The 57,671-nt window shown below is 66.4% G+C and carries 45 protein-coding genes (2 of these 45 cut by a window edge); 25 read left to right on the forward strand and 20 right to left on the reverse strand.

Going from position 1 to position 57,671, the window contains the following annotated elements; genetic code table 11:
• Together ASD94_RS05845 and ASD94_RS05850 are read right to left on the reverse strand one after the other, a co-directional pair.
• Window positions 1-671: the 5' portion of a CaiB/BaiF CoA-transferase family protein gene (locus ASD94_RS05845; RefSeq protein ID WP_056640106.1), read on the reverse strand. It extends 544 nt beyond the left edge of the window; only the first 671 of its 1,215 coding nucleotides appear in the window; it begins with the start codon at window positions 669-671; its stop codon lies off the left edge, out of view.
• A 25-nt stretch (window positions 672-696) separates the two neighbouring features.
• Complete coding sequence (locus tag ASD94_RS05850) at window positions 697-1,635, reverse strand: hydroxymethylglutaryl-CoA lyase (RefSeq protein ID WP_056639851.1); 939 nt, start codon at window positions 1,633-1,635, stop codon at window positions 697-699.
• 150 nt (window positions 1,636-1,785) lie between these two features.
• Here ASD94_RS05850 and ASD94_RS05855 point away from each other — a divergent pair, with 150 nt between their 5' ends.
• The 3 genes from ASD94_RS05855 to ASD94_RS05865 all read left to right on the forward strand — a co-directional run bounded on the left by ASD94_RS05855 (window position 1,786) and on the right by ASD94_RS05865 (window position 3,713).
• Window positions 1,786-2,688 carry a LysR family transcriptional regulator gene (locus ASD94_RS05855; RefSeq protein WP_056639853.1) on the forward strand — a complete coding sequence of 301 codons (903 nt, stop codon included), beginning with the start codon at window positions 1,786-1,788 and terminating at the stop codon, window positions 2,686-2,688.
• 205 nt (window positions 2,689-2,893) lie between these two features.
• Window positions 2,894-3,202 (forward strand): helix-turn-helix domain-containing protein, encoded by a 309-nt coding sequence (locus ASD94_RS05860; RefSeq protein ID WP_056639856.1) that lies wholly within the window; start codon window positions 2,894-2,896, stop codon window positions 3,200-3,202.
• Window positions 3,203-3,353: 151 nt separating this feature from the next.
• On the forward strand, window positions 3,354-3,713 hold the full coding sequence (locus ASD94_RS05865; RefSeq protein ID WP_056061897.1) for an FKBP-type peptidyl-prolyl cis-trans isomerase: 360 nt from the start codon (window positions 3,354-3,356) through the stop codon (window positions 3,711-3,713).
• A gap of 155 nt (window positions 3,714-3,868) precedes the next feature.
• On the opposite strand, the gene ASD94_RS05870 is transcribed toward ASD94_RS05865, so the two are convergent.
• The 4 genes from ASD94_RS05870 to ppsA all read right to left on the reverse strand — a co-directional run bounded on the left by ASD94_RS05870 (window position 3,869) and on the right by ppsA (window position 9,414).
• Window positions 3,869-4,393: a hypothetical protein gene (locus ASD94_RS05870; protein ID WP_082576776.1), complete on the reverse strand. Its 525-nt coding sequence runs from the start codon at window positions 4,391-4,393 to the stop codon at window positions 3,869-3,871.
• Between the two features lie 120 nt (window positions 4,394-4,513).
• Entirely contained in the window at window positions 4,514-6,610 is a 2,097-nt protein-coding gene (locus ASD94_RS05875; protein ID WP_056639862.1) for a VC_2705 family sodium/solute symporter, read from the reverse strand.
• Window positions 6,603-6,947, reverse strand: coding sequence for a DUF4212 domain-containing protein (locus tag ASD94_RS05880; protein ID WP_056639865.1), 345 nt, complete (start codon window positions 6,945-6,947; stop codon window positions 6,603-6,605). Before ASD94_RS05880 ends, ASD94_RS05875 begins: the two co-directional genes overlap by 8 nt.
• A 76-nt stretch (window positions 6,948-7,023) precedes the next feature.
• The gene (gene ppsA, locus ASD94_RS05885) at window positions 7,024-9,414 is read right to left on the reverse strand and encodes a phosphoenolpyruvate synthase (protein ID WP_056639867.1); all 2,391 of its coding nucleotides are present in this window, start codon (window positions 9,412-9,414) and stop codon (window positions 7,024-7,026) included.
• Window positions 9,415-9,677: 263 nt separating this feature from the next.
• Between ppsA and ASD94_RS05890 the strand changes: the two genes are divergently transcribed.
• Complete coding sequence (locus ASD94_RS05890; RefSeq protein ID WP_056639870.1) at window positions 9,678-10,499, forward strand: pyruvate, water dikinase regulatory protein; 822 nt, start codon at window positions 9,678-9,680, stop codon at window positions 10,497-10,499.
• A 41-nt stretch (window positions 10,500-10,540) separates the two neighbouring features.
• Here ASD94_RS05890 and ASD94_RS05895 read toward each other — a convergent pair whose 3' ends face one another.
• The gene (locus tag ASD94_RS05895) at window positions 10,541-11,440 is read right to left on the reverse strand and encodes a LysR family transcriptional regulator (protein WP_056639873.1); all 900 of its coding nucleotides are present in this window, start codon (window positions 11,438-11,440) and stop codon (window positions 10,541-10,543) included.
• Between the two features lie 104 nt (window positions 11,441-11,544).
• Between ASD94_RS05895 and ASD94_RS05900 the strand changes: the two genes are divergently transcribed.
• The 3 genes from ASD94_RS05900 (at window position 11,545) to ASD94_RS05910 (ending at window position 14,615) form a co-directional block, all read left to right on the forward strand.
• The gene (locus ASD94_RS05900) at window positions 11,545-12,519 is read left to right on the forward strand and encodes a tripartite tricarboxylate transporter substrate binding protein (protein ID WP_056639876.1); all 975 of its coding nucleotides are present in this window, start codon (window positions 11,545-11,547) and stop codon (window positions 12,517-12,519) included.
• Window positions 12,520-12,563: 44 nt separating this feature from the next.
• Window positions 12,564-13,403, forward strand: coding sequence for a substrate-binding domain-containing protein (locus tag ASD94_RS05905; RefSeq protein ID WP_056639879.1), 840 nt, complete (start codon window positions 12,564-12,566; stop codon window positions 13,401-13,403).
• Between the two features lie 150 nt (window positions 13,404-13,553).
• On the forward strand, window positions 13,554-14,615 hold the full coding sequence (locus ASD94_RS05910) for a porin (protein WP_056639882.1): 1,062 nt from the start codon (window positions 13,554-13,556) through the stop codon (window positions 14,613-14,615).
• Between the two features lie 134 nt (window positions 14,616-14,749).
• Here ASD94_RS05910 and ahpF read toward each other — a convergent pair whose 3' ends face one another.
• Together ahpF and ahpC are read right to left on the reverse strand one after the other, a co-directional pair.
• On the reverse strand, window positions 14,750-16,318 hold the full coding sequence (gene ahpF, locus ASD94_RS05915; RefSeq protein ID WP_056639885.1) for an alkyl hydroperoxide reductase subunit F: 1,569 nt from the start codon (window positions 16,316-16,318) through the stop codon (window positions 14,750-14,752).
• Window positions 16,319-16,477: 159 nt separating this feature from the next.
• Entirely contained in the window at window positions 16,478-17,053 is a 576-nt protein-coding gene (gene ahpC, locus ASD94_RS05920) for an alkyl hydroperoxide reductase subunit C (protein ID WP_056639888.1), read from the reverse strand.
• Between the two features lie 286 nt (window positions 17,054-17,339).
• On the opposite strand from ahpC, the gene bfr reads away from it, so the two are divergent.
• The 5 genes from bfr to ASD94_RS05945 all read left to right on the forward strand — a co-directional run bounded on the left by bfr (window position 17,340) and on the right by ASD94_RS05945 (window position 23,031).
• Window positions 17,340-17,816 carry a bacterioferritin gene (gene bfr, locus ASD94_RS05925; RefSeq protein ID WP_056639890.1) on the forward strand — a complete coding sequence of 159 codons (477 nt, stop codon included), beginning with the start codon at window positions 17,340-17,342 and terminating at the stop codon, window positions 17,814-17,816.
• A gap of 416 nt (window positions 17,817-18,232) precedes the next feature.
• Entirely contained in the window at window positions 18,233-18,550 is a 318-nt protein-coding gene (locus ASD94_RS05930; RefSeq protein ID WP_056639894.1) for a hypothetical protein, read from the forward strand.
• Window positions 18,547-20,331, forward strand: a complete 1,785-nt coding sequence (locus ASD94_RS05935; RefSeq protein WP_082576783.1) for a PepSY domain-containing protein — start codon at window positions 18,547-18,549, stop codon at window positions 20,329-20,331. The genes ASD94_RS05930 and ASD94_RS05935 overlap by 4 nt, the downstream gene beginning before the upstream one ends.
• A 5-nt stretch (window positions 20,332-20,336) precedes the next feature.
• Window positions 20,337-20,669, forward strand: coding sequence for a DUF3325 domain-containing protein (locus ASD94_RS05940; protein WP_056639897.1), 333 nt, complete (start codon window positions 20,337-20,339; stop codon window positions 20,667-20,669).
• A 193-nt stretch (window positions 20,670-20,862) separates the two neighbouring features.
• Window positions 20,863-23,031: a TonB-dependent siderophore receptor gene (locus ASD94_RS05945; RefSeq protein ID WP_156391359.1), complete on the forward strand. Its 2,169-nt coding sequence runs from the start codon at window positions 20,863-20,865 to the stop codon at window positions 23,029-23,031.
• 222 nt (window positions 23,032-23,253) lie between these two features.
• Here ASD94_RS05945 and ASD94_RS05950 read toward each other — a convergent pair whose 3' ends face one another.
• Window positions 23,254-23,850 carry a hypothetical protein gene (locus ASD94_RS05950; protein WP_056639900.1) on the reverse strand — a complete coding sequence of 199 codons (597 nt, stop codon included), beginning with the start codon at window positions 23,848-23,850 and terminating at the stop codon, window positions 23,254-23,256.
• A 91-nt stretch (window positions 23,851-23,941) separates the two neighbouring features.
• Window positions 23,942-25,573 (reverse strand): methyl-accepting chemotaxis protein, encoded by a 1,632-nt coding sequence (locus ASD94_RS24210; RefSeq protein ID WP_056639903.1) that lies wholly within the window; start codon window positions 25,571-25,573, stop codon window positions 23,942-23,944.
• 374 nt (window positions 25,574-25,947) lie between these two features.
• Here ASD94_RS24210 and ASD94_RS05960 point away from each other — a divergent pair, with 374 nt between their 5' ends.
• The 8 genes from ASD94_RS05960 (at window position 25,948) to ASD94_RS05995 (ending at window position 37,963) form a co-directional block, all read left to right on the forward strand.
• A complete protein-coding gene (locus ASD94_RS05960) occupies window positions 25,948-27,174 on the forward strand; it encodes a PepSY domain-containing protein (protein WP_056639905.1) in 1,227 nt (408 codons plus the stop codon).
• Window positions 27,171-27,449, forward strand: a complete 279-nt coding sequence (locus tag ASD94_RS05965; RefSeq protein ID WP_056639909.1) for a hypothetical protein — start codon at window positions 27,171-27,173, stop codon at window positions 27,447-27,449. The genes ASD94_RS05960 and ASD94_RS05965 overlap by 4 nt, the downstream gene beginning before the upstream one ends.
• Window positions 27,450-27,476: 27 nt before the next feature.
• Window positions 27,477-29,705 carry a TonB-dependent siderophore receptor gene (locus ASD94_RS05970; protein WP_056639912.1) on the forward strand — a complete coding sequence of 743 codons (2,229 nt, stop codon included), beginning with the start codon at window positions 27,477-27,479 and terminating at the stop codon, window positions 29,703-29,705.
• Between the two features lie 349 nt (window positions 29,706-30,054).
• Window positions 30,055-30,795 carry a hypothetical protein gene (locus tag ASD94_RS05975; RefSeq protein ID WP_056639915.1) on the forward strand — a complete coding sequence of 247 codons (741 nt, stop codon included), beginning with the start codon at window positions 30,055-30,057 and terminating at the stop codon, window positions 30,793-30,795.
• 309 nt (window positions 30,796-31,104) lie between these two features.
• On the forward strand, window positions 31,105-33,234 hold the full coding sequence (locus tag ASD94_RS05980; protein WP_056639918.1) for a TonB-dependent siderophore receptor: 2,130 nt from the start codon (window positions 31,105-31,107) through the stop codon (window positions 33,232-33,234).
• A 103-nt stretch (window positions 33,235-33,337) separates the two neighbouring features.
• Window positions 33,338-35,539, forward strand: a complete 2,202-nt coding sequence (locus ASD94_RS05985) for a TonB-dependent siderophore receptor (RefSeq protein WP_056639921.1) — start codon at window positions 33,338-33,340, stop codon at window positions 35,537-35,539.
• Between the two features lie 437 nt (window positions 35,540-35,976).
• A complete protein-coding gene (locus ASD94_RS05990) occupies window positions 35,977-36,945 on the forward strand; it encodes a porin (RefSeq protein WP_056639924.1) in 969 nt (322 codons plus the stop codon).
• 295 nt (window positions 36,946-37,240) lie between these two features.
• Window positions 37,241-37,963, forward strand: coding sequence for an SUMF1/EgtB/PvdO family nonheme iron enzyme (locus ASD94_RS05995; protein ID WP_056639926.1), 723 nt, complete (start codon window positions 37,241-37,243; stop codon window positions 37,961-37,963).
• A gap of 25 nt (window positions 37,964-37,988) precedes the next feature.
• On the opposite strand, the gene ASD94_RS06000 is transcribed toward ASD94_RS05995, so the two are convergent.
• Window positions 37,989-38,762 (reverse strand): hypothetical protein, encoded by a 774-nt coding sequence (locus ASD94_RS06000; RefSeq protein ID WP_056639928.1) that lies wholly within the window; start codon window positions 38,760-38,762, stop codon window positions 37,989-37,991.
• Window positions 38,763-38,952: 190 nt separating this feature from the next.
• Complete coding sequence (locus ASD94_RS06005; protein WP_056639931.1) at window positions 38,953-40,389, reverse strand: NAD-dependent succinate-semialdehyde dehydrogenase; 1,437 nt, start codon at window positions 40,387-40,389, stop codon at window positions 38,953-38,955.
• Window positions 40,390-40,477: 88 nt separating this feature from the next.
• Between ASD94_RS06005 and ASD94_RS06010 the strand changes: the two genes are divergently transcribed.
• Window positions 40,478-41,650: a pyridoxal phosphate-dependent aminotransferase gene (locus tag ASD94_RS06010; RefSeq protein ID WP_056639935.1), complete on the forward strand. Its 1,173-nt coding sequence runs from the start codon at window positions 40,478-40,480 to the stop codon at window positions 41,648-41,650.
• A gap of 1,040 nt (window positions 41,651-42,690) precedes the next feature.
• Here the strand turns inward: ASD94_RS06010 and ASD94_RS06015 are convergent.
• The 4 genes from ASD94_RS06015 to ASD94_RS06030 form a co-directional block, all read right to left on the reverse strand.
• Window positions 42,691-44,187, reverse strand: a complete 1,497-nt coding sequence (locus ASD94_RS06015) for an efflux transporter outer membrane subunit (RefSeq protein WP_056639938.1) — start codon at window positions 44,185-44,187, stop codon at window positions 42,691-42,693.
• Between the two features lie 100 nt (window positions 44,188-44,287).
• Window positions 44,288-47,521 carry an efflux RND transporter permease subunit gene (locus ASD94_RS06020; RefSeq protein ID WP_056639941.1) on the reverse strand — a complete coding sequence of 1,078 codons (3,234 nt, stop codon included), beginning with the start codon at window positions 47,519-47,521 and terminating at the stop codon, window positions 44,288-44,290.
• Between the two features lie 28 nt (window positions 47,522-47,549).
• A complete protein-coding gene (locus ASD94_RS06025; protein ID WP_056639944.1) occupies window positions 47,550-48,812 on the reverse strand; it encodes an efflux RND transporter periplasmic adaptor subunit in 1,263 nt (420 codons plus the stop codon).
• 468 nt (window positions 48,813-49,280) lie between these two features.
• Window positions 49,281-50,162: an alpha/beta hydrolase gene (locus ASD94_RS06030; protein ID WP_056639947.1), complete on the reverse strand. Its 882-nt coding sequence runs from the start codon at window positions 50,160-50,162 to the stop codon at window positions 49,281-49,283.
• A gap of 192 nt (window positions 50,163-50,354) precedes the next feature.
• Here ASD94_RS06030 and ASD94_RS06035 point away from each other — a divergent pair, with 192 nt between their 5' ends.
• The 3 genes from ASD94_RS06035 to ASD94_RS06045 all read left to right on the forward strand — a co-directional run bounded on the left by ASD94_RS06035 (window position 50,355) and on the right by ASD94_RS06045 (window position 52,211).
• Complete coding sequence (locus ASD94_RS06035) at window positions 50,355-51,272, forward strand: LysR family transcriptional regulator (RefSeq protein ID WP_056639950.1); 918 nt, start codon at window positions 50,355-50,357, stop codon at window positions 51,270-51,272.
• A 159-nt stretch (window positions 51,273-51,431) separates the two neighbouring features.
• A complete protein-coding gene (locus ASD94_RS06040) occupies window positions 51,432-51,713 on the forward strand; it encodes a VF530 family DNA-binding protein (RefSeq protein WP_056640113.1) in 282 nt (93 codons plus the stop codon).
• A 6-nt stretch (window positions 51,714-51,719) separates the two neighbouring features.
• Window positions 51,720-52,211 (forward strand): hypothetical protein, encoded by a 492-nt coding sequence (locus ASD94_RS06045; RefSeq protein ID WP_056639952.1) that lies wholly within the window; start codon window positions 51,720-51,722, stop codon window positions 52,209-52,211.
• Here ASD94_RS06045 and ASD94_RS06050 read toward each other — a convergent pair.
• The 3 genes from ASD94_RS06050 to ASD94_RS06060 form a co-directional block, all read right to left on the reverse strand.
• Window positions 52,177-53,136 carry an alpha-E domain-containing protein gene (locus ASD94_RS06050; RefSeq protein ID WP_056639955.1) on the reverse strand — a complete coding sequence of 320 codons (960 nt, stop codon included), beginning with the start codon at window positions 53,134-53,136 and terminating at the stop codon, window positions 52,177-52,179. The genes ASD94_RS06045 and ASD94_RS06050 overlap by 35 nt on opposite strands.
• A gap of 2 nt (window positions 53,137-53,138) precedes the next feature.
• The gene (locus ASD94_RS06055; RefSeq protein ID WP_056639959.1) at window positions 53,139-54,662 is read right to left on the reverse strand and encodes a circularly permuted type 2 ATP-grasp protein; all 1,524 of its coding nucleotides are present in this window, start codon (window positions 54,660-54,662) and stop codon (window positions 53,139-53,141) included.
• Window positions 54,663-54,747: 85 nt separating this feature from the next.
• Window positions 54,748-57,315, reverse strand: a complete 2,568-nt coding sequence (locus ASD94_RS06060) for a DNA internalization-related competence protein ComEC/Rec2 (RefSeq protein WP_082576778.1) — start codon at window positions 57,313-57,315, stop codon at window positions 54,748-54,750.
• A gap of 136 nt (window positions 57,316-57,451) precedes the next feature.
• Between ASD94_RS06060 and ASD94_RS06065 the strand changes: the two genes are divergently transcribed.
• A protein-coding gene (locus ASD94_RS06065) for a RidA family protein (RefSeq protein ID WP_056639961.1) crosses the window boundary here: on the forward strand, window positions 57,452-57,671 show its start. The gene runs 239 nt beyond the window's last position; the window shows 220 of its 459 coding nt (coding positions 1-220); the start codon lies at window positions 57,452-57,454; the stop codon falls past the right edge of the window.

Here is a 57,671-nt window from a genome sequence, read left to right on the forward strand (position 1 = left end):
GGCTGGCCAGTGACGGCGTACTGCATCATGTGCTGCCCGACCAGGAAGACGTTGTTCTCGAACAGGGCCGAGTCCACCTCTTGCCCGCGCCCGGTGATGCCGCGCTGCATCAGCGCGGCCATGGCGCCAATCGCGCCAAACATGCCGCCCATGATGTCGTTCACGCTGCTGCCCGCGCGCAGCGGGTCGCCGGGGCGGCCGGTCATGTAGGCCAGGCCGCCCATCATCTGCACCACCTCGTCGAGCGCTGTGCGGTGCTCGTAAGGGCCGGGCAGAAAGCCGGTGTGGTTGACGTAGATGAGGCGCGGGTTGACCTGGCTCAGCGCGGCGTAGTCCAGGCCGTATTTCGTCATCACGCCGGGTTTGAAGTTCTGCGCCACCACGTCGGCCGATGCCGCCAGCTTGCGCGCCGCCTCCAGCCCCTCGGGGCTGCGCAGGTCGAGCGCAATGCTCTTCTTGTTGCGGTTGAACATGGGGAAGAAACCGGCGCCTGCGCCCAGCAGGTGGCGCGTGCGGTCGCCGTCCACGGGCTCGACCTTGATGACCTCGGCGCCCAGGTCGGCCAGCACCATGCCGCAGGTGGGGCCCATGACCATGTGGGTGAACTCCACCACGCGCAGGCCTTCGAGCGGCAGGCGGGGGGACGGAGGGGTGGCGAGTGTGTCGTGCATGTTCAGAGCGTTCAGAAAAAAGGGTTCAGGCCGTTGCGGCTTCGCGCAGCACCGCAGGTGCGGCATTCTGCGGCAGCCCCGCTTGCCACAGCGTGCCGTGCAGGGTCTCGCCCGTCAGCCAGCCTGCCACGCGCTGGCGCAGCGCGAGCAGCGCGGTCACGTCGATGCCGGTGGCAACGCCCATGCGCTCCAGCATGAACACGAGATCTTCGGTGGTGACGTTGCCGCTGGCGCCCGGCGCGTGCGGGCAGCCGCCAATGCCGGCCAGGCAGGCATCAAAGCGGGGGATGCCGGTCTGCCAGGCAGCGTACACATTGGCCAGGCCCATGCCGCGCGTGTCATGGAAATGCGCGCAGGCCAGGCGGTCGCCCACCAACGCACGCGCCTTGCCGAACAGACGGGCCACCGAGGCGGGGTCGGCATAGCCCACGGTGTCGGCCAGGCTCACGCGGTCGGCGCCCGCATCCAGCAGCGCTTGCATCAGGCGCAGCACTTCGGTTTCTGCCACCTCCCCTTGCAGGGTGCAGCCAAAGGCCGTGCCGACTCCGCCTTCAATCAGGGTGCGGCTGCCGCTGGCGTCGCGCAGCGCGCGGATGCGCGCCACCTCGGCCACCACCTCGTCGGGCGTCTTGCGCAGGTTGGCCAGGCTGTGGGCGTGGCTGGCAGACAGGGGCACGATCATCAGGTCGGCGCCCTGCTCCAGCGCGCGCTCGGCACCTTTGTAGTTGGGCACCAGCACCGAGGCGACGAGGCCGGGCAGGGTCTTGGCATGGGCCAGCACCTCGGCCGTGTCGGCCAGCTGGGGCAGCAGGCGGGCGGGCACGAAGGAGCCCACCTCGATTTCGCGCTGGCCGGCGGCGTAGGCAGCGTTGATCCATTCGATCTTGTGCGCGGTGGACACCACGGTGGCAATGCTCTGCAGGCCGTCGCGCAGGCCCACTTCGCGGACGATGGCGCGTGGCATCTCGGAGGGGGTGTTCGCTGGGCTCACGGTGGTCTCTTTGTGGTGCGGTGAATAAGCGTATTCTAGAAATTCCCTACGGAATCAGAAAATACATCTCGGAACCCGTAAGATTCCCAAAAGGAACATCACAACCCACCTGAGAGACCACGAATGCGCGATCTGGATCTACAGACCCTGCGGCTGTTCGCCGCCGTGTGCGAGCAACGCAGCATCGCGCGCGTCGCGGAGCAGGAGTCCATCGTGGGCTCGGCCATCAGCAAGCGGCTGGCGCAGCTGGAAGACACCGTGGGCACGCCGCTGCTGCTGCGCAAGCGCCGGGGCGTGGTGCCCACCCCGGCGGGCGAGACGCTGCTGGAGCACGCCCGCACCATGCTGGCCAACGTGGGGCAGATCGAGCGCGACATGGCGGCCTATGCCACCGGCACCCGGGGCCATGTGCGCATGCTGGTCACGGCCTCGGTCATGGCCGAGTCGCTGGCCGACGACGTAGCGGCCTTTCTGCAAGACCCGGCGTACCGCAACATCCAGATCAGCCTGGAAGAACGGGTGAGCCCGGATGTGGTGCAGGGCGTGCGCGACGGCAGCGCGTCCATCGGCATCTGCTGGGACGCAGCTGACCTGTCGGGCCTGGAAACCAGCGCCTACCGCAGCGACCACCTGGCCGTGGTGGCGCACGAGTCGCACCCCGTGGCCCAGCTGCAAAGCGTGCGCTTTGCCGACGTGCTGGAGCATGAATTCGTCAGCATGCCCGCGCTGAGCGCGGTGCAGGTGCTGCTGGCGCGCGCCGCTGCAGTGGAAGGGAAAATGCTGGCCCACCGGGTGCTGGTGTCCAACTTTGACGCCGCCCTGCGGGTGGTGCGCGCCAACCTGGCCATCAGCGTGGTGCCGCGCGAGGTGGCCCAACCGTTTGCCCAATTGGCGCCGGTGCGCATCGTCCCGCTGAGCGACCCCTGGGCCCAGAGGCGCTTTGCCATCTGCTACCGCAGTGCGCAGTGGCTGCCCCCCGCGGCCCAGTTGCTGGTGGGGCATCTGGCGGGGCTGGGGCGCGCCTGACCGGGGCCCAAAACCGTGGCCCTGTCGCAACAGTTTGATACGTAACATGGTATTTTTCGCCACTAGCGCATGTGTGCTGTGCGTTCTGAGCTACTAAACTTGTAGCAAAATGGGTTCCGCGCTATAGTCTCAGCGCATCAGCGGGCCCGGTTGACGGCCACCCGCACTGAATCCAGATCCAATATTTGCGCGAGGAGAAGCGTCCATGAGCTCCAAAGAAAATGCTTCCATCAATCAGCTCTTCGAGAGACTTGAATGCCGCTATGCGCTGCGCGTGCTGTGGGCCCTGAAGGACGGCCACCCACAGACGTTCCGCCTGCTGCAGGACAGCGTGGGTGGCATTACCCCCAACACGCTCAACACCCGCATCAAAGAGCTGCGCGAAGCCGGTTTTGTGGACCACGGCAGCGACGGCTACACCGTTACCCCCTCGGGCGCCGACCTGCTCAAGCGCCTGTCGGACGTGCAGGCCTTTGCCACCCGCTGGGTCGCAGGCCGCGCCAAGAAGGCCTGACGCGCCACTCCCGCCCCGCCCTGTGCACGCAGGGAAAAGCCCCGCCGGGCCTCCGCGCGGGGCTTTCGTTAAAATAGGGGTCAAAATAGCTTCAAGCGCAATCAACACATGCGCCTGAAGCTATATTTTTAATAGCAACCAAGGAACTCCCATGGCACTGACCACCACCGCATCCGGCCTGCAATACGAAGACACCACCGTGGGCGAAGGCGCCGAAGCCACCAAGGGCCAGAACGTGTCGGTGCACTACACCGGCTGGCTGTACAACAACGGCGAACAAGGTGCCAAGTTCGACTCCAGCCGCGACCGCAACGACCCCTTTGAATTTGCACTGGGCGCCGGCATGGTCATCAAGGGCTGGGACGAAGGCGTGCAGGGCATGAAGATCGGCGGCCAGCGCACGCTGATCATCCCCGCCGCCCTGGGTTACGGTGCACGTGGCGCGGGCGGCGTGATCCCCCCGAACGCCACGCTCAAGTTCGACGTGGAACTGCTGAAGGTGGGCCGCTGATCTCAGCGTCTGTCCTGCTTTCCTGCCTGCATCGGCAAAAACAAAAGCGGCCTTCGGGCCGCTTTTTTCATGCTCGCGCATCTTGCGAACGGTCTGTGGAACTGGCGCCCCACCCAAGCTTCTGTCCAGCAAGACCGCGCCGGAACCTCGGGGCCTCAATCAAACAGCGCTTTGTCCAGCCGCGCAAATTTGACATCGCCCACAGCCTCGCGGATCTTGGGGGCCAGGGCGGCCAGGTCTTCAAAACTGCCAGCCCCCTCCACCGCCAGATTCAGCCGAAACCCGCGCAAGCCCAGCGCTGCCGTCAGCTCGGTGGCAATGGGGTACGCCGCCTGGTAGCGCTCCATGGGCGAACGCCCGGAGCCCTCCACGGGCGACGCCACCGTGCCCAGATCGGTGGCGGGAGCTTCTGCCAAGGCGGCGGGTGCTGGCGCTTCACTGGTGGCAACAGGGCTCGCGGCAGCAGCAGACGCCTGCCCCCCCACCGGCGCCAGCAGCCCCTGGGCGATCATGGCCTGCACATCATCCTGCGTGATGCCCATGGCTGCTGTGGCCGCCAAAATCTCCCCCGTTGTGCGCTTGCCGTCAAAGAGAATGAAGGCCGAACGCTGGCGCGAGCTCAGGCTGCCGTGACGGTCCTTGAGTGCTTCCTGGCCTGCGGGGGTTTTGACGAGAACCATGAGTCTCCTAGTAGTGGGCAATGCAGGGGACGGCTGCGAGGCCGTCACCCGCAAACCAGAATCCCATGTTTTGGCACCTCTGCAAATCGGGGTTTACACATAACCCCCATGACGTGGGCGCTACATCTCGGAACGGATGCGGGGCAGCGGCGGCGGGGGCCGGGTGATCCAGCTGACCACCAGGGTAACGAGCAGGCCACACGGCACACCAAACACACCCGCCGAGATGGGCTGGATGCCAAACCACAACCCATCGGCCAGCAGCCAGCGCGGCAGCACCTGCATGGCCGGCACATGCGACAGCATGTAGTACACCGTGATGGCCAGCCCGCCCAGCATGCCGGCCACCGCACCTTGCCGCGTGGTGCCCCGCCAGAAGATGCCCAGCACCATCACTGGCACAAACGCTGATGCCGCCAGCGAGAACGAGGCCGACACCATGGGCAAAATTTCAGACGGCTTGAGCGCTGCCACAAACGCAGCCGACAGAGCCACGGCCAGCAGCGTGAACTTGGTCAGGATCACCCGCTGCTCGGGAGACGCCTGTCGGCGTGTGTCCTGAAAATACAGGTCGCGCACCAGCGCGTTGCTGATGGTCAGCAGCAAGCCATCGGCCGTGGACAGCGCCGCCGCAAGCCCCCCCGCCGCCACCAGGCCCGACACCACATAGGGCAGCCCGCCCAGCTCGGGCGTGGCCAGCATGATGAGGTCAGCCCCCAGCCGGATCTCGCCAAACTGGATCAGGCCATCGCCGTTCACGTCTTCCACCGACAGCAGCGAGCTGTCCACCCGCGCCCACTGCGCCATCCAGGTGGGCAGGGCCTCAAAACTGCTGCCCACCAGGTTCTGCATGACCTCGAACTTCACCAGCACGGCCAGCGCAGGCGCGCTGAGGTACAGCAGCGCAATGAAAAACAGCGACCAGCCCACCGACGCGCGCGCCGCTGACACTGTGGGCGAGGTGTAGTAACGGGTCAGCAGGTGGGGCAGCCCGGCGGTGCCGACCATCAGGCAGAACATCAGCGCGAGGAAGTTGCGACGCGTGAGCTCGTAGTCACGTTGCTCCTCAGGCGTGCCGTGGGGGTCACCCGCATAGGCCTGGCTGTGGGGGGGCAACCCACCCAAGGGGCGCGCGCGTTCGTAGTTCTCGCGCATTTCGCGGGTCCAGCGTTCGCGGGCCGAAGCCGCATCGCGCGGCAGCCCCGCGAGCTCGCGGCTGGCGGAGACGATGAGGCCCACATCGGCGTTCTGGGCACGCAGGGCACGGATGCGCTCCCGCCCTTTCTCACGCTCCCGCTCCAGGGCCGCCTCCACATCCTGCAGACGCGCCTCGAAGTCCTTGGCGCGCTGCAGGTAGGCCTGCACCACCTGGTGCTCGGCCGGAGAGTCGAGCAGCTGCGCCTCCAGGTCGGCAATCTTGCTGATCTGCGCGCCATACACCAGCGGCGCCAGCGGGCTGCCGAGCTGCTTGTACGCCAGCCACGACACCGGGATCATGAACGCCAGCAGCAGCACCACGTACTGCGCCACCTGCGTCCAGGTGATGGCCCGCATCCCGCCCAGGAACGAGCACAGCAGCACCCCGCCCAGGCCCAGCATGATGCCGATCTCGAACTGCACACCCGTGAGGCGCGACGCAATCAGCCCCACACCGTAGATCTGCGCCACCACATAGGTGAACGAGCACAACACGGCCGCCAATGCGGCAATGACACGCGGCCAGCGCCCGCCAAAACGCACGTGAAAAAAGTCAGGCACGGTGTACAGGCCCATGGCGCGCAGGTGCGGCGCGATGAGCATGGCCACCAGGCAAAAGCCACCCGTCCATCCCAGCAGGTAGGCCAGGCCACCGGCCTGTCCTGGCGTGCCCGAAAAGCCCTGCAGGTACAGCGCACCCGACAGGCTGATGAACGAGGCCGCACTCATCCAGTCAGCCGCCGTGGCCATGCCGTTGTACATGGGCGGAATGCGCCGCCCCGCCACGTAATAGTCCTCTGGGTCCGTCGTGCGGCCATACACGCCGATACCGGCATACACCATCACGGTGAGGAACAAAAAGATGGGGCCGATCCAGTGGCGCGACAGGCCCTGGTGCTCAGCCCAGGTCATCAGCGCCAGAAAACCCAGCACCCCGGCCACATACAGAGCCAGGATGCGGTGCAGCCGCCACAAATAGGCGCGGTCCGCCTCGGCGCTGCCCGGCTTGCGCTCAGCCATGGGAGATATCTTCAGCGGGAGGAGCGGAAAGCGCCAACGCCTCACGGCGCTCCTGGTCTTGCCGCTCGAAGTGGTTCATGGCCCAGCCGTAGGCGACCACGATGGCGATGAACACCAGCACGGCGCCCTGGGCGGCAATCCAGTAACCCAGGGGCCAACTCCCAAACACCAAGACCTGCAGGTCGCGGGCGAAGTAGGTGGCGCCAAATGACACCAGGGCCCACAGCAGAAGCAATCCTGCCTTGAGCCACAGGTGGCGCACGTCGTGCAAGTCGGGAGGGAACGGCCCCGCCATCTCGGCATCGGCGGGGCGGTTGGCGGGCTGCTGCAACGGCATCACTGGCGCGGCATCACGGACGCGATGGCGGGTGGTGCAGTTGGCTCATGGGGCACATGGCAGCCCGGTCGGTGCGTCAGCCTGCCAGTTGCTGCCAGGTGGCAATCACGCTGTCGGGGTTGAGCGAAATCGACGAGATGCCTTCCTTGGCCAGCCACTGCGCAAAGTCGGGGTGGTCGCTGGGGCCTTGGCCGCAGATGCCGATGTACTTGCCCTGGGCCAGACAGGCCTTGATGGCCTGGTGGATCAGTGCCTCCACAGCGGGATCGCGCTCGTCAAAGTCCTGCGCCAGCAGCTCCAGGCCCGAGTCGCGGTCCAGGCCCAGCGTGAGCTGGGTCAGGTCGTTGGAGCCGATGGAGAAGCCGTCGAAGAATTCCAGGAAGCGCTCGGCGAGGATGGCGTTGCTGGGCACCTCGCACATCATGATGACCTTGAGCTCGTCCTTGCCGCGCTGCAGCCCATGTGCAGCCAGCAGCTTGGTCACGCGCTCGGCCTGGCCCAGCGTGCGCACAAAGGGCACCATCACCTGCACGTTGGTCAGGCCCATGTCGTTGCGCACGCGCTTGAGCGCTTCGCACTCCATCGCAAAGGCTTCGCCGAAGTCCTCGCTGATGTAGCGCGCCGCGCCGCGGAAGCCCAGCATCGGGTTCTCTTCCTCGGGCTCGTAGCGGCTGCCGCCGATCAGCTTGCGGTATTCATTGGACTTGAAGTCCGACAGGCGCACGATGACGGGCTTGGGCCAGAAGGCGGCGGCAATGGTGGCCACGCCCTCGGCGACCTTGTCCACGTAGAACGCGCGGGGCGATGCATGGCCACGGGCCACCGATTCGACCGCCTTCTTCAGGTCGGCATCGATCTGGGGGTAGTCCAGGATGGCCTTGGGGTGCACACCAATGTTGTTGTTGATGATGAACTCCAGCCGCGCCAGACCCACGCCCTCATTGGGCAACTGGGCAAAGTCAAACGCCAGCTGGGGGTTGCCCACGTTCATCATGATCTTGGTCTTGATGGGGGGCATCGCGCCACGCTGCACTTCGGTGACTTCGGTCTCGAGCAGGCCGTCATAGATCTTGCCCGTGTCGCCCTCAGAGCAGCTCACCGTGACCAGCGTGCCGTCCTTCAGCCGCTCGGTCGCGTCGCCGCAGCCCACCACGGCCGGAATGCCCAGTTCACGCGCAATGATGGCGGCGTGGCAGGTGCGGCCGCCACGGTTGGTAACGATGGCGCTGGCGCGCTTCATCACGGGCTCCCAGTTGGGGTCGGTCATGTCGGTCACGAGCACATCGCCGGGCTGGACCTTGTCCATTTCGGAAATGTTGTGCACCAAGCGCACGGGGCCGGTGCCGATCTTCTGGCCAATCGCGCGGCCCTCGGCCAGCACGGTGCCGTGGCCCTTGAGCTTGTAGCGCAGCTCGGCCTGGCCCTTGGCCTGGCTCTTCACCGTCTCTGGGCGGGCTTGCAGGATGTAGAGCTGGCCGTCGGTGCCGTCCTTGCCCCACTCGATGTCCATGGGACGGCCGTAGTGCTGCTCGATCACCAGCGCGTAGCGGGCGAGTTGCTCCACATCGGCGTCGGTCAGCGAGTAGCGGTTGCGCTGCTCGGTAGGCACATCAATGGTCTTGACCAGCTTGCCGCTGGCGGCCTTTTCCTCAGGCGTGGAGAACACCATCTGGATCAGCTTGCTGCCCAGGTTGCGGCGGATCAGCGCCTTCTTGCCCGCCTGGAGCATGGGCTTGTGCACGTAGAACTCGTCGGGGTTCACGGCGCCCTGCACCACCGTCTCGCCCAGGCCGTAGCTGCTGGTGATGAACACCACGTCCTCAAAGCCGGATTCGGTGTCGATGGTGAACATCACACCCGCAGCGCCGAGGTCGGAGCGCACCATGCGCTGCACGCCAGCGGACAGAGCGACCACGTCGTGCTCGAAACCCTTGTGCACGCGGTAGGAGATGGCGCGGTCGTTGTACAGCGACGCGAACACTTCCTTCATCTTGTGCATGACTTCGTCGATGCCCACCACGTTCAGGAAGGTTTCCTGCTGGCCGGCAAAGGAGGCGTCGGGCAAGTCTTCGGCCGTGGCGGACGAGCGCACGGCAAACGAGGCAGCGGGGTTGCCAGCGCTCAGCTTGGCAAATTCGTCGGCAATGGCCTTTTGCAGATCCGTCGGGAAGGGCTGGGCCTCGACCATGGCGCGGATTTCCGCGCCGACCTGCGCGAGGGCACGCACGTCTTCGGTGTCCAGGCTCTTGAGCTTGGCGCTGATGCGGTCGGCCAGGCCGTCGTAGGCCAGAAATTCACGGAACGCGTGGGCGGTGGTGGCGAACCCGGTGGGCACGCGCACGCCTTGCGGCAGCTGGGAGATCATCTCGCCGAGGCTGGCGTTTTTACCGCCAACGGCCTCGACATCGGTCATTCTCAGGTTTTCAAACGGTACGACCAGGGCGGTCGGGCTGAAAAGTGCAGACATGGGAAAGCTCCAGAAGTTGAAACTGGGTCTGCGTGCCTGGCCCCGGCGGGCATCAGGCAGGCGGCCATGCACAGGCTGTAGCTTTGTCGTTGTGGTTGTAGGCCGACGCGGTGCATGGTGAGAATTGGATAATTGTGACAATTGTAGGCCCGCGCATCTGGCAACGGGCTGACGCTTTCACGCGACTGACGCAAAACGGGGAATCTCCACTTCTTTGTGGTGTCCACCCCGCTGGCGCAAGCCGTATCAAAAAAAGGGGCTACATGCACTCGCGCACTGTATTTTTTGTCTCCGACGGCACCGGCATCACCGCCGAAACCTTCGGCAATGCCATCCTGGCCCAGTTTGAGATGAAGCCGCGTCATGTGCGCCTGCCCTTCATCGACACGGTGGACAAGGCGCACCAGGCGGTGCGGCAGATCAACCACACCGGTGAGGTCGAGGGCAAAAAACCCATCGTCTTCACCACCCTGGTCAACATGGAGGTGCTCAAAGTGATCCAGGACGGCTGCAAGGGCATGCTGCTGGACATGTTCGGCACCTTTGTGCACCCCCTGGAGCAGGAGCTGGGCATCAAGTCCAACCACCGCATCGGCCGCTTCAGCGACGTGAGCCGCAGCAAGGAGTACACGGACCGCATCGAGGCCATCAATTTCAGCCTGGCGCACGACGACGGCCAGAGCAACCGCGACCTGGCCGGTGCCGATGTGATCCTGGTGGGCGTGAGCCGCAGCGGCAAGACCCCTACCAGCCTGTACCTGGCCATGCAGTGCGGCCTGAAAGCGGCCAATTACCCGCTGATCCCCGAAGACTTCGAGCGCCGCCAGCTCCCCCCCGCACTGGTGCCGTTTCGCAGCAAGATCTTCGGCCTGACCATCAGTCCCGACCGCCTGGCGGAGATCCGCGCCGAGCGCCGCCCCAACTCCAAATACGCCAGCATCGAAAACTGCCGGGCCGAGGTGGCCGAGGCCGAGGCCATGATGCGCCGCGCAGGCATTCGGTGGCTGTCCACCACCACCAAGTCCATCGAAGAGATTGCCACCACCATCCTGCAAGAGGTGCAGCCAGACCGGCTGGTGTATTGAGGTGATGCGGCCGCGCGCGGGCACTCCACCTTCGCGCCCCCTCACACCCCCACACGCAACTGCATCAGGCGCTGGCGCAAGGCCTCTGCGGCGGGACCTAGCACACGTTCGCGCCGCTGCAGCAACCCCAAGGTGCGCCAGAGGTCGGGCTCTATCAGCGGCACGCCGCAAACCTCGGGGTGCTCAGCCGGCAGGGCCAGTTGCGGCAGCACGGCCAGGCCCAGCCCGGCCTCCACCAGGGCCAGCGCACCGGCAACATGGTTGCACTCGTACCACGCCACGGGCTGCTCGGGCAGATCGGCCGTGGCCTGGTCCAGAAGCAGCCGATTGCTGCTGTCGCGCGAGACGGACACCAGGCGCTGCCCCGCCAGCTCCGCCCACGCCACCTCCTTGCGCCCGGCCCAGCGGTGCCCTCGCTGCATGGCCAGGACGTAGCGCTCGCGCATCAATGCCTCGAACCGCAGTGCCGACTCCTGGCTACCAGTAAAGCTCAGGCCGAAATCAGCGTCCCCCCGCAGCACCGCATCAAGCACCTGGCTGGCGCTTTCGTCGATGACGTGCACCTGCACCTCCGGCTGCGCCACCGCGAAGGCCCGCAGAACCCGGGGCAGCAGATGGCTCGCCACCGACGGAATGCAGGCAATGGCCACCCGTCCGCGGCGGAGATGGACCTGATCATTCACGCGCTGCACCGCCTCGTCCAGGCCCACCAGGGCCGCGCGCGCCTCATGCAAAAACTCCTGCCCCACGGCGGTCAGTTCCACGCTGCGGGTCGTGCGCTCCAGCAACCGCACCCCCAAAGCCGCCTCCAACCGCTCGACCCTGCGGCTGAGGGCCGGCGGCGACAGGCACAGGGCTTCGGCCGCCAGGCGAAAGCTCGCCTTCTCTGCAGTGACCACGAATGCCTGCAGTTCACCCAGATCGAATTTGATGCGCAGCATGCAATAGTCCTGTCATAAATTGCAATTCACAGATTATTGCGCGCTACCTAGACTGGCTTCCTTTCGCAAGGCCGACCGTGCATCGGCCACTTCTGGAACCCACCATGCAACGACGCTCCCTGATCGCGGCCGCCGCCCTGGCGACAAGCCTCCCCCTGATCCACACAGCCGCCCAGGCCCAGGACTTTCCTCCAAAGAAGCCCGTGACCCTGGTGGTCGGCTTTGCTGCGGGCGGTTCAGCAGACATCGCGGCGCGGTTGATCGCCAAGAAGCTGGGCGAGAACATCGGCCAGAGCGTGGTGGTGGACAACAAGCCCGGCGCGGGAGGCAACCTGGCCCACACCCAGGTCGCCACGGGCCCGTCGGACGGCTCGGTGCTGCTGTTCGGCTCCATTGGCCCGCTCAGCATCGCTCCCCATTTCATGAGCGTCCGCTACGACCCGCTGAAAGACCTGGCGCCCATCACCATGGGTGTGAGCTTCCCCAACGTGCTGGTGGTGCCCGCCAGCACCGGCATCAAGACCCTGGGTGAATTCGTGGCCAAGGCAAAGCGCGAGCCTGGCAAGTTCGACTTTGCGTCCACCGGCCCCGGTTCGGCAGCGCACCTGGCGGGTGAACTGCTCAACGACGTCGCCAAGATCGATACCGTGCACGTGCCCTACAAGGGCGGCGCCCCTGCGCTGCAGGATGTACTGGGAGGTCGTGTGACCGCGTTCTACGCAGCGCCCCCCACCGCCCTGCCCCACATCGAGTCGGGCAAGCTCATTCCATTGGCCACCACCGGACTGACGCGTCCCGCCTACCTGCCCAACGTACCCACGGTGGCAGAGACCTTCCCTGGATTCAACGCCACGAACTGGTACGCCTTTGTGGCGTCGGCCAAAACGCCCAAACCCTTGCTGGACCGCTGGAATGCCGAACTGGTGAAGGTGCTCAACACTCCCGAAGTGCGCGAAAGCCTGCTCAAGCATGGCCAGACCGCATCGCCCAGCACCCGCGACGAGTTGGGCAAATTCATTGCCTCCGAATACAGCAAGTGGGGCCGCATCATCCACGAGCGCAAGATCACCGCCGACTGACAAAGCAGCCCGCGACCCCAACTACAACAACCAGGAGACATGACATGCAACCCTTCAAGCCAGCCACTGTAAGCCCCCTCGGAATGCCCCGCCGCCGGGCGCTGAGCGCCCTGCTCGGCGCTGCGTTGAGCCTGGGCCTGGCACTGGGCGCGGCAGCGCCCTCCGCCGCGCAGGCGGCAGAAATCCGCGTCGTCACCTCGGGCGGTTTCTCCGCCGCCTACGACCAGCTGATTCCCCTGTACGAACAGGCCACCGGCCACAAGGTAGTCACCGCGCGGGGCGCGTCGATGGGCAAGGCACCCGACTCCATCCCCAGCCGCTTCGCCCGCGGCGAGCAGTTCGACATCGTCATCCTGGCCGATTCGGGGCTGGAGGCTTTGGTGGCGCAGGGCAAGGTGCAGCCAGGCAGCCGCGTGGACCTGGCCCGCTCCATGATCGGCATGAGCGTGCGCAAGGGCACGCCCAAGCCCGACATCAGCACGGTGGAGGCACTCAAACAGACCTTGCTGAATGCCAGATCGATCGCCTATTCCGCCAGCGCCAGCGGAACCTACCTCTCGGACGAACTGTTCCCGCGCCTGGGCGTGGCCGAGCAGATCAAGGGCAAGGCCACCAAGATTTTCAGCGAGCGCGTGGGCGCGGTGGTGTTGCGTGGCGACGCCGAGATCGGTTTCCAGCAGGTCAGCGAGCTGCTGCCTTTCAAGGAGCTGGAGTTCGTCGGACCGCTGCCGGATGAAGTCCAGCAGCGCGTTTTCTTCTCGGCTGGCGTGGCCGCAGGGGCAGAGAACCCCGACGCGGCGCGGCATCTGATCCGCTTCCTGGCGGCACCGGCGGCAGCACCCATCGTGCGCAGCACCGGAATGGAGCCTGCGGCCGCCCGCTGACGCTCAGCCGATAGATAGCGCGGCAGCCATCCTGGCGCCGCGCCAGGCGTCCGCTGCGGCGCCACCTTCCAAAAAGCAACCCACCCCACCGCACGCGGGCACTCCGTGCGGCGCACCGCTGTGCGCGCCACAACAACGACAAGGAGACCTATGAAACCCCAACATCTGGCATGGCTGGCCGCACTGGCCACGCCCGCACTGACCCTGGCGCAGGGCAGCACCACCCTGTATGGCATCGCCGATGCCGGCGTGCGCCACACCGCCGGCATGACCGCCGCCAACGCGCCCAGCGCCGCCTCTGCGACCAGCCTGGCCAGCGGCGTCAACAGCACCAGCCGCTTCGGCTTGCGGGGCCGGGAGGAACTGGGGGACGGCCTCTACGCGCTCTTCAACTTCGAAACCGGCCTGAACATCGACAGCGGCAGTACCGCCAACACCAAGTTTTTTGACCGCGCCGCCATCGTCGGCCTGGGCAGCGCCTGGGGCCAGGTGACGGCGGGCCGGCAGACCAATTTGCTGGCCGACGCCGTGAGCCCCGTTGACGCAGCGGGCATGCGCTTCGCGTCGTTCAACCCCAACATCGCCACGGCGGCCTTGAGCAGCCATGGCCTGGGCATTGAATATGGCACGGCAGGCTCGTCCAGCGGCTCTTACCGGCTGGACAACGCCCTCAAATACACGGGCCGGTTCGGTCCGGTCACCGCGCGCGCCATGTACAGCTTCGGAGAAAACGCCGGGAGCACCTCGGCCCAGTCCTCGGCAGGTGCGGGCTTGGCCTATGCCACAGGGGCCTGGGCCGCTTCGGGCGCCGTCCAGCGTTTCAAAACGGCAGACAACCTGTCACTGCAGGCCTTCACACTGGGCGCCGCCTACCAGCTGGGCAGCGTGCGCCTGGCCGCCAACACCGCGCGCAGCGAAGCCGACACATCCACCACGGCGCGCACGGAGCAGCGGGTGCAGTCAGGGGGTGTGACGTGGTCTGCCACGGGCCTGCTGGACATCACCGTCGCCGTGTACCGCCTGGACCGCCGGCGAACTGGCAAGCAGGAAGACGGCTACACCCGGGCCCTTCTGTTTGCCGAGTACAAGCTTTCACGCCGCACCAAACTGTATGCAGAGCTGGACCGCACCCAGTGGCGCGACGGCTTCCAGGGCACCGCCAACAAGGACCGCGCCACCGGTATCACCACCGGCGTGCTGCACACCTTCTGACCGGGCTCCAGACCCGGGCATTCAGAGCAAAAAAAGGAAAAACGGCAGGGCTGCTCTTCACAGCTCCGCCGCTTCTAATTTGATAGCTTGATAGGCTTATTGGATAAGCACTACCAGCCCATTTTCTCTAAAAATCACGCTGGCACACTGGTGCGTATCAGGTGATCGAACGCGCTCAGCGCGGCCGTGGAGCCCGCGCCTGCAGCAATCACGATCTGCTTGTAGGGCACCGTGGTGCAGTCGCCCGCGGCAAACACACCGGGTACGTTGGTGTGCCCCTTGGCATCGATCTCGATCTCGCCAAACTTGCTCAAGGCCACCGTGCCCTTGAGCCAGTCGGTGTTGGGCACCAGGCCGATCTGCACAAACACACCTTCCAGCGGCACCAGCTGCTCTTCGCCGGTCGCGCGGTCCTTGAATTTGAGGCCATTGACCTTGCCATCGGCGCCCGTGATCTCGGTGGTCTGCGCGTTGGTGTGGATGGTCACGTTGGGCAGGCTTTGGAGCTTTCTGACCAGCACGGCGTCAGCCTTGAGCTGGTCGGCAAATTCCACCAACGTGACGTGCGCCACGATACCTGCCAGGTCGATGGCGGCCTCGACACCCGAGTTGCCGCCGCCAATCACCGCCGTGCGCTTGCCCTTGAACAGCGGGCCGTCACAGTGCGGGCAGTAGGCCACGCCCTTGTTCTTGTACTCGGCTTCGCCGGGCACGTTGACGTTGCGCCAGCGCGCGCCGGTAGAAAGGATCACCGTCTTGGCCTTGAGCGTACCGCCATTGGCCAGCTGCACCTCGATCAGCCCGCCCGGCTGTGCGGCCGGAATCAGCTTGTCGGCGCGCTGCAGGTTCATGATGTCCACGTCGTAGGCACGTGTGTGGGCCTCCAGCGCGGCGGCAAACTTGGGGCCGTCGGTCTCGATCACCGAGATGTAGTTCTCGATGCCCAGCGTGTCATTGACCTGGCCGCCAAAGCGCTCGGCGGCCACGCCGGTGCGGATGCCCTTGCGGGCCGCATACACGGCGGCGGCGGCGCCTGCAGGGCCGCCACCGACGATGAGCACGTCGTACGGTGCCTTGGCACTGAGCTTGGCAGCTTCACGGGCGGCGGAGCCGGTGTCGAGCTTGGCCACGATCTCTTCAATCGTCATGCGGCCCGAGCCAAACACCTGCCCGTTCAGGAACACCATGGGTACGGCCATGATTTCACGGTCGGTCACTTCCTGCTGGAAGGCGCCGCCCTCGATCACGGTGGTCTTGATCTGGGGGTTGACGATGGCCATGAGCGACAGCGCCTGCACTACGTCGGGGCAGTTGTGGCAGGTCAGGCTCATGTAGACCTCGAAGTTGAAGTCACCTTCCAGCGCCTTGATCGAGTCGATCACGTCCTGCTCCACCTTGGGTGGGTGGCCGCCCGTCCACAGCAGGGCCAGCACCAGCGACGTGAACTCGTGGCCCAGGGGCAGGCCGGCAAAGCGCAGGCTGTTGGTGGCGCCTACGCGCTGCAGGCTGAAGGACGGCTTGCGCGCATCGTTGCCATCGGTGCGCAGGGTGATCTTGTCGCTGCGCAGCGCCTGGATGGTTGTCAGCAGTTCGCGCATGTCGCGTGCCGTCTCGCTGTCGTCCAGGGAGGCCACCAGCTCAAACGGCTGCTGTACGCGCTCGAGGTAAGCGGAAAGCTGGGTTTTGAGTTGTTCGTCGAGCATGGCGGTGTCCTTTGAATTTTGAGTGGTGTAGCGGGAAGGGTGACGGCAAGCAGCTGGTAGGTCCAGCCTGCAAGTCAACTTCCGGGCGTAAAAAAGCCGGACGGCATGGCGCACAGGCGCCACGACGCTGTCCGGCTTGGGAGGGCCGAATACGGAGGCTTAGATCTTGCCGACCAGGTCCAGCGAAGGCGTCAGGGTCTTGGCGCCTTCCTTCCACTTGGCGGGGCAGACCTGGCCAGGGTTGGCGGCGGTGAACTGGGCAGCCTTGAGCTTGCGCAGGGTTTCCGACACGTCACGGGCGATTTCGTTGGAGTGGATTTCCATCGTCTTGATCACGCCATCGGGGTTGATCACGAACGTGCCGCGCAGTGCCAGGCCTTCTTCAGGGATGTGCACGCCAAAAGCGTTCGTCAACTGGTGCGTTGGGTCGCCCACCAGAGGGAATTTGGCCTTGCCGACGGCGTCGGAGGTTTCGTGCCACACCTTGTGCGAGAAGTGGGTGTCGGTCGTCACGATGTAGACCTCGGCACCGGCCTTCTGGAATTCAGCGTAGTTGTCGGCAGCGTCTTCGATTTCGGTGGGGCAGTTGAAGGTGAAGGCTGCAGGCATGAAGATCAGCACGGACCACTTGCCCTTGAGGGACTGCTCGGTCACTTCGATGAATTCACCCTTGCCGTCACGATTGACGAAAGCGGTGGTCTTGAAGGGCTGAACTTGCGTATTGATCAGGGACATTGCTGTTTCCTTGGTGGTTGGTTAACTGAACAGGACTGAAGTTTAGGCATTTCTCACCCATCAATCCAATTAATTGATTGAATTTAATCAATTGTTTATTACTATACAACGACAATATCCACGGCCACGTCCAGCCGCCCCATGCAGAAGAGGGAACCCATGCGCGTGAACACGAATGCCTCTCAGCATCACACGCACCCCGCACGCGGTGACAGGGGCTTGCCTTGCGCGGCTTGATGTGGCTCACGACAATCAACGCCGAATCCACACACTACAAGGAGTCCCCATGAAAGGTGACGCACAGGTCATTGGCCATCTGCAGGCCCAGCTCAAGAACGAACTCACGGCCATCAACCAGTACTTTCTGCACTACCGCATGCTCAAGCACTGGGGCTTCGACAAGCTGGCCAAGAAGGAATATTCGGAGTCCATCGGCGAGATGAAGCATGCCGACTGGCTCATGGACCGCATCTTCACGCTCGACGGCCTGCCCAACCTGCAGGACCTGGCCAAGATCCAGGTGGGCGAAGACGTGCCGGAGATCCTGGCCTGCGACCTGCGCGCCGAACAAGGCGCCCAGGCCACCATCAAGGACGGCATTGCCCACTGCGAAAGCGTGCGGGACTATGTGTCGCGTGACCTGCTGCAAAAGATCCTGGACGACACCGAGGAGCACATCGACTTCCTCGAAACCCAGATCGACCTGATCGGCAAGGTGGGCCTGCCCAACTACCTGCAGTCCCAGATGGGCGACATCGAATAAACGGCTGCGGACCTCCCAACGGGCTTCGGCCCGTTTTTTTTTCGCCCCGCATCGGCAGGCCCGATCACACTCTGTTGCAACTGCACATCAACCTTCGCAATTTTTTCATTCTTTAATGCGAATGATTTGCAACCACATTAAAATACCGACCCATCATCTCCCGCCGCCTCGCGCGCACTGACATTTGTCTGTGCACGCAACAAGGGCAGGCGCTCAGCCCACCCCCACAGGGGGATGACTTCACCTGGAAGCCAGCCAGCCGGTGACCCATGTCACCTGCAACAGCCAGCGTTTGGTTTGTTTACCCATCCAACGACTGGAGCCCTGTCCATGCTGCGCCGCCCTGCCTGCCCCCGCCCTTTGGGAGTGCTGCCACACCCTGATTGCCAACGCGCTGCACCGACGGCGCTGCGGCCATGAAAACGGCACGCGTAGATGTGCGCTACCGCCTGGCCATTGCGTCGCGCGCCGTTGCGGCGGCGGCAGGTGGCTACGCGCTGGCAGCCAGCCTGGCTGGGGCACTGAGCCTCGCACTGGTGCCCGGCCTGCCACGGGTGGAGGCGGTGCTCACTGCCACCATGCTCGCATGGCTGGCCTATGCAGGGGCCGTGGCCTGGGCGTTTTATGCGCGCACCGCCTGGGGGGCCTGGGGCGGCACCGTATTGCCCGCGCTGGCACTGGGCGCTTATGCGACTGCGCCACAGTGGCTGGCATCGATGGGGAGCGCAGCATGACGACGCGCGCCCCCCGCACCTCGCACAGCGTTGAAAGCGCGGCATCCCCCCAGGCCTGCGCCGCTTCCAAGGACCGCGAAGGCTTTCGCCAGGCGATGGCCTGGGTGCACACCTGGGCCGGTCTGGTGCTGGGCTGGCTGCTGTTTGCCATCTTCCTCACCGGCACGCTGTCGTTCTTCAAAAGCGAGTTCACGCGCTGGATGCACCCCGAGTGGCATGGCCTGCAGAGCGCCGACCCGTTGGCGACCGACCACCAGGCGGCCGACAAGGCGCTGGCCGCCTTGCAACGCCAGGCCCCGAGCGTGACGCAATGGATCCTGCGCCTGCCCGATGCACGCGACCCCACCGTCACCGTACTCTGGCGCGACAAAGCCAACGGCCGCTTTGAGACCTTGCACATGAACCCGCAGACGGGCGAGGCCATCCCCGCTCGGGAGACCATGGGTGGCGACTTCTTCTACCGCTTTCACTTTGAACTGCGCACCGCCGCCAAAGGCCGCTGGGCGCTGGAGGGCCGCTGGGTGGTGGGCGCCGCCACGTTCATGATGTTGGTGGCGCTGCTCAGTGGCATCGTCACGCACCGGCGCTTCTTCAAGGACTTCTTCACCTTCCGCCCCGGCAAGGGCGGGCAGCGCGCCTGGCTGGATGCGCACAACGTCAGTGGCGTGCTGGTGTTGCCGTTCTATTTGATGATCACCTTCAGCGGGCTGATGATCTTTCACACGCTGTACCTGCCCTCGGGCATCGCCACCGCTTACCGGGGCGACAAGGGTGTGGATGCCAACGCCTACTTTGCCGACTTGCAGGGCGAAAAACCCGAACGCCGCGTGCGGCGCGGACCCAGCGAGCAGATAGACCCGCTTCCACCCATCGCGCTCCAGCCCATTCTGCAAGCCGCCACCACCCGATGGGAAGGCGGCCGCATTGGCGGCGTGCAGGCGCGGCGCGATGCCCAGGGTCGGGTGGTGGTCGAAGTGTCACGGCATGCCGGCGACCGTCTTCAGTACCGACCGCCCCGGTTGCTGTTTGATGGCACCACCGGCCAGTGGCTGGAGCAGGCCGACCCGGCCAGCCCCGCCGTCACCACCTATGGCGTGCTGTACGGCTTGCACATGGCGCGGTTTGCCGACATCGGCCTGCGCTGGGCGCTGTTCGCCTTTGGCCTGCTGGGCAGTCTGATGATCGCCACCGGCCTGGTGCTGTGGTCGGTCAAGCGCAGCGCCAAGTCACACCTGCAGGCCAGCCGCAAAGGGATTGTGGCCAGCAACACCGGCAAGGCGCCGTTTGGCGAACGCCTGGTGGCCGCCATCAACATCGCCACGCTGGCGGGACTGCCGCTGGCGTGCGGCGTGTACATCGCCTCCAACCGCCTGATCCCCCTCGGCATCGAAGGCCGGGCAGATGTGGAACTGGCCTGGTTCTTCAGCGCCTGGGGTTTTGCCCTGCTGTGGGCGCTGGCCAGTGCCGTGGTCCGGCCCAGCCGCATGGGCTGGTCGGTGCCGCTGGGCGCAGCGGGCCTGGTGTGGGCCCTGCTCCCGGCGATCAACGCCCTGACCACCCACACCCACCTGGGCATCACGCTGCCTGCGGGTGAATGGGTATGGGCCAGCATGGACCTGGCCTTCCTGGCCACCGGCGTGCTGCTGGGCTGGGTGTCATGGCGGCTGCTTCCGGGCCGTGCTCCCCGGGGCCGTGCCGCTGCCGCCAAGGTGGCACGTACCGCGCCTGCGGCAGCATTGCCCGCTGCTCCCGATGTTTCGGTCTCTACCTCGGGGACCTGAACACCATGTCCGCTTTTTTGCTGTGTTTTGCAGCCTGGTCGGCCATCGCGCTTGGCATGGACCGGCACCATGAAGACGCCACGGGCCACGAGGGCACGGCCCACCGCCTGCAACAGCTGCGCTGCGCCGGATGGCTGCTGCTGCTGTTCTCGCTCTGGCTCGCTGCCCGCCCCACGGGTGACGCACTGGCTTCGCTGGCAGTGACGGCGTGGACGGTGGCCCTGTCGATGGCCGCCGTGGCCGTGACCGCCGCCATGACCTGGCAGCCCCGACGCACCCCACTGCTGGCAGGGGTGGCCCTGGTGGCAGGCCTCGCGGCCAGGGCCGGGGGCTGGTGAGCGGATGAGGCCCTGCCTCATCCCCTGCAGGTGCGGGCGTTAAAGCCCCGCTCTTGCTGCGCCCTGTTCACTCTTCTTCGTTTTCTCTCCCCTCGCTCTGCGCCCCCCAAGCCAGTGGCCCGCACGGGCCCCGCCAGGCCCGGTGCCGTCGGAGCCAATGTCAACCGCGTTGCGCACACACCTAGGAAAAATCATGCACGCACCCCTCCGCCTTCGCCACCCCCAGACCCTGCACCCGCTGGCCGCCGCCGTCTTGGCCGCTTTCTGCGGCACGGCCCTGGCGCAAAACGCCCCGCCCGCCAAGCCCCCTCAGACGCTGAGCGAGGTCACAGTGCAATCCACCACCGGCGACGACGGCTACTCACCCGCCGCCAGCACCTCCGCCACCAAGGGCAGCGCCCCGCTGCGCGACGTGCCCCAGGCTGTGAACGTGGTGCCCGAGCAGCTCATGCGCGACCAGGGCGCGCGCTCGATGGAGGACGTGCTGCGCAACGTGCCCGGCGTGGCCATGAGCCACGGCGACGGCCAGCGCGACCAAGTGGTGATCCGCGGCTTTACCGCCATCGCCGACCAGTTTGTGGACGGCGTGCGCGACGATGCGCTGTATTTCCGCGACCTGGCCGACATCGAGCGCGTGGAAGTGCTCAAGGGCCCGGCCGCCGTGCTGTACGGGCGCGGCTCCTCGGGCGGGCTCATCAACCGCGTGACCAAGAAACCAAAGTTCGGCGAGACGTCGGGCGAGGCCAGCCTGGGCCTGGGCAGCTTTGACTACCGCCGCGCCACGGCCGACGTGAATGTGGGCATCAGCGAGACCGCGGCCCTCCGCATCAATGCCGCCGTGGAAGACTCGGGCAGCTACCGCGACCAGCAGTTCGTCAAGCGCCACAACTTCGCGCCCTCGCTGGCCCTCAAGCTCGCCGCGCAGACCGACCTGTTGCTGCAGTACACCAACGCACGCGACAAGCGCCTGACAGACTTCGGTATCCCGGCCCTGAACGGCCGCCCGGTGAACGTGCCCGCTAGCACCTACTACGGCTCCAGCAACGCCGCGCAGGACGACACCACCACCAGCACCATGCAATCGCTGGCGGCCACGCTCAACCATCGCTTCAACGACGACTGGTCGGTGCGCAATGTGACGCGCGCCTATGACTACGCCCTGGACCGCTACAACACCCTGCCCGGCGGCACCACCAACCCGGTGAACCTGACCGTGGGCCGCACGCGCTCGTTCATCCTGCGCGACGAGAGCGGCATCTTCAACCAGACCGACGTGACCTGGCGCAACCAGCTGGGCGGCCTGAAGCAGGAATGGCTCATGGGCATGGAACTGGGCCAGCAGAAGAAGCGCGCGGAATCCGTCTCGGGCGGTGCAGACCGCGTCTCCATCTTCAACCCCGCTGGCGTGGCCGCGCCAGTGATTCCGGCCGCCAGCTACACCGCCGACAGCGCCATCCCCAGCCACACCACGCAGGACACCGCCGCGCTGTACTGGCAGGACCAGATCACGCTGGCGCCCCAGTGGAAGGCGCTGGTGGGTGCGCGCTATGACGTGTTCAAGCAGCAGACCGAGTTTGACCGCAAGCTCTCCGCGTTGTCGCGCACCGACAAGAAGTTCAGCCCCCGCGCAGGCCTGGTGTGGCAGCCCAGCGATACCGTGTCGTACTACGTGTCGTACAGCAAGTCGTTCCAGCCCTCGGCAGAGACCTTTGCGCTGGCCGCCAACAACACCGCCAACGAGCCCGAGATCACGCAGAACAAGGAAATCGGCGTGAAGCTCGACCTGCTGGACGGCCGCCTGAATGTGACCGGCGCGCTGTTCAACCTGGAGCGCACCAACATCAAGAACACCGACCCCAGCAACCCGTCGCGCCAGATCAACGTGGGCACGCAGCGCACCAACGGGTTCGAGCTGGCCGCGAATGGCCGCCTGCCTGGCCGCTGGGACGTGAGCGCGGGCTATGCCTGGCTGGACGGACGCATGACGAAGTCGCTGGCCACCACGGGCTCGCTGCAGATGCCCACGGCCGCCGTCCCCGCGCAGGGCAAGGTCGCCGCGCTCACACCGCGCAACTCCGCCTTCCTGTGGGCCATGAAAGACCTGGGCCACGGCCTGCGCGTGGGCGGCGGCGTGAACTATGTCGGTGCTCGCTTCACCTCGCTCACCAACCTGGTGACCCTGCCCGGCTACACCACGCTCGACGCAGCGCTGCAGTACACGCTGGGCCAGTGGGATGTGGACGTGAACATCAAGAACCTGGCCAACCGCAAGTATTACGTGTCGGCCCACGGCAGCAACGACAACCTGATCCTGCCCGGCTCGCCGCGTGCGCTGCAGGTGACGCTGCGCACGCGCTTCTGACCCATGCGATGACCACCTGGGCCTCCGCGAACTCCTGAGACCCACGGAGCACAAAAGATGCATTCAACTTGGCGCTGGTGCTCGTAATTCATGCACCAGCAGCTATTTAATTCATAGCAAAACCAAGTATTGACGGAGCCGATGAATGCATCAGCGGGACAAGGTATCGGGTCCGTGCCAGCGACGGCGGCTGTGCGCGGTCCTGCTTCCGTCCAATACCTTTCATTCCATGGCCCAGGTGCCGTCGAAAAGCTCCGCCCTCAGCCCGAGCTCAATGATCTGCGCTATCAAGGTACGCACCGATTCTCTGGCCCGGTCGCGTTCGGGGTCAAACTGTTGCGAAGGCACCAAGGGGCAGTGGGCGTAGCCACCACGACCCCACAAACCGCGCCAGCGGGCCATGTTGGTGGCCTCCAGCGACACTGCATTCAAAGACTCCACGTAGAGGTATCCCGTGGCCACGAGCTGCTGAATGCTGTGGCGCTCGGTCGCGCTTCGGGTGGTGATCTGCTCGCTGTGCAGCGCCACCATCGCCATCCCGAGCAGTCGCGTCAACGACGCCGAGGTCTGCACGGCCAGATCCACCAGTCTGTGAACCTCGTCGCAGGCACCGGCGGCATGCCAATCCCCTGCGACGTCCCTTTCGACCGAAACGATGACCAGGGCGCCGGACATGGCTGTCAGCATGTGGGATGCCAATGCAAACAGGTTCACGATGCCCAGCGCACCCTTGCGCTGCTCAGGGCTTTGAACTGCGGGCAAGTCATCGAACCGCCGCGCCATCAGTTGTTGGATGAGCTTTGTGGACTCTTCGGTCATCGCCCACTCCCCAGGAGTCCGGTATGCGTCTGGTCTGCACCACGGCGGATTGCCATATCAGCGCATGTACTGCCAGGACACGCGACACCGATCACGCTGCGTAGCCCAGCTGGAGCCGCTGAGGGACGGCTCCGAGCGCAGCGCCCGCGCCCGCGAGGCCATCCAGCTTGAAGATCTGCACCGCCTGGCTCAGTTGCCTGGCCTGCATGTCCAAGCTCTGGGCTGCGGCTGCACTCTCTTCGACCAGCGCGGCGTTCTGCTGCGTGACCTGGTCCATCTGGTTCACCGCCTGACCGATCTGCGCCACGCCAGAGCTTTGCTCTGCACTGGCAGAGCTGATCTCTCCCACGATTTCGGTCACGCGCTTGATGGCCCCCACCACCTCTTCCATGGTCTGGCCCGCCTGATCCACAAGCTGGGAGCCCACGGTCACTTTCTCCACGCTGTCGCTGATCAGCGCCTTGATCTCCTTGGCGGCAGACGCACTGCGCTCAGCAAGGTTGCGCACCTCGGTAGCGACCACGGCAAACCCACGTCCCTGCTCGCCAGCGCGGGCCGCCTCGACCGCGGCATTCAAGGCCAGGATGTTGGTCTGGAAGGCAATGCCGTCAATCACACCGATGATGTCGGAGATCTTGCGCGAACTGTCGTTGATACCCTTCATGGTGTCGACCACGCGAGAGACTGCATCGCCCCCCTGGGTGGCCACCGTGGACGCGCTGATGGCCAGCCGGTCCGCCACCTTGGCGCTTTCTGCGTTGTTGCGAACCGTGGTGCTGAACTGCTCCATGGTGGCGGCGGTCTGCTGCAGGGCGCTGGCCTGCTCTTCGGTGCGCTGGCTCAGATCCACATTGCCGCGTGCAATCTCCGAGGTGCCGATGGCAATGGAATCCGATGCACCACGCACCTTCGCAACGATGTCGGCGAGATTCTGTTGCATCACGCTCAGCGAGGCCAGGACACTCCCCTGGGCCGCACGGTCTGCACCCGGAACCGATGACAGATCGCCATTGGCCACACGCTGCGCGGCTTCGCTCAGCGCACCAGGCTCGGCCCCCAGTGCCCGTGCCACGCTGCGTGTGATGAAGAAACCAGAGAGCAGTGCCACCACGGTCGCAAGCAACGCAAGCACCACCAGACGGGTCCGCTGGGCCACCATTTCAGCCTCGGATTCTTTGACCAGGTCCTGGGCCCGGGCGTCCGTGACGAGCTGGTACTCACGGGTCTTGGCGATCAGGGCAGCCAGCAGCGGACGGCATTCGCCGTTGATCCTCGCAATCGCCTCATCACGCTGCCCCTTCAGCGCCAGCTCCACGATCTGCAATGCCACCGGGCCGTAGGACTGCTCGATTCGATCGATGTCGTCCACCAGCGCCTTGATGTTGGCAGGCACGTGGCCAGCAGCCACCATGTCCTTGAGCCGCGCCAATCGTTCCTGCACATCGGCATGGGCACCGGCCACCGCCAGTTTCTCGGTGGCGCGATCGGCGTCGTTGGTGGCCAGCACGAGATTTCTGGCGGCAACTGCCCTGCGGTTGACCGACGCCTGGACCTCCTGCGCCATGTGGGCCCGGGCATTGATGCCGGTGACGAAGTCGTGAAACTGCTCTTTCTCCTGCGTCATGTCATGGATGGAGGTCCCCGCCACCAGCAGGATCAAGACAACCATGAGCCCAAAGGCCAGGCTCAGTTTGGTACGGACAGTCATGCGTTGGCGGGTCATGGAATCACATCGAAGTTTTGCTGAAAATCAAATTTTTTACGAATTTATCATTTTTGTCAAATTCATTTTCATCATTTACAAATACAGCGAAAGATGCCGTTGTGCATTCCCTACAACACAAAACAATGCAAAACTAAATCATTCTCATTTGCGATGTAAAATTAGGTTTCCGCGAGCCACTGCCTCTTCTTCGGCAGCAGCCAGCACCCACCGTCCTCAGATGTTTTCGGGTTGCCTGGCTTGAACCATTCTTTTTCCCCTGTCCGTAAAACCGCTTCCAAGCCGTGGCGGCCCCGCGTGCTTGCGGCAGCCGGGGCACACCGCAACGCCAACGCCGCACGCCAGCGGGACTCCTCCGACAGTCCCTCCACGCCATGCTGAGCCCCGCCGCCCTGCGCCGCTGGAGCTGGACCCACAAGTGGTCCAGCTTGGTGTGCACCGTCTTCATGCTGCTGCTGTGCCTTACCGGCCTGCCGCTGATCTTTCACCACGAAATTGGCCACCTGCTGGGCACCGAGGTGGAGGCACCCGCCATGCCCGCCAGCACGCCCCGCGCGAGCCTGGACCAGGTGCTGGCCACGGCAAAGGCACTGCACCCCGAGCGCGTGGTGCAGTTCGCGTCACACGCCGAGGACGATGACAACGTCTGGTTCGTCACGCTCACGCCCACCCCGGCACCCACGGACGATTTCAAGTCGGTGGCCGTGGATGCACGCACCGCCAAGGTGCTGGCGCAGCCGCGCTTTGACGAGGGCTTCATGTATGTGATGTTCAAGCTGCACGTGGACCTGTTCGCCGGGTTGCCGGGCAAGCTGTTTCTGGGGTTCATGGGCCTGCTGCTGCTGGTGGCCATCGTCACCGGCGTGGTGCTGTATGCGCCGTTCATGCGCAAGCTGGCGTTTGGCGAGGTGCGGCGCGACCGCTCCAGGCGCGTGAAATGGCTCGATCTGCACAACCTGCTGGGCATCGTCACGCTGGTGTGGGCGCTGGTGGTCGGCGGCACAGGCATGATCAACACGTGGGCGGACCTGCTCATCAAATACTGGCAGTACGACCAGCTGTCCGTGCTGCTCAAGCCCTATGCAGGACAGCCCATCGTGCCCGCAGCCGAGCGCGGCCCGCTGCAGCAGGCGCTGGAGGCGGCGCAGGCCCAGGCGCCGGGCACCAAGCTGTCGTTCATTGCGTTTCCGGGCACGGCGTTCTCCAGCCCGCACCACAACACGTTCTTCATGCGCGGCAACGAGCCGCTCACATCCAAGCTGCTCAAGCCCGTGCTGGTGGATGCGCGCACGGCCGAGGTCACCGCCTCGCCCCGGCTGCCGTGGTACCTGACGGCCTTGCTGGTGTCGCAGCCGCTGCACTTTGGCGACTACGGCGGCATGCCGATGAAGCTCCTCTGGGCGCTGCTCGACCTGGCCACCATCGTGGTGCTGGGCAGCGGGCTGTACCTGTGGCTGCGCAAGGGCGTGCAGGCGGGCAGCGGCACCAACAACAACCCCGGCACCGTCTCGGCCCCACCGTTGCCAGGCCCCGCCGGTCGGCCCGCAAACGCCGCTGCACGCGCCAGCAGCCCGCTGCGCCGCACGGAGGGCCGCGCATGAAGCCGAGCCCGTTTTGGTCGCTGTGGGGATGGCCCCTCGTGATGGCCGTGCTCACCACCACCGGCCTGGCCACCGCCCTCGTGTCCGACACCTGGGGCGACTGGTGGTCGTGGGTAGGCCTGGGTGTTCCGGTCGCGGTGATGGGCTGGTTTGCCTGGCCACGCACAGCCTCTGCAGCCCCTGCCCCGCACACCCAGGTCGGCACGCCGACCCCCACTTCTGGCACCTCCCACGACGGCGGCCAGGGCGCCCCAGCGCGCTCCACGCCACGCTGAGAACCCAACACACCCTCCTTTCACACCATGCGTCACGCTCCTTCCTGCACCACGTTCCCCCGCTTTGCCCACACCCCTGCCGCCCTCGCGGCCGCCGTGCTGTTCAGCCTCGCAGTGCCTGCCTGGGCGCAGGCCACCACCACCGGCCCGGTGGCAGAAGGCCAGACGCTGTCCACCGTCACGGTCAACGCCAGCGCCGACGCCTCGGCCCAGGGCCTGTCGCCCGCCTATGCCGGCGGCCAGGTGGCACGCGGCGCCCGTGCGGGCCTGCTGGGCACCAAGGACGCGATGGACACGCCGTTTTCCGCCACCAGCTACACCAATGAACTGATTCAGGACCGCCACGCCCGCAGCGTGGGTGACGTGCTGCAGAACGACCCCACCGTGCGTGTCGCCCGGGGCTTTGGCAACTTTCAGGAGGCTTATTTCATCCGGGGCTTCATCCTGGATTCGGACGACACCGCCTACAACGGCCTGTACAGCCTGCTGCCCCGCCAGTACATCGCCACCGAACTGTTCGAACGCGTGGAGGTGCTGCGTGGCGCCTCGGCCTTTTTGAACGGCGCGAGCCCGAGCGGCGGCGGCATCGGCGGCAGCATCAACCTGCTGCCCAAACGCGCACCCAACGAGCCCCTGAACCGCGTGGGCTTTGGCGTGGCCAGTGGCGGACAGACGCAGGTCTCGGCCGACATCGCGCGCCGCTTCGGGCCCGATGGCAATACCGGCATCCGCGTGAATGCGGCCTCGCACAACGGCGGCACGGCGGTGGACGATGAAGACGTGCGGCTGGGCCTGGTGGCAGTGGGACTGGACTGGCGCAGCCGCGACGTGCGCCTGTCGGGCGACATCGGCTGGCAAGAGCACAAGCTCAAGAACACGCGCACCAACGTGACCCTGGGCGGTGCGGTGACCGCCGTGCCCAGCGCCCCTGACAACCAGACCAACTTCGCCCAGCCCTGGAGCTACTCGAACGAGCGCGACACCTTTGGCACGCTGCGCGGCGAGTGGGACATCACGCCCGACATCACAGGCTGGGCCGCCGCTGGCGCGCGCCGCAGCTCGGAAGCCAATTCGCTGGCCAACCTCACGTTGACCGACGGCGTCACCGGTGCGGGCACCACCTACCGCTTCGACAACACCCGCAAGGACAGCGTGAACACCGGCGAGCTGGGCCTGCGCGGCAAGCTGCAGGCCGGCGGTGTTGGCCACGAATGGGTGGCGGTGGCTTCGCACTTCAGTTCTGACAAGAAGAACGCGTATGCGATGGACTTCGCCAACACGCAGGCCACCAACCTCTACCACCCCGTGGACACGGCCTTGCCGGCCCTGAGCGCAGGGGCCTTCCGGGGGGGCGACCTGGCCGACCCGCGCCGCACCGGCAGCACGCGCCTGACCAGCTTTGCGCTGGGCGACACCCTGGCCTTGCTGGACAAGCGCCTGCTGCTCACCGCAGGCCTGCGCCACCAGACCTTGGAGATCGCCAACTACGCCTACGGCACGGCCGTGCAGACAGACCGCTACGACCAGAGCCGCACCAGCCCGCTGCTGGCCGCCGTTTACAAGGTGGACCAAGGCTTGTCGGTGTACGCCAACTACGTGGAGGGCCTGAGCCAGGGCCAGACCGCGCCTAGCACGGCGACCAACCGGGGCGAGATGCTCGCGCCTTATGTCTCCAAGCAAAAGGAAGTGGGCGTGAAGTTTGACGCCGGCCGTGTGGGCGGCAGCATCGCGCTGTTCTCCACCACCAAGCCGCGCGCTTTCTTGAACGCCGCCAACCTCTTCAGCACCAGCGGCAAGGACCGCCACCAGGGCGTGGAGCTGGCCCTGCAGGGTGAGGCCACCAAGGGCCTGCGCGTGCTGGGCGGGCTGACCTGGCTCGATGCCAAGCAGCTGAGCACCGGCTCTGCCACCACCGACGGCCAGCGCGTCATCGGCGTGCCCAAGCTGCAGGCCAACCTGGGTGCCGAATGGGACGTGCCCGGTGCACCCGGCTTGGCCGTGGACGGCCGCTGGGTGCACACCGGCGCCAGCTACGCCAACGCCACCAACACGCTGCAAGTACCCGGCTGGAACCGCCTGGACGTGGGCGCCCGCTACCTCACCGAAGTGCAAGGCAAACTCGTCACGCTGCGTGCGCGCATCGACAACCTGACCAACCGCAACTACTGGGCGTCGGTGGGCGGCTACCCCGGCCAGGGCTACCTGGTGGTGGGCGCACCGCGCACCTTGTCGCTGAGTGTGAGCGTGGATTTCTAAGGCCTGAAGCGCCTTCGCTCGAATCGAGCGGAAAGTGTGCGCTGCACGAGCGATGGGTTGCAATGGCGGCCCGAGCGCAGCCACGGCCGTGGCGATCGTGCAAAGGCCCTCTGACGCGGCATGACCGCACGGGCCGCGCCCACCGCGCCGCCCCTGGCCTGATCCGGCCTGTCCCAGCGCGTACCCCACGCCTGGCGCAACACGGCACAGGCCGTAAAGCCACCGGGCGCTGATCCATTCAGCGTTGGCAGCTATCAATCAATGAGCACCCGCCCCCTGCGCAGCACGGGGCGTGGCGCAGCGCACCCCTTGTTTTTTGATGTTGTTAACCACTGAAAGGAAATCGTCCATGTCCTCCCAACCCACGCGCCAGGCCCCGCTGTTGGCCGCACTGCTGGCCTGCGCCGCCCTCACTGCGGCGAACAGCGCCCACGCCCACCAGGTCTGGCTTGAAAACGCCGGGGGCCAGGCGCGCCTGCACTTTGGCGAATTCAACGAAAACCTGCGCGAAACCTCGCCCGGTCGGCTCGACCAGTTCAAGGGCGTGCCCCTACTGGAACAGCAACGCCCGGGCGCCACTGCCCAGCGTGTGGAGGGCCAACTGGGCAAGGACGCCTTTGTGTACGCCACCACCGGTGCCCCCGGCACCTTGCTGGCAGTGGCCGCCTACCCGCTGATCGACCGCAGCAAACGCAGCCTGCCTGCGATGTTCTGGCAGCCCTCGGCCCGCTGGGTGGCCGGCCTGACGCACGCCGTGGCGCCCACTGCCCCGCTGGACCTCGTGCCCACCGGTAAGCCCGGCGAGCTGAAAGCGATCTACAAGGGCGCACCGTTGCCCAAGGCCAAAGTGCAACTGGCGGCGCCCTCGGGCTGGACGCGCGAGGCCGAGACCGGTGAAGACGGCACCGTGCGCTTTGTCACCCCGTGGAAGGGCCAGTACGTGGCCGAAGTGAAGCACAGCGACAAGACCGAAGGCGCCACGGCCCAAGGCGAGAAGTACGGCGAAGCCAGCTACGTGACCACGCTGACGTTTGTGCAGGCCGACGGCATGGCGTCGCCCGCCCTGCCCGAGCCCCCCAAAGGCCATTGAGGCCAGGCCCACCCTCGCCCCACCCCGGCGCGGCGCACAGCACCTGCCCAGGGCGTTGCCCACGCTGGCGTGGCGTGGCGCGAACGCAGGGCCGTTCCGCTCGGTCGTACCGAAGGCGCGCTGGCGCTGTGTAGTCGTGCGGCCCCCTGCCAAAGGGTCGAAGCGAAACCAGGGCATGCCGTGCGAGCGCCAGCCCGCAAGCGCTAGCACAAAGGCGCTAGGCAACAGCCCCCCGCGGCTTGATTTCAAAGCAAATCGCCTTCTAGCGCCTGATTCATATACCTCCATAGCTACCAAATACATAGCATCATGATCCACCCCAACTTCCTGCGCACCGCCGTGGCCCAGGCCGTGCTGTTCACCGCCTGGGGCTCGGCCCTGGCACAAACCAGTGAGGCGCCGGTTGCCGCCGACGCGTCCCCCTCCGCACCTTCCTTGCGCCAGGTCGATGTGGTGGACTCCACCGCAGGCGCAGCGGCCACCCCCGCGCGGCGCGCCCAGAGCAGTTCGCGCCTGGGCCTGTCGGTGCTGGAGACACCCCGCGCCGTGAGCGTGATCGACGGCGCGCTGCTGGAGCAGCAGATGGCGACCACCGAGCGCGACGTGCTGCGCAACGCCTCCGGCGTCTCGTCGCGCAGCGAGTACTACGGCTCGTACTCGCAGTTCGCCATCCGCGGGCTGTGGGCCAACAACACCTTCAACTTTCTGCGCGACGGCGCCAAGTTCGTCCACCTGCTGGACCCACCGCTGTTCAACATCGAACGTGTCGAGGTCATCAAGGGCCCTGCCGCGCTGGAGTTCGGCCAGGTGGCGCCGGGCGGCCTGGTCAACTACGTGAGCAAGCGGCCCCAGGCCGAGGCGCTGCGCAACGTGAAGGTCGGCGCGGGCAGCGACGGTTGGCGCCATGCTGAGTTCGACCTGACCGGCCCGCTCAACGCCGACGGCACGCTGCGCTACCGGCTCGACGGCAGTGCCAGCCGGGGCGGCAGCTTTGTGGACGGCAACACCCCGCGCAAGCAGGGCATCGCGGGCAGCCTGGAATGGCAGGTCACGCCCGACACCCTCTGGCGCGCGCAGGCCGAGTACCAGGGCATCGAAGGCACCTCCACCGTGGGCCTGGCCGTGCCCGACCCCAAGAACCCGCGCAGCGCCGACGCGCTGCCCGTGGGCACCTTCTACGGTGAGCCATGGCTGACCACCGACGGCCGCATGCGCTTTTACTCCACCGAGCTGCAGCACCGCTTCACCGACGCGCTGCAGGGCCGCGTGCACCTGTCGCGCAACGAGACCGACCGCAACGTGAACCTGCCCTCCCCCATCGGCCCCGTCACCAACGGCCGCGTGGCGCGCGGCTACTGGCTCGCGCCCGGGCAGGAATACACCTCCGACACCGCGCTGGCCGAACTGCGCGCGCAGGTACAGACCGGCCCGGTGCGGCACACCCTGCTGGCCGGCCTGGACTGGCGCACCATCCAAGGGGTCTACGGTGCGCGCGCCACCGGCAACTTGGGTGCGGTCGACCTCTACAACCCGGTCACCGGCCTGGTGCCGCCCGCCGCCTCCACCGGCGTGGCCCGGCTGTCCTCGGACACGCGCAACACGGGTGTGTACGTGCAGGACCGCCTGGTGCTGGGCGACTTCGGCCTGTTGCTGGGCCTGCGGCATGACCGCTTCAAGGACGCCTACACCACGCCCGTCACCGACCTGAGCAAGACCCAGCCCAGCGCCGCACTCAGCTGGGAGCCGCGCCCCGGCAGCATGCTGTACGCCAGCCACGCGCGCTCGTTCCAGGCCAACACCGGCACGCTGCTGTGGGGCGACCGCGCCGCGCCGCCGTCCGAGGGCAAGCAGTTTGAAGTGGGCTGGAAGCAGGAATGGCTGGACAAACGCCTGATGACCACTGTGTCCGCCTTCGACCTGGAGCTGACCAACGCGCCCGCCACCGACCCGCAGCACGCGGGCTACTCGGTGCTGACCGCGCGCCAGCGCATCAAGGGCGTGGAGCTGGAGCTGCAGGGCCGTATCACCCCCCGCTGGACGGTGACGGCGCAGGCCAGCTTCCACGACCCCAAGGTGCTCGCCGACACCGCCGCCGGCGCGAACGTGGGCAACCGCGTCGCGCTGGCCACGCGCCGCACCGCATCGCTGTGGACGCAGTACCGCCTGCCCCAGCTGCCCGGCCTGTGGATCGGCGGCGGCCTGGTGCACCAGGGCGACAAGTTCACCGCCAACGACAACCAATGGCGCCTGCCGGGCTACACGGTCGTCGACCTGGCCATGGGCTATCAGTTCGCGGGCGGCATGCGCTTGCAGGCCAACCTGAAGAACGCCGGCAACCGCCGCTACTACCTGGACGCCACCACCACCGCTGCCGGCTTCGGCGCGGTGGTGCCCGGTCAGCCACGCACGGTGCAGGTATCGCTGGACTACACGTTCTGACCGCCGCCCGCCATCCGCCACCAGGCCGGGCCCCGGGCACTGAACCACCCCGCGCCCGGCGTCCTCGCCCTGCCCATTTCTTGAACCATCGGAGAACAGCACCATGACACCTGGCATCACTGCCTGCCGCACCGCTATCGCCCACGCGGCCTTGCTCGCCCTGTGCGGCGGCGCTCACGCGCAGCAGGCCGCGCCTGCAGGCACCCCGGCCCCCGCGGCGACCGCAGCCGTTGCACCTTCCGCAGAAAAGACCCTCGCCCCGGTCACCGTGAGCGGGGGCAGCGGGCAGGAAAACCCGACCGCCCCGGTCACCGGCTTCGTGGCCCAACGCGCACTGTCGGCCACCAAGACCGACACGCCGCTCATCGAAACCCCCCAGGCCATCAGCGTGATCACGCGCGACCAGATGGACGCCCAGGGCGTGCAAACGCTGCGGCAGGTGACGGCGTACACCGCGGGCGCGGTGTCCAACTACTTTGACAGCCGCGTGGACAGCTTTGCCGCGCGCGGCGGCACCGTGTCGCAATACCAGGACGGCCTGCTGCGCACCTACGGTACCTACAACACCAGCCGGCCAGACCCATACACGCTGGAGCGCGTGGAGTTTCTGCGCGGCCCCACGTCCGTGCTGTACGGCCAGGGCAGCGTGGGCGGCGTGCTCAACCTGACCAGCAAGCGCCCGCAGGCCGACACCCTGCGCGAGGTACAGGTGCAGTTGGGGAACAACGCTCGCAAACAAATTGCGGCCGACCTGACAGGCGCGCTCGACCAGGACGGCCAGTGGCTCTACCGCCTGGTGGCCGTGGGCCGCGACAGCGGTACGCAGGTGGACCATGTGGACGACAACCGCGTGGTGTTTGCCCCATCGCTCACCTGGAAGCCCAATGCCGACACGTCGCTCACGCTGCAGGCCCTGCACCAGAAGGACCAAAGCGGCTCGCTCATCGGCTTCTTCCCGTGGCAAGGCACGCAGCTGCCCAGCCAGTACGGCCAGATTCCGCGCAACACCTTCATCAGCGAGCCGGGCTGGGATGCGTACGACACCAGCAACAACTCGTGGGGCTATTTGTTCAGTCACCGTTTGAACAGCGACTGGACGGTGCGCCAGAACCTGCGCCGCACCGTGAGCGAGGTGGACTACCGCACCATCTACACCAGCTTCACGGCCAACGCCGCCACAGGCCGCCCTGCGCGCCCCGTGTTCAACAGCGACAACCGCACACTGGTGCGGGACGCGGTGTGGAACCTCAACACCGGCCGCATGCTGCTCGTCGATACACAGCTCGAAGGCAAGCTGCAGGCGGGCAGCACCGCGCACACGCTGCTGACCGGCCTGGACGTGCAGCGCAACCACACCGGCCAGCAGGCCTGGCGCGCGGTGGCGTCGTCCATCGATGTGTACAACCCGGTGTACGGCAACTTCACGCCGCCCACGGCGGCACAGCTGGTGCGCCAGCCCAGCGTGGTGCAAAAGCAGCTGGGTTTCTACGCGCAAGACCAGATCCAATGGGGCCGCTGGACGGCCACGCTGGGCCTGCGCCATGACAGCGCCCAGACCGACACCGAAGGCCGCCCCGCCGCTGCCGTGGACGACAAGGCCTGGACCAAACGCGCGGGCGTCACCTACCAGATGGACGGCGGCTGGGCACCGTATGCGGGCTATTCCGAATCCTTCCAGCCCCTGGGTGGGGTCGATGCGTACGGCACTGCCTACAAACCACAGCGCGGCGAGCAATGGGAGGCGGGTGTGAAGTGGCAGCCGCCGGGCCAGGGCATCAGTGCATTTGCCGCCGTGTACACCCTGCGCGAGAAGAACCGCAAGACCACCGACCCCAGCAACCCGCTCAACAGCCTGCAGATCGGCGAGGTAAAGGTCAACGGCTTCGAGGCCGAAGTGCAGGCCAGCCTGGCGCGCCAGTGGGACTTTACGGTGGGCTACGCCTTCACCGACGCAAAAATCAGCCGCAGCAACGCAGGCGACCAGGGCCAGCCCGTGGCCAGCGTGCCCCGGCACACCGCATCGGCCTGGCTGAGCCACCGCTTTGCAGCCCAGGGCCGTGGCGGCTGGGTGGTGGGCGCGGGCGTGCGCTACACCGGCTCGCAGTGGAGCGGCACCAGCGCCATCACCACCCCGGCGGCCACCCTGGCCGATGCCATGGTGGCGTACGACGCGGGCGACTGGCGCGTGGCCTTTAACGTGGTGAACCTGACCGACAAGGTGCACATCACCCAGTGCCTGGCACGCGGGGACTGCTTCTACGGACAGGCGCGCACCTACACGCTGACCTCGACGTACCGGTTCTAGGGGCCCGTTGACGATCCCTCAAGGGGTCGTCGCCCACTCCACAAACCCAACCAGCCGCCCTGCAGCGCTCGCAGTCCTCGCAGCGCCTGCCCGCCGGCAGCAGCCTGGGTGCTGCGGCACGCCGATGGAAGCCCGCAGGGGGCTTGCACCACATTCGCGACCTTGGCTGGGGCGCTGGGCTACGCCCTCGGTCGGTTCTGGCGTGCCTTACCAGAACCATGTTGCGCCGCAACGACATTTGGATGACAAAAAGGTGTTTACCCCGCTGGCGGCCAATCACGGCGGCCAGTAGCATCCCCCTCCGTTGCAAAGTGCAACGATCACATCACCACAGGCATCAAACTTGCTTGTAGCGGCGGCCCAAAGGCATCACCCCTGTGCGTTTTTGGCCGGTGATTATTTGTCATCAAACAAAATTTGATTTAAGGAACTCGCGAATGAAAACATTGAACCGCTGCGCCCTCGCCGCGCTGGCCCTGGTGGGAACGTCTGCAGCCTTTGCACAGAGCAGCGTCACCCTGTACGGCCGGGTCAACACCAGCTTCGAACACCAAAAAGATGGCGATGTCTCCAAGACCGGCCTGTTCAACAACTCCTCGCGCTTCGGCTTCAAGGGCCAGGAAGACCTGGGCGGCGGCCTGATGGCGGGTTTCCAGCTGGAAAGCGGCTTTGACTCCAGCTCTGGCGCTTCCGACTCGCGCGGCATTTTTGCCCGCCAAAGCGAAGTGAACCTGTCCGGCGGCTTCGGCATGGTGCGTCTGGGCAACTTCACGTCCGAGTCGTACTACGCAACGGCCGACTTCATCAGCAACCACAACCACGACACCGGCTCGTCGGCTGACGCTCTGTACGCCTACCCCGCCCGCGACGTGAACAAGATCGCTTACCGCACCCCCAGCCTGGGCGGCGCAACGTTCGAAGCCGGCTGGGCCCAGCACGAGCAGCCCAGCGGCACCGGCGGCAAGAACAGCATGGACCTGGCTGCCAACTACGAAATCGGCAAGCTGGGCCTGGGCGCTGGTTACTCCAAGCTGGGCGACCAGAACCAGTTCGCAGTGCGCGCTTCCTACTCCACCGGCCCCTTCGTGATGGGCGCCTACGTGCAACGCGACAAGAACGTGTTCATCGCCAACGGCGGCAACCGCACCAACCTGCGCCTGTCGGCCGCTTACATCATGGGCGTGTCCGAGTTCCACGTGAACGTGGGCCGTGCCGGCAAGTACTCCAACGTGGCTGATAGCGCCGCTACCCAATACACGCTGGGCTACAACTACAACCTGAGCAAGCGCACCAAGATCTACACGTACTACACCCGCATCAACAACAGCCAGGCAGCCACCTACGGCGTGTCGGCTCCGGGTAACGACTTCAGCTCCTTCGCCGTGGGCGTGCGCCACAACTTCTGATGGCGCCCCACACGCTGCTGCCCTGACTGGTGGGAGGGCAGACACACAGCCAATTACCCCGCGCTTCTTTTCTTGGGAGTGCGGGGTTTTTTATGCTTGCTACCCGCCAGACAGGGCGCATAGCCCTTTGGCGGACTCGGCGCCGACCACTCAACCCGGCGGCAACACAGGGCCACTCGGCGCCTTTCAGCCATTCAAAATCCAGCCCCACCCACAGGCTCTTGCAGCGGCAGATACTCTGCGCCACACCGGCCCGGCATAGGCTGCCTGGCTGTGAAGCGGGGAGCACAGGACCATGCCAACACCGCGCCACGCAGCCATCGCCACCCTGGCGTTCTGGGCCCTGGCCGCATCTGCACAGACCCCAGCGCCCGTAGTGCTGGACGACCTGCGCGGCCTGCGCATCGACAAAACCGAAGTCACCATCGCCCAGTTTGCGCGCTACGCGCGAGCCACCGGCACCACCACCCGTGCCGAGCGCGAAGGTGGCGGTTTTGAATACGTGAGTGGCTGGCAGCGCCGCGCGGGCTGGACCTGGCAGCGCCCCGACGGCTCACCGCCCGACACCGACCAATTGCCCGCCGTGCACCTCACCCACGCCGAGGCCCAGGCCTACTGCCAATGGGCGGGCGGCCGCCTGCCCACCGCCGCCGAGTGGCGCACCGCCGGCTTTACCGAGCTGCGCAGCCAACCGCCCGCGCCCTGGGTGTGTGGCACCACCTACCCCTGGACCACAGGCCACAGCCCGCAGGGCGCCAACACCAGCGACCCCGACCCCTGGCCCCGCGCCGCGCCCGTCAACGTCACTGCGGCCGGGGTGAACGGCCTGCACGACATGGGTGCCAACGTTCGGGAATGGGCGGCCGATGCGCGCGGCGAAGAGCTGCGCACGATGGGCGGGTCCTGGTGGTATCCCGCGTCGCAAATGCGCGCGGATGTCGAGGCCTGGAAGCCTGCGGACTTCTATGCGGTGTATATCGGCTTTCGCTGTGTGTACGACCCAGTGAAACAACGCTGAGAACCCGTACTGTGCGGGTGCGAACTCAGTGCCCGCCGAACCTCGCCACCTGCCGCAGCCCGCCCGCCAGGCTCCAGAGCGATACGCACCAGCCGTCGCACCCCTCAAACACCACCAGCCCTGGCAGATCGTTGCCGTCGATGTCCACGTAGCTGTCGGGCTTGCCGGGCACCTCGCCCATGTAGGCATAGCCGCTACTGCCACGCACAAAAACATGGTGCCGCTGGGCTCCGTAAAAAGCGTCCGGGTCGCGCACCACCCTGCCAGGCACCACCACGGTGGTGCGTGCGCCCTGGGTCTGCTGAACCGTGCGTGCCGCACCCCATTGGAGCTGGCGGCGCAGCGCGCCAAACCGGCGGTCGTCCGAATGCACGAACGACTGCAGCGCGCCCAGCTGCTCGGCGTCGGGTTTTGCAACCACCCACAGGGGCGTGCGCGGCGGCGTGAGGGCGAAGAGCCGGTACTGCCGGGTGTCTGATTGCGGCACGGGCCCTTGCACGGTCATGCCTGCAGCGTAGGGCTCTTCCTGCCCGGCAGACCTCTGCGGCAGGTCTGCCTTGCACTGGTAGCGGGTGCCTGCCTGCAGCGCAAACACCGACGCACCGGCATTGCAGTGCCGCACCAGTTGCTGCAAGTGCGCGGGGTTCTCAAAGTGCGCCCACACAGGGCCATCGTCGGGCGACAGCCAGGCAAAGAACAGTCCGGGCCGCTGGCTGGAGCTCTCCTTCTCCTCGCCCGCCCAGGCAAGGGGCACGCAGGCCAGCGCAATGATGAGGGCAAGGCATTGCCAGGGCAGCATGGGCGGGGCACTCCTGAATTGGGGGGGGACGCTGGGTAACTGCCATCTATGGTGGCCGCAGATCTTCAACGCCACGCCATTGTGCCGCCCCGTGCAGTCTTCAAAAAGCAAAAAGGCCCCCGGTGCCCATGGCACCGGGGGCCTGTGACTAACGCGCTCAGAACCTGCCCAGAAAGCGCGATGGTCACACTCACACGTTCATGATCGACACCAGGCGCGTGTTCATATGCGCCTCGATGGCCTCGGGGCCACCCTCGGAGCCGTAGCCCGAATCCTTCAGGCCGCCAAATGGCAGCTCGGCCGCAGGGGCGGCCGCTTGGTTGATCCAGAGCATGCCCACTTCCAGGCGCTGGGCCAGAAGGTGCGCGTTTTTCAGCGACGAGGTGAACGCATAGCCCGCCAGGCCAAACGGCAGGCGGTTGGCTTCGGCAATGGCGTCTTCAATCTTCTCAAACCCGCGAATCGCGGCCACGGGGCCAAAGGGCTCTTCGTTCACGATGCGGGCCGACAGGGGCACATCGTTCAGCACGGTGGGCTGGAAGAAGTTGCCTTCGTTGCCGATGCGCTCGCCACCGGCGAGCACCTTGGCGCCCTGCTGCACCGCATCGGCCAGCAAATCGGCCATGGCAGTAATGCGGCGCGGGTTGGCCAGCGGGCCCATCTGCGTGCCAGCCGTGAGGCCGTCACCGACCTTCAGGCCCTGGGCATATTTGGCGAACGCGGCCGCAAAGTCGGCGCGGATGCTTTCATGCACCAGGTAGCGCGTGGGCGAAATGCAGACTTGGCCCGCATTGCGGAACTTGGCGCCGCTCCCGATCTTGATAGCCAGTTCCAGGTCGGCGTCTTCCGCCACGATCACCGGGGCGTGGCCGCCCAGTTCCATCGTCACGCGCTTCATGTGCTTGCCCGCCAGCGCCGCCAGCTGCTTGCCCACGGGCGTGGAACCCGTGAACGTGACCTTGCGGATGATGGGGTGCGGAATCAGGTAGCTGGAGATTTCAGCCGGGTCGCCATAGACCAGGCCCACGGTGCCTGCAGGCACGCCAGCATCGGCAAACGCGCGGATCAACTCGGCGGGGCTGGCCGGGGTTTCTTCAGGTGCCTTGACCAGGATGGAGCAGCCCGCGCCCAGCGCGGCGGCGAGCTTGCGCACCACCTGGTTGATGGGGAAGTTCCACGGCGTGAAGGCCGCCACGGGGCCCACGGGGTCCTTCAGCACCATCTGCGTGGCCTTGAGGTTGCGCGAGGGCACGATGCGGCCATACACACGCAGCGACTCGTCGGCAAACCATTCGATAATGTCGGCCGATGCCATGGTCTCGACCTTGGCCTCGGCCAGGGGCTTGCCCTGCTCTTGCACCATGATGGCGGCTATGGATTCGGCGCGCTCGCGCATCAGAGCCGCAGCGCGGCGCATGGTCTTGGCGCGCTCGGCGGCGGGCATGTCGCGCCAGGCTTCAAAGCCCTTTTGTGCGGCGTCCAGCGCGCGGTCCAGGTCCACCTTGGTGGCATGGGCCACACGGCCAATTTCTTTGCCCGTGGAGGGGTTGAACACGGCAAGGGTCTTGCCTTCGGCGGCGTCTTGCCACTGGCCTGCGATGAAGAGCTGGGTGTTGGGATAGGTCATGAGCGTTGGTTGGTCAGCCAATGTGGTGAAAAAATCAAAAAAACGACTATACGCCTGCGATGATGGCTGTGTATTTCAAGGAGATTGCATGCGGGAAGTAGTCCAAAGCCTCGAAGAGTCGCGCATCCGCGAAGTGGCCAACGAAGGCCTGGGGCGCAGCGATGTGCTGAAGTTCTGGTTTGGCGAGAGCGACGAGGTAACGCCCGATTTCATCCGCGAGGCGGCCATTGCGTCGCTGCAAAAGGGCGAGACTTTTTACGCCCACAACCTGGGCCTGCCCGAGCTGCGCCACGCGATTGCGGGCTACATGCACGGCCTGCACCCCCAGCAACACACCGATGCATGGTTTGACCGCATCGCCGTCACATCGGGCGGCGTGAACGGTCTGATGGTGGCCGTGCAGGCGCTGGTGGACGCGGGCGACGAGGTGGTGCTGGTCACGCCCGTGTGGCCCAACCTGGTAGCGCAGCCGCGCATTCTGGGCGCGCAGGTGCGCACCGTGCCGCTGGTGGCCGACGCACAGGGCGCTTGGCGCCTGGACATGGACGCACTGCTCGGTGCCATCACGCCCACCACGCGCCTGCTGGTCGTCAACGCCCCCAACAACCCCACGGGCTGGACGCTGACGCGCGAGGAGCAGGCCACCATCCTGGCGCACTGTCGCCGCACCGGCACGTGGATTTTGGCGGACGAGGTGTATGAGCGCCTGTACTACGCGGGCGACACGGCCAACGGCGCCGCCCCCAGCTTTCTGGACGTGGCTGAGCCCGAGGACCGCTTGGTGGTGACGCACAGCTTTTCCAAGAGTTTTCTGATGACCGGCTGGCGCCTGGGCTGGCTGGTGCTGCCGCCATCGCTGACGCCAGCGGTGGCCAAGCTGATCGAGTTCAACACATCGTGCGCGCCCGTGTTTGTGCAGCGCGGGGCGACGGTGGCGCTGCAGCGCACGGAGGAGGTGACGCCTGCGCTGGTGAACCATCTGCGCAACTGCCGGGACACGCTGGTGCCGCTGCTGGCCGATGTGCCTGGGGTGTCGGTGGCCACGCCGCGTGGGGGCATGTATGCGTTTTTCCGCATCGACGGGCATGACGACTGTCTGACGCTGGCCAAGCGGCTGGTGCGGGAGGCGGGGTTGGGGTTGGCGCCGGGCAGCGCGTTCGGGGGTGAGGCGTCGGGGTGGTTGCGGTGGTGTTTTGCGAGTCGGGATGTGGGGAGGTTGGAGGAAGGGGTGGGGAGGTTGAGGGGGTGGTTGAAGGGGTGATGAGCGGCTTTTTGAGCCTTTTTGGCCGCAAGCGCCAGTGAAATATGCGCTGGTAGCTATTGATTTTGTAGTGCTTTCTTGTGGGCGCTGAGTTGGCCGCATGCCTGGGTTGAGGGCGGAGGCCGGGAGTCGCCCGGCGTGCGAGTCCCTTTCTTTCGCGTCGCCGAAAGAAAGGAACCAAAGAAAGGGCGACCCCACTGTCTGCGTCCCCTNGGAGGCCGGGAGTCGCCCGGCGTGCGAGTCCCTTTCTTTCGCGTCGCCGAAAGAAAGGAACCAAAGAAAGGGCGACCCCACTGTCTGCGTCCCCTGCGCTTCGCTACGGGGCAATCTGCGGTGCTCGGGTTTGGCGGGGTCTCGCTCGAACTCGCTTCGCTCAGACAATCGCGATCCCTGATCCGCCAAACCCTGCGCTCCTCGGCGCATCCAGAGGGGCAAAGGAAGCAGAACAGCCACACGGGCCTTTGCTTCGCTCGGCCCAGCTTGCGCAGCGCGTGGCGCTTGCGCCCGCAAGACGAGGCCGAGCGCAGCAATGGCCCGAATGGATGTTGGCTGTTCGGCTGTTCGGCTGTCCCACCCCTGCTGGCTGCGCCTGCGGCGGGGAGGTTGCGGGGTGGCATGGGCGTCGCAGCGCCCATGCTTCGTGAACTGACTCGCCGTGGATGTCTGAACGAAGCTGCAACGCAGCGCAGTGAGTTCCACGGCGCACCCCGCAACCGCCCCGACGCAGGTTTGCCCCTTCGCACCGCGAAGGGGTCGCAGACTGGGGGTCGCCTTTCTTTTGGGTACTTTTCTTTGGCGAAGCAAAGAAAAGTACCTCGCCCGCCGGGGCGACTGAAGGGGTCGCAGACTGGGGGTCGCCTTTCTTTTGGGTACTTTTCTTTGGCGAAGCAAAGAAAAGTACCTCGCCCGCCGGGGCGACTCCCGGCCTCCGCCCTGAACAAAGGCACGCCACCCAATCAGCGCACAAAAACCAAGACTACAAAATCAATAGCTACCAGCGCATATCCCACTAGCGCCTACAGCCAAAGTTGTAAAAAAACCTACTGCGACATAGCCGCCATCTTCACCGCAGGCTGATCCCCCCACCCACCACCAAGCGCCCGAATCAACCCCACCGTCGCCACATACTGCGCCGTCCGCACCTGCAACTCCTGCCGCCGATTGCGCAACTCGCTGCGCCGCGCGTCCAGCAACTCCAACTGGCTCACTAGCCCATTGCGATACCGCACATCCGACAACTGCGTCGCCCGCCGCGCAGCCGTCACCGCCCGCCCCTGCGCCTCGGCCTGGCCGGACAACAGACGCAGCGAAGTCAGCTGATCCTCAACGTCACGAAACGCATTGAGCACCTGCCCCCGGTGGTCCGCCAGCGCAGCCTCCAGGCGCGCCTTGGCGCCTTCGATCTGCGCATCGCGCTGGCCGCCGTCAAAGATCGGCAGCGACAGCAGCGCACTCACGCCCCAGGCACGGGCCGACCACTTGAACAGATCACCCAGCTCCGGCGACGCATGCCCCGCATTGCCCGTGAGCGTGACGGCAGGGAACCACGCCTTCTGCGCCACGCCCACGCGCGCTTGCGCGGCCAGCACGGAAGTTTGTGCGGCAGACACATCGGGTCGGCGCGCCAGCACCGTGCCGGGTACACCGGGGGGAATCACCGGCAACGCAGCATCGCCCGTCGCGGGCGGCAGCACAAAGCCACTGGCCACCTCGCCCGCCAGCACGGCCAGCGCGTTGCTGAGCAGGGCCTGCTGGCGCTGCAAGGCCAGCGCATCGGATTCGGTCGCGGCCACCTCGGTCTGCACACGGGCCACGTCCAACTCGGCCACATCGCCTGCCTGCAAGCGGCGCTGCGTGAGGCGCAGCGTGTCCTGATAAGCGGCCAGGCTCTCTTGCACCAGCACCTGCTCGGCTTGTACCGCACGCAGTTGCAGGTACGTTTGCGCCACATCGGCCTGCACCATCAGGCGCGTGCTTTGCAGCAGGGCTTCGCGCGCATCCGCATCCAGACGTGCGGCGTCGCTGGTTTGCGAGAGGCGACCGAACAGGTCCAGCTCGTACGAGGCATTGAGCCCCGCCGTACCCAACGTGGCGGGGGCTGCGCTGCCGGTGGTGGCAGCGCCCGCCTGGCGCGTCACGCCCGCTGATGCACCCACTTGCACCGAGCGCGCGGCATCGGCAGAGCGCAGCAGCGTGCGCGCCTCGGCCAGCCGTGCTACCGCCTGCTGGATGCTGGTGTTGGCCGTGCCCGCGCGCTGCACTAGGTCGGCAAGCACCGGGTCTTGAAAGCCCAGCCACCACTCGCCGCGCGGCTGCGCCTCGGCGGGGGCGGCCACCGTCCAGGGGGCCGTGGGCAGCGCGTCGCCCCCTGCCGTGAAGCTGGCCGGCACGGGCACCCCCGCATGCGGCGCGGGGGCCACGGGCTGGGTCATGCAACCGGCCAGCACCAGGGCGGCGGCCAGGGGCGCCAGCAGGCTGCGCTTGCGCACTGCGAGGGCTCCGTCGGTGGAGTTCTTTGTCAAAAGCAAATCGGTCATAGTTGTTCTCCTGCCCCAGCCACTGCACCCGCTGCATTCGGCAGCGCGGAGTGCTTGGCGGGGGCCACAAAGATGTTTGTTGTCACCGTGGTCAGAAGCATCACTCGTGCTCCTTGCGCGGCGCGGCCAGCACAGGGTGGGCCGTGCCACCGGTGCCCGGGGCGTGCGAGATAGGCGCCACATGTGCGCCATGCTCCACCAGCGGGCGGTTGCCCGCCAGCTTGCGCAGCAGCACATAAAACACGGGCGTGAGGAACAGGCCGAAGGCCGTCACCCCGATCATCCCGGCGAACACCGCCACGCCCATGGCGCTGCGCATTTCGGCGCCCGCGCCGGTGGACAGCACCAGGGGCAGCACGCCCATCACGAAGGCCAGCGAGGTCATCAGGATGGGGCGCAGCCGCAGTCGGCTGGCCTCGATGGCGGCCTGCACGGGGGTGCGCCCGGCAAACTCCAGCTCACGCGCAAACTCCACGATCAGGATCGCGTTCTTGGCCGATAGCCCCACCAGCACGATGAGCCCGATCTGCGTGAACACGTTGTTGTCGCCCTTGGTGAGCCACACGCCCGTCATCGCGGCCAGGATGCCCATGGGCACGATCAGGATGATGGCGATGGGCAGCGTCAGGCTTTCGTACTGCGCGGCCAGCACCAGGAACACCAGCAAGATGGCCAGCGGGAACACCAGCACGGCGGAGTTGCCGGCCAGGATTTCCTGGTAGGTCAGCTCGGTCCATTCGAAGGTGATGCCCTGGGGCAGCGTCTCCTTGGCGATGCGCTCGATGGCTGCCTGGGCCTGGCCCGATGAATAGCCGAGCGCGGGGCCGCCGTTCACGTCGGCCGCGAGATACCCGTTGTAGCGCATGGCGCGCTCGGGGCCGAAGCTCGGCTCCATCTTCATCAGGGCCGACAGGGGCACCATCTCGCCGGTGGCAGAGCGCACCTTGAGCAGGCCGACATCTTCCGCCCGCGCCCGGTAGGCCGCATCGGCCTGCACGCGCACACTATAGGTGCGGCCAAACTGGTTGAAGTCGTTGGCGTACAAGCTGCCCAGGTAGATCTGCAGCGTGTCGAAGATGTCCGTCACCGGCACACCCAGCTGGCGCGCCTTGGTGCGGTCGATGTTGGCGTACAGCTGCGGCACGTTGACCTGCCAGCTCGTGAACAGGCCAGACAGCTCCGGCGTCTGGTAGGCCTTGCCCATGAAGGCCTTCACGGCGTTGTCCATGGCTTCGTAGCCCAGCGATGCGCGGTCTTCGATCTGCAGCTTGAAGCCGCCCGTGGTGCCCAGGCCCGCCACCGGGGGCGGCGGGAACATGGCGATGAACGCGTCCTGGATGCTGCCGAAGGCCTGGTTCAGTTGGCCTGCCACGGCGCCGCCGCTCTGGTCGGCGCGGGTGCGCTCGGCAAATGGCTTGAGCGTGGCGAACACGATGCCGGAGTTGGAGCTGTTGGTGAAGCCGTTGATCGACAGACCGGGGAAGGCAATCGCGTCTTCGACGTTCGGGTTCTCCTTCATGATCTCGCCCATGCGGCGAATCACGTTCTCGGTGCGGTCCAGGGTGGCGCCATCAGGCAGCTGCGCAAAGCCGATCAGGTACTGCTTGTCCTGCGCGGGCACGAAGCCGCCAGGCACGATCTTGAACAGACCCACGGTGGCCCCCACCAGCGCGAGGTAGATCACGAACATCAGCGCCTTGCGGCCGATCACACGCTTGACGCCGCCGCTGTACGCCTCGGAGCCACGATGGAACAGGCGGTTGAAGCCACGGAACAGGCCGCCAAACACCTTGTCCATGCCACGCGTGAGCGCGTCCTTGGGCTCATCGTGGCCTTTGAGCAGCAAGGCGCTCAGCGCGGGCGACAGGGTCAGCGAGTTGATGGCAGAGATCACGGTGGAGATCGCGATGGTCACCGCGAACTGGCGGTAGAACTGGCCTGTCAAGCCGCTGATGAAGGCCAGCGGCACGAACACCGCCACCAGCACCAGCGCAATGGCGATGATGGGGCCGGACACCTCGCGCATGGCGCGGTAGGTGGCCTCGCGCGGGGTCAGGCCCGCCTCGATGTTGCGCTCGACGTTCTCCACCACCACGATGGCGTCGTCCACCACGATGCCGATGGCCAGAACCAGGCCGAACAGGCTCAATGCGTTGATCGAGAAACCCAGCAGGTGCAGCACGGCAAACGTGCCCACCACCGACACCGGCACAGCCAGCAGCGGGATGATGGAGGCGCGCCAGGTCTGCAAGAACAGGATCACCACCAGCACCACGAGGGCGATGGCTTCAAGCAGCGTGTGGATGACCGACTGGATGGACGCCCGCACGAACTGCGTGGGGTCATACGCAATGCGGTACTCCACGCCTTCGGGCATGTTCTTCTGGATCTCGTCCATGGTCTTGCGCACGTTGGCCGAGATGTCGAGCGCGTTGGAGCCAGGCGCCTGGAACACACCCATGCCCACGGCGGGGTCGTTGTTGAGCAGCGAGCGCAGCGAGTAGTCGGCCGCACCCAGCTCCAGACGGGCGATGTCGCGCAGGCGCGTCACAGCACCATCGGCACCGGTCTTCACGATGATGTCGCCGAACTCTTCTTCGGTCTGCAGGCGGCCCTGTGCGTTGATGGACAGTTGCAGGTCCACGCCGGGCAGACCGGGCGATGCCCCGACCACGCCGGCGGCAGCCTGCACGTTCTGGCCACGGATGGCGGCCACCACGTCGCTGGCCGAGAGGCCGCGCTGCGCCACCTTCTGCGGGTCGAGCCATGCACGCATGGAGTAGTCGCCACCGCCGAAGACCTGCACCTGGCCCACGCCGCCGATGCGGGCGAGGCGGTCCTTCACGTTGAGCACGGCGTAGTTGCGCAGGTAGTCGATGTCGTAGCGGTTGTTGGGCGAGACCAGGTGGACCACCATGGTCAGGTCCGGCGCGCTCTTGACGGTGGTGACGCCCAGGCGGCGCACTTCCTCGGGCAGGCGCGGCTCGGCCTGCGAGACACGGTTCTGCACCAGCTGCTGGGCCTTGTCGGGGTCGGTGCCGAGGGCAAACGTCACCGTGAGCGTCATCACGCCGTCGGTGGTGGCCTGGCTGCCCATGTAGAGCATGCCTTCCACGCCGTTGATGGATTCCTCCAGCGGCGTGGCCACGGTCTCGGCGATCACCTTGGGGTTGGCACCGGGGTACTGTGCGCGCACCACCACGGAGGGCGGCGCGACTTCAGGGTATTCGGAGATGGGCAGACCGCGCAATGCGATCAGCCCCCCGAGGAAGATGAGCACCGACAGCACACCAGCAAAGATGGGGCGGTCGATGAAAAAGCGGGACAGGTTCATGGATGCAAATTCCTTGGTTCCGGCGCGCTCAAGCGGCAGGCGACTTGGCGGCGGTCTTGGCTTCCTTGCGATCACCCGCAATCTCGGCCTTGGCGGTCATGGGCACGGGCTGGGGTGCGACCACGGCACCGGGGCGCACGCGTTGCAGGCCATTGACGACGATGTTCTCGCCCGCCTTCAGACCCGAGGTGACGACGCGCAGGCCGTCAATCGGTGCGCCCAGGGTGACCTCGCGGTACTCGGCCTTGTTACCTTCGCCCACCACCATCACGAACTTCTTGTTCTGGTCGGTGCCCACGGCACGCTCGTTGATCAGCAGCGCCTGCGTGTTGCGGGCCTGGCCCATGCGGACGCGGGCGAACTGACCGGGGATCAGCGAGCCGTCTTCGTTGTCGAACACGGCGCGCACGCGCACGGTGCCGCTCTTGGCATCGACCTGGTTGTCGATGAGCTGCAAGCGACCGGCGTAGGGCGTACCGCCCGTGGTGCCTGTGCCCATCTGCACAGGGATGCGCTCGATGAGCTGGCGGGCGCTGTGGCCCTTGGAGCCGCTTTGCAGGTCTGCCAGCGCCTTCACCACGATCTGCTCGTCGGTGTCGAAGCTCGCGTAGATGGGGCTCACGGACACCAGCGTGGTCAGCACCGGGGCGCCCGCACCGGCCGCCACCAGGTTGCCCACGGTGACTTCGATACGGCCCACACGGCCCGCCACGGGGGCGCGCACCTGGGTGTACGAGAGGTTCAGCTTCGCGGTCTGCAGCGCAGCCTGGGCCGCGCGCAGGTTGGCATCGGCCTCGCGCTGGGCGTTCAGGCGCTCGTCGTGCTCGCGCTGGGCAATGGCTTTTTCGTCGAGCAGGCGCGTGGCACGCTCCAGCTCGCTGCGGGTGTACGACAGGCGGGCCTGCGCGGCGACCACTTGGGCTTCGGCGCGGTCCACCTCGGCGGCGTAGGGGGCCGGGTCCACCGTGACCAGCAGGTCGCCCTGCTTGACCAGCGAGCCTTCGCGGAAGTGCACGGCCTGCACAGCGCCCGAGACGCGGGGGCGTACGTCCACGCGCTGCACGGCTTCCAACCGGCCAGAGAACTCGTCCCACAGGGCGATGTCCTTTTGCAGCACGGCGGCCACCGACACCGGCATGGCAGGGGGTGCAGAGGGGGCGCTATCTGCATGCGCCACGGGCGCCTGGAACACCAGAACGGCAGCCGCCACGGTGGCCGTCACGGCCGTGGCAAGGGTGGCCAGACCCAGGGGGCGGCGCTGGGAGAACTTGGAGAAGGATGGGAAGTTCATGGTCACTTTCGATCAATAGGTGTGCCCTTGTGAAGCACGCTGTGAAACTTGTCTGCCGTGCGCTGGCGCCTGTGGGCTGCGCTCGACAGGGGTCAATGCAAAGGGGGCGGAACGCAGTCTCGGCAATGACACGGTGGAAAGGTCAATACCCCGGCGACAAACACCGGGGCGGCCTGCGGGTCATCGTCAAAAGACGGTACGGCCGGGTGCGCTGTGACAGCGGCCGCAGGCCAGCGAGATCAGGGGTGCATGCATGGTGTGTTCTTTCCTCCGTATCGTTTGAATGGTTAGCGCGGGCTCCAGGACGTGCAGACCGGACAACGCCGGGCAAGCGTTTCCCCTCCGGCACGCCAGGCCGGAAATCAAGGTAAAAAAAGGAAGGGGGCTCGCGCCGAGCCCGCATTTCTCTGCCTCCACCCAAGGTGAAGGTCAGCAGCTTTCAGGGAAATGAAAGGGTGTCAGTGGCCGTCAGGACGGCACCGGACTTCGCGTGGCCGCGAAGAACTGCCGGAACTGCTCCTGCGCACCCACCGCACAAGGGCATTCGTGTGGGCCGGTCTGCAGCAGGGCATCGGGCCACTGCGGGTTCTTGGAAAACACGTGGCGGGTGACCGACAAGCCGGCAGCCTCCAGCCGGGCCGCGTAGGCCAGCGCCTCGTCATGCATGGGATCGGTGTCACCCACCAGGATCAGCGTGGGCGGCAGCCCCGCCAGGCGCTGTGCGCCGGCTGGCACGGCATAGGGGTGCTCGGCATCGCGCGGGCAGCGCAGAAAGTTGCGCCAGCCCTCGGTCCACTTGCAGCCCGTGGAATCCCCCGTGGCCTCGCGCAGCGACGCGGTGCCCACGCAGGGGTCCAGCATGGGCGACAGCAGAATCTGCCCGGCCAGCGGAGGGTGCGACTGGTCGCGCGCCATCAGCGCCACGGCCGCCGCCAGGTTGCCACCGGCTTCTTCGCCCGCCAGGTACACGGCAGCGCCCTGCCCGCCGAGCTTGGTGCGGTGCTTGTGCACCCACTTAAGCACCCCGTAGCCCGTGTCCACCGGCTGCGGAAACGGCGTGAGCGGATAAGCGACCGACACCACCACCGCCCCGGCGCTCTCCAGCAGCGAGGCCACCGTGCAGCCGTTGTCCAGGTCGCCCGACATGAAGGCCCCACCATGGAAGTGCACGACCACCGGCGACGTGTGGCCGGTCTTCTTGCGGCCATACATGCGCACGGCCACGTCCTGCCCCTGGGCCACCTCAATGGTGGAATCGGTGCAGACGGACGAAGCCGCACCAGACGCCTTGGCGGGCGCCGCAGCGGGCTGCGTGGGCAAAGAGGACGAGGACGGGTGGTCGGGCTGCATGGCAGGTACCCAGTAGTTAGGTGATGAGGTGGAGGATCGGTTGACGATGGATGAAATGTAGTGGCTTGGGCTTTTCTGATAAACAGGTCAAACACCACCGCACTGTTTCCAAAAGCTCAACAATCAAACCAGGGTGCCCGTGTGAGAATTCCTCAGCACCCAATCTGGGTGCTGATGACTCAAGGAGAAGCCATGGACCAGATTCAGGCCATGCGCATATTCGTGCGGGTGGTGGAGGCCGGCACGTTTACCCGGGCAGCGGATTCACTGAACCTGCCCAAAGCCACGGTGACCAAGCATGTGCAGGCGCTGGAGGAGCGGCTGCGCGTGAAGCTGCTCAACCGCACTACGCGCCGCGTGACGGTGACGCCCGACGGCGCAGCCTACTACGACCGCACGGTGCGGCTGCTGACCGACCTGGACGACATCGAGGCCAGCATGACCAACGCGCGCGCCAACCCGCGCGGGCGGCTACGCATCGACGTGGGCACATCGGTGGCACAGTTGCTCATCATTCCGCACCTGGCGGAGTTCCATGCCCGCTACCCGGACATCCAGGTGGACCTGGGCGTGAGCGACCGCACGGTGGACCTGATCGGCGACAACGTGGACTGCGTGATCCGGGGGGGCGAGCTGAGCGACCAGTCGCTGGTGGCGCGCCGCATTGGCAACCTGGAGTTCATCACCGCCGCCGCGCCCGCCTACCTGGAGCGCAAGGGTACCCCCACGCACCCGCTGGAGATCGAGGAGAAACACGCCAGCGTGATCTACTTCTCGCCCCAAAGCGGGCGGCACTACCCGCTGGAGTTTCGCCGGGGGGATGAGTCCATCGACATCACCGGCCCCTACCAGTTGAGCGTGAACGAGGCCAATGCCTACGTCACTTCCATCGTGGCGGGCCTGGGCATTGGCCAGATCACCAGTTGGCAGGCCCAGCGCTACCTGGACAGCGGAGCCCTGGTGCAACTGCTGCCCGACTGGACCCAGCCCCTGCTGCCGGTGTACGTGGTGTACCCACCCAACCGTCACCTGAGCGCCAAGGTGCGCGCCTTTGTGGACTGGGCGGCCGAGCTTTTTCAGCGGGAAGACCATCTGCAACGCAAAGCCTGAACCTCACTTTGCGCCGCTTTGCGTCGCCCGTCCAGGGTAACGCGAACCGTGGTCTGGCGCGGCCAGCCCTGCAGCGGCGCCAGTGGGTTTCTCGTCTGCAGCAAACGACAGGACCGCAACAAGAGCCCGGGTACGTTCCCAGTCTGTATGCTTGGCGCCATGAGCATTCCAGAGACCCCGCCGCCCGCCCCACCGGCCAACAAGCCCGCCCAGCCGCGCAATCCCCTGCACGGCGTGACACTCGAAGCCATGGTGGTTGGCCTGGCCGATTACTTTGGCTGGGATGAATTGGGGCGGCAGATTCCCATCCGCTGCTTCCAGATCGACCCCAGCGTGGGCTCCAGCCTCAAATTCCTGCGCAAGACCCCCTGGGCGCGCGAGAAGGTCGAAAGCCTCTACCTCTTCATGCTGCGGGACCAGCGGCGCAACGCGCAGGAATGACCTGCGATGCACGCCACCCCACACCAGACACCACCAGCCCAGACGGCGTATTCAGCGCAGCTGAGCGCTCGGTATCGCAATTTTTTGGTACCCCTGCTGACGCTGTGCACCGTGGGTGGCTTCAATGCGCTGCTGGTGGCCCGGTCTGGAACGGGTGATGCGGGTTGGTGGCCGGTGGCCTGGCTGGCCACCGTGTTCCTGGGGATTTTCTTCAGTGCCGCCTTCATGGCCATGGCGGGTCGTCGCAAGCTCCCGGTGGCCTACGGCATCGCTCTGGGTTCGTTTGTGGGTCTGGGACTCACGGCCTATGGGGTTCTGGTGGCGAGCCTGCACGCCCCTTGGGGCGTGGCAATGCCCGACTGGCTGCGCGGCACGCAGGCAAAGGCCTTGCTGGGATCACCCTGGGCCCCACTCCTCCCCTACGGAGCGGGGCTGGCTTTGCATGGCGCAGTCCTGCTGGTTTTCAATCGCCGGACGTCACCAGGAAATCGCGGCTGATCCCCCCCCCGAGGTCGTTGACCCGGTCCAGAAACTGCGTGAGGAACGCATGCAGGCCGGTGGCCAGGATCTCGTCGATGCGACCGTACTGCAGGTCGGCCAGCAAGCGCCCTGCCCTGCGGCTCGTTTCGGCGGACTGGCCGTTGGCCAGCACAGCCAGGTTGTCCACCACCTCGCGCAGGCAAGCGTGCAGCGAGCGCGGCATGTCGCGGCGCAGGATCAGCAGGTCGGCCACACGGCCGGGCGTGATGACGTCGCGGTACACCTTGCGGTACACCTCGAACGCCGACACGCTGCGCAAGATCGCGCTCCAGTGGTAGAAGTCGCTCTCCTGGTTGCGCTCGCTGGGCCGGCCAAAAAAGTCGTTCTTGACCGCATGGAACTTCACATCCAGCAGGCGCGCAGTGTTGTCCGCACGCTCCAGGAAGGTGCCCATGCGCAAGAAGTGAAACGCCTCGTCCTGCAGCATGGTGCCCAGCACCACGCCACGCGACAGGTGCGAGCGGTATTTCACCCACTCAAAGAACTGGCCCGGATCGCGCTCAAACGCGCCACCTTGGAGCTGCCGGTGCAGCTCCAGCCAGGTCTGGTTCTGGGTCTCCCACACCTCGGTGGTCAGCGCACCGCGCACAGCGCGTGCGTTCTCGCGCGCGGCGCGCAGGCACGACAGGATGGATGATGGGTTGTTGCCGTCGCGCACCATGAACTCGAGCACGTTGGCGGGCGTGACCTCGCCATGCTTGGCGGTGTAGGCGGGGATGAGCTCGCTGATGGACAGCAGGCCCTCCCAGCCGGCCTGCGCCGCGTCAGCGGACTGGGGCAGCAAGGACATTTCATAGCTCACATTGAGCATGCGCGCGGTGTTCTCAGCCCGCTCGGTATAGCGGGACATCCAGAACAAATGGTCGGCGGTACGGCTCAGCATGTTCAGAAGCTCCCTTGCGATTGACTTTGCGACTGACCCTGGGATTGGGACTGCCCTGCCTTGGATGACGCAGCAGTCGCCCCCTCGCCCAGCACCCAGGTGTCCTTGGTGCCCCCGCCCTGCGACGAATTCACCACCAGCGAGCCCTCCTGCAGCGCGACACGGGTGAGCCCACCTGCCACCATCTGCACCTCGCGGCCGCTGAGCACGAAGGGGCGCAGGTCGATGTGGCGCGGGGCAATGCCGCTTTCCACATAGGTGGGGCAGCTGGAAAGGCTGAGCGTGGGCTGCGCAATGTAGCCCGAGGGGTTGGCGATCAGCGCGCGGCGGAAGTCTTCGATCTCGGCCTGCGTGGCGGCCGGGCCGATGAGCATGCCGTAGCCGCCTGCGCCGTGCACTTCCTTGACCACCAGGTCCTTGAGATTGGCAAGCACATGCTGCAGGTCGTCCGGCTTGCGGCACATCCAGGTGGGCACGTTTTTCAGGATGGGCTCTTCGCCCAAGTAGAAGCGGATCATCTCGGGCACATAGGGGTACACCGATTTGTCGTCGGCCACGCCCGTGCCCACGGCGTTGCAGATGCCCACGTTGCCCGCGCGGTAGGCCTCCATGAGGCCGTAGCAACCCAATGTGGAATTGGGACGGAACACCTGCGGGTCGAGGAAGTCGTCGTCCACGCGGCGGTAGATCACGTCCACCCGCTGCAGGCCGCGCGTGGTGCGCATGTAGACGAACTTGTCCTTGACGACCAGGTCCTGCCCTTCGACCAGCTCCACACCCATCTGCTGGGCCAGGAAGGCATGTTCGAAGTAAGCGCTGTTGTGCATGCCGGGCGTGAGCACTACCACCGTGGGCTCGTCGGCCGTGGCCGGGGCGCTGGCGCGCAGGGTTTCGAGCAGCATGTCGGGGTAATGCGCCACGGGCGCCACCTTGTGCAGGCTGAACAGCTCGGGGAAGAGCCGCATCATCATCTTGCGGTTTTCGAGCATGTAGCTCACGCCGCTGGGCACGCGCAGGTTGTCTTCCAGCACGTAGTACTCGCCGTTGCCCTGGGCATCGGGGGCACGCACGATGTCGATGCCTGCAATGTGCGCGTAGATGTCTTGGGGCACATGCACGCCAGCCATCTCGGGGCGGTACTGCGCGTTGTTCAGGATGAGGTCGGCGGGCACGATGCCGGCGCGGATGATGTCCTGGCCGTGGTACACGTCATGGATGAAGCGGTTGAGCGCGGTGACCCGCTGCACCAGCCCCTGCTGCATGCTGCTCCACTCGTGGGCGGGGATGATGCGGGGGATCAGGTCAAACGGAATCAACCGCTCGTTGCCTGCACCGCCTTCGTCCTTGGCGCCGTACACGGCAAAGGTGATGCCCACGCGCCGGAAGATCATCTCGGCTTCGGCCCTGCGGGCCTGCATCACGTCAGGGGGCTGTTTGCTCAACCACTGCGCGTAGCGCTTGTAGTGCTCCCGCACGTCGCTGCCGTCAAACGGCAGCATGGCGTACATCTCGTCAAATTTCTGCATGAACGGGCCTCCTGCGTTCAGGATAGCAATTTGTGAGCCCGCCTCGGCACAACACCCCTGGCGGCGCTGCGCCATCGACCCCAGGTCAGCCGTCCCGTGGCACCATGCGGTGCTGCCAGTAGCGCTCACCGGTATCGCGCTCGCAGGCCACCTGAGCAGGTTGCGACGAGGACCAGCGGGCCGCCCCACAGCGCGAAGACTCCACCACCGCAATGTGGCGCGCCAGATAGCGCTGCAGCACATCCGGCGCCGGATGCCCGAATCGGTTGCGATACCCAGCCTGCACCAAAGCGGTGCGCGGCTGCACGGCCTCCAGAAAAGCCGCCGACGACGAGGTCTTGCTGCCATGGTGGGGCGCCAGTAGCAAATCGGCCCGCACCGGTGCGCCACGCGCCAGCAGGGCCTGCTCCTGCGGCGCTTCGATGTCGCCTACCAGCAAGGCGGATGCGCCCTCGGTGCCTGCGGCGGAGATGCGCAGCACGCAGCTGAGCGCGTTGGGACGCGGTGGCTTCGCCGCCCCCGGGGCGTCGTCGCCGGGCAGGGGATGCAGCACCTCGAACACCACGCCGTCCCATTCCCAGCGCTGGCCGGCCAGGCAGGGCCTGCTCGGGCGCAAGCGCTGCAGGGCGTGCTCAGCTTCGATGGAGCCGGTGAGTTCGGCGCGGGGTTGCTGGGCCAACACGGCCGCCGCGCCGCCCGTGTGGTCGGCATCGCGGTGGCTGAGCATGAGCACGTCCACCTGCTCGCCCAGCGCCCGCAGCAGCGGCACCAGCACGCGGTGACCCGCGTCGCTCTCGCGGCTGAAACGCGGACCCGCGTCGTAGAGCAGCGTGTGGTTGGCGGTGCGTACCAGCACGGCGTTGCCCTGGCCGATGTCGGCGGCTAGCAGCTCAAACTGCCCCGCTGCGGGCCGCGCGGGCTGCCACCACAACACCGGCAGCAGCAAAGGCAGCGCCAGCAAGCGCAGGCGCCAGGGCAGGCGCATGGCCAAGAGCGCACCCCCAGCCACCGCCGCCACGCCCGCCCAGAGCGGCGCCGCTGGCAAAAATACGGCAGCCCAGGGCCACTGCGCCAGCCATTGCAGCAACGCGGTGAACGGCTGCAGGCTGAGGGCTGCAGCACTCCACAGCGGCGCCCACAGCACCCCGCCCAGCGCCAGCGGCGTGACCACCAGCGTGACCCACGGGATGGCCACCAGGTTGGCCACAAAACCCACCAGCGACACCTGGCCAAACAGCAGCAAGCCCAGGGGCGTGAGCGCGAGCGTGACCACCCATTGCTCACGCACCAATGCATAAAAACGGCCTGTAGCGCTGGTACTACTTACCTCGGAAGCTATCGGATTGGTAGCAAACAGCACGCCCACCGCCACAAAGCTGAGCCAGAAGCCCGCCTGAGCCAATGCCCACGGGTCCAGCGCCACCACGGACCCGCAGGCCAGCAGCCACACCTGCGGCCAGGGCCAGCGGCGCCCGCTCAGTTGCAGCAGCCCCACGATGGCCAGCATGGTCACGGTGCGCTGTGCGGGTACGCCCCAGCCGCTGAACAGCGCGTAGGCCGTGGCCAGCAACACACCCGACACCAGCGCGGCAGACTGCGCTGGCACCGCTAGGCTCAGCCGGGGCGAGCGCCGCCACAGCGCCCTCACCACCAGCGCCGCCAGCCAGGCAAACAGCGTGATGTGCAGGCCCGAAATACTCATGAGGTGGGCCACCCCGGTGGCGCGGAACACATCCCAGTCCGCACGGTCGATAGCGCGCTGGTCGCCCGTGACCAGCGCCGCCACCACGCCTGCAGTGCGCGTGCGAGCCGTGTCGGTGTTGTCATTGCCCGATCCATCTTGCCCAAACACCAGACGCTCCAGGATGGCACCCCGCACGCGCTGGCGCAGCTGCTCCACCGGGTACTGCCAGGTGGCGGCCACGCGCACCGGCGGCTCGTCCTTGGGGCCGGCGCGCACATAGCCTGTGGCCTGTACGCCCTGCTCCCACATCCACAGCTCATAGTCAAAGCCGTGCGGGTTGCGCAGGCCGTGGGGTGCCTTCAGGCGCACGGTGATCTGCCACCGCTCGCCCGCACGCACGGGTGCGGGCTGGCGTTGCAGGTCCAGCACCTCGCCCCCGCCGCCAAAGGCGCCGCCATACCAGGCCACGTCGATCTGCGGCGGCATGGCCACGGACGCACCTTGCAGCGTGGCGGACTCCACCACCATGCGCCAGCGGGTGCCTGCCTCGTTGACCTGCGGCATGGCGGCCACCACGCCGGTGATGCGCAGGTCCTTGCTCTCCAGTGCTGCCGGCAACGCCTGGGCCTGGTAGGCCGCGGCCCGCAGGCCAGTGACGCCCGCCATGGCCAGCGCCCCTGCCAGCAACATCAGCCAGGGCGCCATGGCGATGGCGCTGCGAGCCCTACGGAGCCCTGGGTGCCGCCGCGCAGCGGCCACCGCCCCACCGCCCAGCAGCAGGCCGGCCACCAGCATCCAGCCATAAGCCGCAGCGGACCACAGTGTGGGCTGCTGCAGTTGCAGCGCAGCCCCCGCCACCACGCCCAGCAACACAGCGGGCAACAGCCACGGACGCGGGGGCAAAGGCGCCGCCACCCCCTGGCCTGGGGCGGACAGCGGCGCGGCATTAGGGGCGCTTATGGCGGACATGCGCTGATGCTAATGCGCCGCCAGGGCCTGCCACGTCGGCGCGAGGGTGGGGGGCTGTGTAACACTTACCGCGCTCGGCGGCCTGTACACCAGACCGCTCTCGTCTATCCACCCGCACTTCCTAACGAGGACCACCATGAGCGTTTACGACAAGCTGAATGAACTCAACATCACCCTGCCCCCCGTGTCGGTGCCCGCTGCCGCCTACGTGCCCTATGTGCAGACCGGCAACCTGGTGTTTCTGAGCGGCCACATCGCCCGCAAGGATGGCAAGCCCTGGGCCGCACAGTTCGGCCGTGACATCGGCACCGAAGAAGGCAAGCAGGCCGCACGTGCCGTCGCCATCGACCTGATGG

This window comes from Acidovorax sp. Root70, from assembly GCF_001428225.1.
Taxonomy (GTDB): Bacteria; Pseudomonadota; Gammaproteobacteria; order Burkholderiales; family Burkholderiaceae_C; genus Acidovorax.

Bases quoted from the DNA above. Each gene is read 5' to 3' on its own strand.
- ASD94_RS05850 (WP_056639851.1), bottom strand. From the start codon at position 1,635: ATGCCACGCGCCATCGTCCGCGAAGTGGGCCTGCGCGACGGCCTGCAG.
- ASD94_RS05855 (WP_056639853.1), top strand. From the start codon at position 1,786: ATGCGCGATCTGGATCTACAGACCCTGCGGCTGTTCGCCGCCGTGTGC.
- ASD94_RS05860 (WP_056639856.1), top strand. From the start codon at position 2,894: ATGAGCTCCAAAGAAAATGCTTCCATCAATCAGCTCTTCGAGAGACTT.
- ASD94_RS05865 (WP_056061897.1), top strand. From the start codon at position 3,354: ATGGCACTGACCACCACCGCATCCGGCCTGCAATACGAAGACACCACC.
- ASD94_RS05870 (WP_082576776.1), bottom strand. From the start codon at position 4,393: ATGGTTCTCGTCAAAACCCCCGCAGGCCAGGAAGCACTCAAGGACCGT.
- ASD94_RS05875 (WP_056639862.1), bottom strand. From the start codon at position 6,610: ATGGCTGAGCGCAAGCCGGGCAGCGCCGAGGCGGACCGCGCCTATTTG.
- ASD94_RS05880 (WP_056639865.1), bottom strand. From the start codon at position 6,947: ATGCCGTTGCAGCAGCCCGCCAACCGCCCCGCCGATGCCGAGATGGCG.
- ppsA (WP_056639867.1), bottom strand. From the start codon at position 9,414: ATGTCTGCACTTTTCAGCCCGACCGCCCTGGTCGTACCGTTTGAAAAC.
- ASD94_RS05890 (WP_056639870.1), top strand. From the start codon at position 9,678: ATGCACTCGCGCACTGTATTTTTTGTCTCCGACGGCACCGGCATCACC.
- ASD94_RS05895 (WP_056639873.1), bottom strand. From the start codon at position 11,440: ATGCTGCGCATCAAATTCGATCTGGGTGAACTGCAGGCATTCGTGGTC.
- ASD94_RS05900 (WP_056639876.1), top strand. From the start codon at position 11,545: ATGCAACGACGCTCCCTGATCGCGGCCGCCGCCCTGGCGACAAGCCTC.
- ASD94_RS05905 (WP_056639879.1), top strand. From the start codon at position 12,564: ATGCAACCCTTCAAGCCAGCCACTGTAAGCCCCCTCGGAATGCCCCGC.
- ASD94_RS05910 (WP_056639882.1), top strand. From the start codon at position 13,554: ATGAAACCCCAACATCTGGCATGGCTGGCCGCACTGGCCACGCCCGCA.
- ahpF (WP_056639885.1), bottom strand. From the start codon at position 16,318: ATGCTCGACGAACAACTCAAAACCCAGCTTTCCGCTTACCTCGAGCGC.
- ahpC (WP_056639888.1), bottom strand. From the start codon at position 17,053: ATGTCCCTGATCAATACGCAAGTTCAGCCCTTCAAGACCACCGCTTTC.
- bfr (WP_056639890.1), top strand. From the start codon at position 17,340: ATGAAAGGTGACGCACAGGTCATTGGCCATCTGCAGGCCCAGCTCAAG.
- ASD94_RS05930 (WP_056639894.1), top strand. From the start codon at position 18,233: ATGAAAACGGCACGCGTAGATGTGCGCTACCGCCTGGCCATTGCGTCG.
- ASD94_RS05935 (WP_082576783.1), top strand. From the start codon at position 18,547: ATGACGACGCGCGCCCCCCGCACCTCGCACAGCGTTGAAAGCGCGGCA.
- ASD94_RS05940 (WP_056639897.1), top strand. From the start codon at position 20,337: ATGTCCGCTTTTTTGCTGTGTTTTGCAGCCTGGTCGGCCATCGCGCTT.
- ASD94_RS05945 (WP_156391359.1), top strand. From the start codon at position 20,863: ATGCACGCACCCCTCCGCCTTCGCCACCCCCAGACCCTGCACCCGCTG.
- ASD94_RS05950 (WP_056639900.1), bottom strand. From the start codon at position 23,850: ATGACCGAAGAGTCCACAAAGCTCATCCAACAACTGATGGCGCGGCGG.
- ASD94_RS24210 (WP_056639903.1), bottom strand. From the start codon at position 25,573: ATGACCCGCCAACGCATGACTGTCCGTACCAAACTGAGCCTGGCCTTT.
- ASD94_RS05960 (WP_056639905.1), top strand. From the start codon at position 25,948: ATGCTGAGCCCCGCCGCCCTGCGCCGCTGGAGCTGGACCCACAAGTGG.
- ASD94_RS05965 (WP_056639909.1), top strand. From the start codon at position 27,171: ATGAAGCCGAGCCCGTTTTGGTCGCTGTGGGGATGGCCCCTCGTGATG.
- ASD94_RS05970 (WP_056639912.1), top strand. From the start codon at position 27,477: ATGCGTCACGCTCCTTCCTGCACCACGTTCCCCCGCTTTGCCCACACC.
- ASD94_RS05975 (WP_056639915.1), top strand. From the start codon at position 30,055: ATGTCCTCCCAACCCACGCGCCAGGCCCCGCTGTTGGCCGCACTGCTG.
- ASD94_RS05980 (WP_056639918.1), top strand. From the start codon at position 31,105: ATGATCCACCCCAACTTCCTGCGCACCGCCGTGGCCCAGGCCGTGCTG.
- ASD94_RS05985 (WP_056639921.1), top strand. From the start codon at position 33,338: ATGACACCTGGCATCACTGCCTGCCGCACCGCTATCGCCCACGCGGCC.
- ASD94_RS05990 (WP_056639924.1), top strand. From the start codon at position 35,977: ATGAAAACATTGAACCGCTGCGCCCTCGCCGCGCTGGCCCTGGTGGGA.
- ASD94_RS05995 (WP_056639926.1), top strand. From the start codon at position 37,241: ATGCCAACACCGCGCCACGCAGCCATCGCCACCCTGGCGTTCTGGGCC.
- ASD94_RS06000 (WP_056639928.1), bottom strand. From the start codon at position 38,762: ATGCTGCCCTGGCAATGCCTTGCCCTCATCATTGCGCTGGCCTGCGTG.
- ASD94_RS06005 (WP_056639931.1), bottom strand. From the start codon at position 40,389: ATGACCTATCCCAACACCCAGCTCTTCATCGCAGGCCAGTGGCAAGAC.
- ASD94_RS06010 (WP_056639935.1), top strand. From the start codon at position 40,478: ATGCGGGAAGTAGTCCAAAGCCTCGAAGAGTCGCGCATCCGCGAAGTG.
- ASD94_RS06015 (WP_056639938.1), bottom strand. From the start codon at position 44,187: ATGACCGATTTGCTTTTGACAAAGAACTCCACCGACGGAGCCCTCGCA.
- ASD94_RS06020 (WP_056639941.1), bottom strand. From the start codon at position 47,521: ATGAACCTGTCCCGCTTTTTCATCGACCGCCCCATCTTTGCTGGTGTG.
- ASD94_RS06025 (WP_056639944.1), bottom strand. From the start codon at position 48,812: ATGAACTTCCCATCCTTCTCCAAGTTCTCCCAGCGCCGCCCCCTGGGT.
- ASD94_RS06030 (WP_056639947.1), bottom strand. From the start codon at position 50,162: ATGCAGCCCGACCACCCGTCCTCGTCCTCTTTGCCCACGCAGCCCGCT.
- ASD94_RS06035 (WP_056639950.1), top strand. From the start codon at position 50,355: ATGGACCAGATTCAGGCCATGCGCATATTCGTGCGGGTGGTGGAGGCC.
- ASD94_RS06040 (WP_056640113.1), top strand. From the start codon at position 51,432: ATGAGCATTCCAGAGACCCCGCCGCCCGCCCCACCGGCCAACAAGCCC.
- ASD94_RS06045 (WP_056639952.1), top strand. From the start codon at position 51,720: ATGCACGCCACCCCACACCAGACACCACCAGCCCAGACGGCGTATTCA.
- ASD94_RS06050 (WP_056639955.1), bottom strand. From the start codon at position 53,136: ATGCTGAGCCGTACCGCCGACCATTTGTTCTGGATGTCCCGCTATACC.
- ASD94_RS06055 (WP_056639959.1), bottom strand. From the start codon at position 54,662: ATGCAGAAATTTGACGAGATGTACGCCATGCTGCCGTTTGACGGCAGC.
- ASD94_RS06060 (WP_082576778.1), bottom strand. From the start codon at position 57,315: ATGTCCGCCATAAGCGCCCCTAATGCCGCGCCGCTGTCCGCCCCAGGC.